The 56,403-nt window shown below is 67.5% G+C and carries 53 protein-coding genes, 3 tRNA genes and 2 pseudogenes (1 of these 58 only partly in view); 25 read left to right on the top strand and 33 right to left on the bottom strand.

Annotated features, from left to right (window positions below):
* The 6 genes from G3I17_RS24990 to G3I17_RS24965 form a co-directional block, all read right to left on the bottom strand.
* Positions 1 to 914, bottom strand: the 5' portion of a protein-coding gene (locus G3I17_RS24990; RefSeq protein WP_164600027.1) for a VWA domain-containing protein. The gene continues 241 nt to the left of window position 1, outside the view; the window shows 914 of its 1,155 coding nt (coding positions 1–914); it begins with the start codon at positions 912 to 914; its stop codon lies beyond the left edge, outside the window.
* Positions 915 to 916: 2 nt separating this feature from the next.
* A complete protein-coding gene (locus G3I17_RS24985) occupies positions 917 to 3,154 on the bottom strand; it encodes a DUF5682 family protein (RefSeq protein WP_239062882.1) in 2,238 nt (745 codons plus the stop codon).
* Positions 3,151 to 4,239: an AAA family ATPase gene (locus G3I17_RS24980; protein WP_164600026.1), complete on the bottom strand. Its 1,089-nt coding sequence runs from the start codon at positions 4,237 to 4,239 to the stop codon at positions 3,151 to 3,153. Before G3I17_RS24980 ends, G3I17_RS24985 begins: the two co-directional genes overlap by 4 nt.
* Positions 4,236 to 5,654 (bottom strand): DUF5691 domain-containing protein, encoded by a 1,419-nt coding sequence (locus G3I17_RS24975; RefSeq protein WP_164600025.1) that lies wholly within the window; start codon positions 5,652 to 5,654, stop codon positions 4,236 to 4,238. The genes G3I17_RS24980 and G3I17_RS24975 overlap by 4 nt, the downstream gene beginning before the upstream one ends.
* Complete coding sequence (locus G3I17_RS24970; protein WP_164600024.1) at positions 5,651 to 6,964, bottom strand: SWIM zinc finger family protein; 1,314 nt, start codon at positions 6,962 to 6,964, stop codon at positions 5,651 to 5,653. The genes G3I17_RS24975 and G3I17_RS24970 overlap by 4 nt, the downstream gene beginning before the upstream one ends.
* A gap of 179 nt (positions 6,965 to 7,143) precedes the next feature.
* Positions 7,144 to 9,405, bottom strand: coding sequence for an MDR family MFS transporter (locus tag G3I17_RS24965; RefSeq protein WP_203590715.1), 2,262 nt, complete (start codon positions 9,403 to 9,405; stop codon positions 7,144 to 7,146).
* Positions 9,406 to 9,634: 229 nt separating this feature from the next.
* On the opposite strand from G3I17_RS24965, the gene G3I17_RS24960 reads away from it, so the two are divergent.
* Positions 9,635 to 10,426: a hypothetical protein gene (locus tag G3I17_RS24960; protein WP_164600023.1), complete on the top strand. Its 792-nt coding sequence runs from the start codon at positions 9,635 to 9,637 to the stop codon at positions 10,424 to 10,426.
* 128 nt (positions 10,427 to 10,554) lie between these two features.
* Here G3I17_RS24960 and G3I17_RS24955 read toward each other — a convergent pair whose 3' ends face one another.
* Complete coding sequence (locus G3I17_RS24955; RefSeq protein ID WP_164600022.1) at positions 10,555 to 11,430, bottom strand: LysR family transcriptional regulator; 876 nt, start codon at positions 11,428 to 11,430, stop codon at positions 10,555 to 10,557.
* Between the two features lie 88 nt (positions 11,431 to 11,518).
* Here G3I17_RS24955 and G3I17_RS24950 point away from each other — a divergent pair, with 88 nt between their 5' ends.
* On the top strand, positions 11,519 to 12,418 hold the full coding sequence (locus tag G3I17_RS24950) for a TIGR03564 family F420-dependent LLM class oxidoreductase (protein ID WP_164600021.1): 900 nt from the start codon (positions 11,519 to 11,521) through the stop codon (positions 12,416 to 12,418).
* On the opposite strand, the gene G3I17_RS24945 is transcribed toward G3I17_RS24950, so the two are convergent.
* The 6 genes from G3I17_RS24945 to G3I17_RS24920 all read right to left on the bottom strand — a co-directional run bounded on the left by G3I17_RS24945 (position 12,408) and on the right by G3I17_RS24920 (position 17,566).
* Positions 12,408 to 13,331, bottom strand: a complete 924-nt coding sequence (locus G3I17_RS24945; RefSeq protein WP_164600020.1) for an amidohydrolase family protein — start codon at positions 13,329 to 13,331, stop codon at positions 12,408 to 12,410. The two genes, G3I17_RS24950 and G3I17_RS24945, sit on opposite strands and share 11 nt — an antisense overlap.
* A gap of 3 nt (positions 13,332 to 13,334) precedes the next feature.
* On the bottom strand, positions 13,335 to 14,225 hold the full coding sequence (locus tag G3I17_RS24940) for an SDR family oxidoreductase (protein ID WP_164600019.1): 891 nt from the start codon (positions 14,223 to 14,225) through the stop codon (positions 13,335 to 13,337).
* Between the two features lie 32 nt (positions 14,226 to 14,257).
* Positions 14,258 to 15,007 carry an SDR family oxidoreductase gene (locus G3I17_RS24935; protein WP_164600018.1) on the bottom strand — a complete coding sequence of 250 codons (750 nt, stop codon included), beginning with the start codon at positions 15,005 to 15,007 and terminating at the stop codon, positions 14,258 to 14,260.
* 99 nt (positions 15,008 to 15,106) lie between these two features.
* Complete coding sequence (locus tag G3I17_RS24930; protein ID WP_164600017.1) at positions 15,107 to 16,042, bottom strand: LysR family transcriptional regulator; 936 nt, start codon at positions 16,040 to 16,042, stop codon at positions 15,107 to 15,109.
* Positions 16,043 to 16,064: 22 nt separating this feature from the next.
* A complete protein-coding gene (locus G3I17_RS24925; protein WP_164600016.1) occupies positions 16,065 to 16,685 on the bottom strand; it encodes a class I SAM-dependent methyltransferase in 621 nt (206 codons plus the stop codon).
* Between the two features lie 11 nt (positions 16,686 to 16,696).
* A complete protein-coding gene (locus tag G3I17_RS24920) occupies positions 16,697 to 17,566 on the bottom strand; it encodes an alpha/beta hydrolase (RefSeq protein WP_164600015.1) in 870 nt (289 codons plus the stop codon).
* Between the two features lie 95 nt (positions 17,567 to 17,661).
* Here G3I17_RS24920 and G3I17_RS24915 point away from each other — a divergent pair, with 95 nt between their 5' ends.
* Positions 17,662 to 19,467: an AfsR/SARP family transcriptional regulator gene (locus tag G3I17_RS24915; protein ID WP_164600014.1), complete on the top strand. Its 1,806-nt coding sequence runs from the start codon at positions 17,662 to 17,664 to the stop codon at positions 19,465 to 19,467.
* Here G3I17_RS24915 and G3I17_RS24910 read toward each other — a convergent pair whose 3' ends face one another.
* On the bottom strand, positions 19,468 to 19,641 hold the full coding sequence (locus G3I17_RS24910) for a hypothetical protein (protein ID WP_203590714.1): 174 nt from the start codon (positions 19,639 to 19,641) through the stop codon (positions 19,468 to 19,470).
* A gap of 262 nt (positions 19,642 to 19,903) precedes the next feature.
* Positions 19,904 to 20,275: a glyoxalase superfamily protein gene (locus G3I17_RS24905; protein ID WP_164600012.1), complete on the bottom strand. Its 372-nt coding sequence runs from the start codon at positions 20,273 to 20,275 to the stop codon at positions 19,904 to 19,906.
* 365 nt (positions 20,276 to 20,640) lie between these two features.
* On the opposite strand from G3I17_RS24905, the gene G3I17_RS24900 reads away from it, so the two are divergent.
* From G3I17_RS24900 to G3I17_RS24890, 3 genes are all read left to right on the top strand, one after another.
* Positions 20,641 to 21,504: a LysR family transcriptional regulator gene (locus tag G3I17_RS24900; RefSeq protein ID WP_164600011.1), complete on the top strand. Its 864-nt coding sequence runs from the start codon at positions 20,641 to 20,643 to the stop codon at positions 21,502 to 21,504.
* 212 nt (positions 21,505 to 21,716) lie between these two features.
* Positions 21,717 to 22,547, top strand: a complete 831-nt coding sequence (locus tag G3I17_RS24895; RefSeq protein WP_164600010.1) for a SigB/SigF/SigG family RNA polymerase sigma factor — start codon at positions 21,717 to 21,719, stop codon at positions 22,545 to 22,547.
* 89 nt (positions 22,548 to 22,636) lie between these two features.
* Positions 22,637 to 23,155: a DNA polymerase ligase N-terminal domain-containing protein gene (locus G3I17_RS24890; protein ID WP_164600009.1), complete on the top strand. Its 519-nt coding sequence runs from the start codon at positions 22,637 to 22,639 to the stop codon at positions 23,153 to 23,155.
* Positions 23,156 to 23,190: 35 nt separating this feature from the next.
* Here G3I17_RS24890 and G3I17_RS24885 read toward each other — a convergent pair whose 3' ends face one another.
* The 6 genes from G3I17_RS24885 to G3I17_RS24860 all read right to left on the bottom strand — a co-directional run bounded on the left by G3I17_RS24885 (position 23,191) and on the right by G3I17_RS24860 (position 28,497).
* Positions 23,191 to 23,835 (bottom strand): nitroreductase family protein, encoded by a 645-nt coding sequence (locus G3I17_RS24885; protein WP_203590713.1) that lies wholly within the window; start codon positions 23,833 to 23,835, stop codon positions 23,191 to 23,193.
* A 12-nt stretch (positions 23,836 to 23,847) separates the two neighbouring features.
* On the bottom strand, positions 23,848 to 24,819 hold the full coding sequence (locus G3I17_RS24880; RefSeq protein ID WP_343238404.1) for a penicillin-insensitive murein endopeptidase: 972 nt from the start codon (positions 24,817 to 24,819) through the stop codon (positions 23,848 to 23,850).
* A 92-nt stretch (positions 24,820 to 24,911) separates the two neighbouring features.
* Positions 24,912 to 25,532 carry an L-threonylcarbamoyladenylate synthase gene (locus G3I17_RS24875; protein ID WP_164600007.1) on the bottom strand — a complete coding sequence of 207 codons (621 nt, stop codon included), beginning with the start codon at positions 25,530 to 25,532 and terminating at the stop codon, positions 24,912 to 24,914.
* A gap of 43 nt (positions 25,533 to 25,575) precedes the next feature.
* Complete coding sequence (locus G3I17_RS24870; protein WP_164600006.1) at positions 25,576 to 26,949, bottom strand: S41 family peptidase; 1,374 nt, start codon at positions 26,947 to 26,949, stop codon at positions 25,576 to 25,578.
* A 73-nt stretch (positions 26,950 to 27,022) separates the two neighbouring features.
* Positions 27,023 to 27,649 carry a class F sortase gene (locus tag G3I17_RS24865; RefSeq protein ID WP_203590712.1) on the bottom strand — a complete coding sequence of 209 codons (627 nt, stop codon included), beginning with the start codon at positions 27,647 to 27,649 and terminating at the stop codon, positions 27,023 to 27,025.
* 8 nt (positions 27,650 to 27,657) lie between these two features.
* Positions 27,658 to 28,497 carry a DUF4397 domain-containing protein gene (locus G3I17_RS24860; RefSeq protein WP_203590711.1) on the bottom strand — a complete coding sequence of 280 codons (840 nt, stop codon included), beginning with the start codon at positions 28,495 to 28,497 and terminating at the stop codon, positions 27,658 to 27,660.
* A gap of 216 nt (positions 28,498 to 28,713) precedes the next feature.
* Between G3I17_RS24860 and G3I17_RS24855 the strand changes: the two genes are divergently transcribed.
* Both G3I17_RS24855 and G3I17_RS24850 read left to right on the top strand, forming a co-directional pair.
* Entirely contained in the window at positions 28,714 to 29,427 is a 714-nt protein-coding gene (locus G3I17_RS24855) for a hypothetical protein (protein ID WP_164600004.1), read from the top strand.
* 49 nt (positions 29,428 to 29,476) lie between these two features.
* Positions 29,477 to 30,958: a DHA2 family efflux MFS transporter permease subunit gene (locus G3I17_RS24850; RefSeq protein WP_343238403.1), complete on the top strand. Its 1,482-nt coding sequence runs from the start codon at positions 29,477 to 29,479 to the stop codon at positions 30,956 to 30,958.
* Here the strand turns inward: G3I17_RS24850 and G3I17_RS24845 are convergent.
* The 3 genes from G3I17_RS24845 to G3I17_RS41030 form a co-directional block, all read right to left on the bottom strand.
* Positions 30,945 to 32,951 (bottom strand): neutral/alkaline ceramidase, encoded by a 2,007-nt coding sequence (locus G3I17_RS24845; RefSeq protein WP_164600002.1) that lies wholly within the window; start codon positions 32,949 to 32,951, stop codon positions 30,945 to 30,947. The genes G3I17_RS24850 and G3I17_RS24845 overlap by 14 nt on opposite strands.
* 90 nt (positions 32,952 to 33,041) lie before the next feature.
* Entirely contained in the window at positions 33,042 to 33,746 is a 705-nt protein-coding gene (locus G3I17_RS24840; RefSeq protein WP_343238415.1) for a DNA alkylation repair protein, read from the bottom strand.
* Between the two features lie 31 nt (positions 33,747 to 33,777).
* Positions 33,778 to 34,425 (bottom strand): DUF305 domain-containing protein, encoded by a 648-nt coding sequence (locus G3I17_RS41030; RefSeq protein WP_164600001.1) that lies wholly within the window; start codon positions 34,423 to 34,425, stop codon positions 33,778 to 33,780.
* Between the two features lie 91 nt (positions 34,426 to 34,516).
* Here G3I17_RS41030 and G3I17_RS24830 point away from each other — a divergent pair, with 91 nt between their 5' ends.
* The 6 genes from G3I17_RS24830 (at position 34,517) to G3I17_RS24805 (ending at position 40,117) form a co-directional block, all read left to right on the top strand.
* A complete protein-coding gene (locus G3I17_RS24830; protein WP_164600000.1) occupies positions 34,517 to 35,893 on the top strand; it encodes a hypothetical protein in 1,377 nt (458 codons plus the stop codon).
* Between the two features lie 139 nt (positions 35,894 to 36,032).
* On the top strand, positions 36,033 to 36,422 hold the full coding sequence (locus G3I17_RS24825) for an STAS domain-containing protein (protein ID WP_164599999.1): 390 nt from the start codon (positions 36,033 to 36,035) through the stop codon (positions 36,420 to 36,422).
* Positions 36,423 to 36,628: 206 nt separating this feature from the next.
* Entirely contained in the window at positions 36,629 to 37,417 is a 789-nt protein-coding gene (locus G3I17_RS24820; protein WP_164599998.1) for an ATP-binding protein, read from the top strand.
* A 133-nt stretch (positions 37,418 to 37,550) separates the two neighbouring features.
* A complete protein-coding gene (locus tag G3I17_RS24815; RefSeq protein ID WP_164599997.1) occupies positions 37,551 to 38,579 on the top strand; it encodes a LacI family DNA-binding transcriptional regulator in 1,029 nt (342 codons plus the stop codon).
* A gap of 22 nt (positions 38,580 to 38,601) precedes the next feature.
* Entirely contained in the window at positions 38,602 to 39,186 is a 585-nt protein-coding gene (locus G3I17_RS24810) for an SIS domain-containing protein (RefSeq protein WP_164599996.1), read from the top strand.
* A gap of 202 nt (positions 39,187 to 39,388) precedes the next feature.
* On the top strand, positions 39,389 to 40,117 hold the full coding sequence (locus G3I17_RS24805) for a polyprenol monophosphomannose synthase (RefSeq protein WP_164599995.1): 729 nt from the start codon (positions 39,389 to 39,391) through the stop codon (positions 40,115 to 40,117).
* A 34-nt stretch (positions 40,118 to 40,151) separates the two neighbouring features.
* On the opposite strand, the gene G3I17_RS24800 is transcribed toward G3I17_RS24805, so the two are convergent.
* Complete coding sequence (locus tag G3I17_RS24800) at positions 40,152 to 40,502, bottom strand: metallopeptidase family protein (protein ID WP_164599994.1); 351 nt, start codon at positions 40,500 to 40,502, stop codon at positions 40,152 to 40,154.
* A 143-nt stretch (positions 40,503 to 40,645) separates the two neighbouring features.
* Between G3I17_RS24800 and G3I17_RS24795 the strand changes: the two genes are divergently transcribed.
* The 4 genes from G3I17_RS24795 (at position 40,646) to G3I17_RS24780 (ending at position 42,334) form a co-directional block, all read left to right on the top strand.
* A complete protein-coding gene (locus G3I17_RS24795) occupies positions 40,646 to 41,842 on the top strand; it encodes a hypothetical protein (protein ID WP_164599993.1) in 1,197 nt (398 codons plus the stop codon).
* Between the two features lie 164 nt (positions 41,843 to 42,006).
* Positions 42,007 to 42,079 (top strand) — tRNA-Glu (locus G3I17_RS24790).
* A 58-nt stretch (positions 42,080 to 42,137) separates the two neighbouring features.
* A tRNA-Asp gene (locus G3I17_RS24785) sits at positions 42,138 to 42,214 on the top strand.
* Between the two features lie 47 nt (positions 42,215 to 42,261).
* Positions 42,262 to 42,334, top strand: a tRNA-Phe gene (locus G3I17_RS24780).
* A gap of 583 nt (positions 42,335 to 42,917) precedes the next feature.
* Here the strand turns inward: G3I17_RS24780 and G3I17_RS24775 are convergent.
* On the bottom strand, positions 42,918 to 44,099 hold the full coding sequence (locus tag G3I17_RS24775; RefSeq protein ID WP_164599992.1) for a Fic family protein: 1,182 nt from the start codon (positions 44,097 to 44,099) through the stop codon (positions 42,918 to 42,920).
* Positions 44,100 to 44,660: 561 nt separating this feature from the next.
* On the opposite strand from G3I17_RS24775, the gene G3I17_RS24770 reads away from it, so the two are divergent.
* On the top strand, positions 44,661 to 45,410 hold the full coding sequence (locus G3I17_RS24770) for a hypothetical protein (protein WP_164599991.1): 750 nt from the start codon (positions 44,661 to 44,663) through the stop codon (positions 45,408 to 45,410).
* Between the two features lie 89 nt (positions 45,411 to 45,499).
* Positions 45,500 to 45,991, top strand: a complete 492-nt coding sequence (locus G3I17_RS24765) for a hypothetical protein (RefSeq protein WP_164599990.1) — start codon at positions 45,500 to 45,502, stop codon at positions 45,989 to 45,991.
* Between the two features lie 315 nt (positions 45,992 to 46,306).
* Here the strand turns inward: G3I17_RS24765 and G3I17_RS24760 are convergent, their stop codons facing one another.
* Entirely contained in the window at positions 46,307 to 46,891 is a 585-nt protein-coding gene (locus G3I17_RS24760) for a hypothetical protein (protein WP_164599989.1), read from the bottom strand.
* Between the two features lie 369 nt (positions 46,892 to 47,260).
* Between G3I17_RS24760 and G3I17_RS24755 the strand changes: the two genes are divergently transcribed.
* Positions 47,261 to 47,482, top strand: coding sequence for a tyrosine-type recombinase/integrase (locus G3I17_RS24755; protein WP_239062880.1), 222 nt, complete (start codon positions 47,261 to 47,263; stop codon positions 47,480 to 47,482).
* 367 nt (positions 47,483 to 47,849) lie between these two features.
* Here G3I17_RS24755 and G3I17_RS24750 read toward each other — a convergent pair whose 3' ends face one another.
* From G3I17_RS24750 to G3I17_RS41025, 5 genes and pseudogenes are all read right to left on the bottom strand, one after another.
* Positions 47,850 to 48,716: a phosphotransferase gene (locus G3I17_RS24750; protein ID WP_203590708.1), complete on the bottom strand. Its 867-nt coding sequence runs from the start codon at positions 48,714 to 48,716 to the stop codon at positions 47,850 to 47,852.
* 147 nt (positions 48,717 to 48,863) lie between these two features.
* Positions 48,864 to 49,310, bottom strand: a complete 447-nt coding sequence (locus G3I17_RS40000; protein WP_203590707.1) for a DUF6069 family protein — start codon at positions 49,308 to 49,310, stop codon at positions 48,864 to 48,866.
* Between the two features lie 13 nt (positions 49,311 to 49,323).
* Positions 49,324 to 49,605 (bottom strand): hypothetical protein, encoded by a 282-nt coding sequence (locus G3I17_RS39995; RefSeq protein ID WP_203590706.1) that lies wholly within the window; start codon positions 49,603 to 49,605, stop codon positions 49,324 to 49,326.
* Between the two features lie 5 nt (positions 49,606 to 49,610).
* Positions 49,611 to 50,309, bottom strand: coding sequence for an RNA polymerase subunit sigma-70 (locus G3I17_RS24740; protein ID WP_343238402.1), 699 nt, complete (start codon positions 50,307 to 50,309; stop codon positions 49,611 to 49,613).
* Between the two features lie 112 nt (positions 50,310 to 50,421).
* Positions 50,422 to 50,490 (bottom strand): annotated as a pseudogene (locus G3I17_RS41025) (sigma factor); the annotation flags it as partial.
* A 388-nt stretch (positions 50,491 to 50,878) separates the two neighbouring features.
* Between G3I17_RS41025 and G3I17_RS24735 the strand changes: the two are divergent.
* A complete protein-coding gene (locus G3I17_RS24735; RefSeq protein ID WP_164599988.1) occupies positions 50,879 to 51,706 on the top strand; it encodes a hypothetical protein in 828 nt (275 codons plus the stop codon).
* A 128-nt stretch (positions 51,707 to 51,834) separates the two neighbouring features.
* Positions 51,835 to 52,068, top strand: coding sequence for a hypothetical protein (locus tag G3I17_RS24730; RefSeq protein WP_164599987.1), 234 nt, complete (start codon positions 51,835 to 51,837; stop codon positions 52,066 to 52,068).
* Positions 52,069 to 52,081: 13 nt separating this feature from the next.
* On the opposite strand, the gene G3I17_RS24725 is transcribed toward G3I17_RS24730, so the two are convergent.
* A complete protein-coding gene (locus G3I17_RS24725; protein WP_164599986.1) occupies positions 52,082 to 53,677 on the bottom strand; it encodes an alpha/beta fold hydrolase in 1,596 nt (531 codons plus the stop codon).
* A gap of 146 nt (positions 53,678 to 53,823) precedes the next feature.
* Here G3I17_RS24725 and G3I17_RS24720 point away from each other — a divergent pair, with 146 nt between their 5' ends.
* Both G3I17_RS24720 and G3I17_RS24715 read left to right on the top strand, forming a co-directional pair.
* A complete protein-coding gene (locus tag G3I17_RS24720) occupies positions 53,824 to 55,497 on the top strand; it encodes an esterase-like activity of phytase family protein (RefSeq protein ID WP_164599985.1) in 1,674 nt (557 codons plus the stop codon).
* A 179-nt stretch (positions 55,498 to 55,676) separates the two neighbouring features.
* Positions 55,677 to 56,339: pseudogene (locus G3I17_RS24715) on the top strand (IS3 family transposase); the annotation flags it as partial.
* Positions 56,340 to 56,403: the final 64 nt, after the last annotated feature.

Raw genomic sequence — 56,403 nt, 5'->3', positions numbered from 1 at the left:
CCGCCTTCGTAGAGATCGCTGATGAGCACCATCACCGTCTCGGCCGGCCGCTCGATGAGCTGTTCGCAGTACGCGACGGCGCGGTTGATGTCGGTGCCGCCGCCGAGTTGCGTGCCGAACAGGACGTCCACCGGGTCGTCCAGCTCGTCGGTCAGGTCGACGACGGCCGTGTCGAAGACGACGAGGCTCGTCCGCAACGCGCGCATCGAGCCCAATACCGCGCCGAACAGGCTCGCGTAGACGACGGACTCGGCCATCGACCCGGACTGATCGATCGCCAGTACCACGTCCCGCTGGACGCTGTGGTTGCGCCGGGCATAGCCGACCAGGCGATCCGGGACGATCGTGCCGAGGGTGGGCGAGAAGTGCTTCAGGTTGGCGCGGATCGTGCGATCCCAGTCGATGTCCGAGTGCCGCGGCCGACCGGTGCGGCCCGCGCGGTCGAGCGCCCCCGTCACCGCCGCCCGGGTGCGCTCGGCCAGGCGCGCTTCCAGCTCGGCGACGACTCGGCCGACCACCTCGCGAGCGGTCTGCTTGGTCTCCTCGGGCATGACCTCGTTGAGCGCAAGCAGCGTGCTGACCAGATGCACGTCGGGCTCGACCGCGTTGAGCAGCTCGGGCTCCATCAGCATCCGGGTGATGCCCAGCCGCTCGACCGCGTCGCGCTGCATCACCTGGACGACGGTGCTCGGGAAGTACTGCCGGATGTCCCCCAGCCAGCGCGCGACTCTTGGCGCTGATGAGCCCAGCCCGGCTGACCGTTTCGTACCGGGCTCGCCGCGCTCGGCGTCGTACAGGGCTGCCAGGGCCGCATCGACCGAGCGGTCGGCGGCGGACAGTGTCGAGCCGGTCTCGGGGTCGGCCTCGCTGCCGAGCACCATCCGCCAGCGCCGCATCCGTTCGTCGTCCGGCATCGTCACACCCCCAGCAATTGTTTGACGACGGGCAGGACTGATGCCGCGAGCAACGAATCGAGCTCGTTGTCGTCGGCAATGACAGCGGCAGCGGGATCGCCCAGCGCCCGGGCGCGGTCGCCGATCGAGCGGCGCTCGGGCGAGGCGAAGGTCCCGAAAGTACGGCGGAGCAAGGGCAGCGCCTCCAGGAACGCTTCGTCGGGGATCGCGGCCAGCCACGTGTCGACCAACGCGAGGAGCCGCTCGTCATGCACCAGCAGCAGGCCGCCGCCGGCGAGAAAGCCTTCGACATACCCGGCGGCATTGGCGGTCGGCGTACCGGGAGACAGGGCTCGCCCCAGCCGCAACGCGACCTCGACAGCCTCCAGCCGCGAGGTGTCGAGCATCAATCGGGTCAGGCGGCCGGCGATCAAAGGCGGCACCGACGAGCGATCGCTCAACCCCTGAAGGGTTGTCAGCCACTCGATCCGGACAGACTCGTCGAGCAGCGCCGTCGCGTCCTGCACGCCATCAATGAGTTCCAGCACCGAAGCGGCGGCCTCCGGGTCGAGGCCGTGCACGGTTCTGCCCAGCCCTGCGCACGCCCGCGAAACCATCCGCCCGGCGACCCGGCCGAGCCCTTCGGCGGACGAGCCGCGGACATCGCCGTACCGGGCGGATCGCGCGAGGGCGGGTAGCGCGGCCATCAGGTGACCGACGTCGGCGTCCTTCGCGGCCCGGGTATCGACGCCTTGCAGCAGCGTCGGCAATGCCTCAGCGAGGTCGGCCAGCAGCGATCGCTCCAGGGCCGAGGTCACCTCAGCCAGGGTGGCCGAGTCCTCGGCAGCCTTGAGCATTGTGGTCGTCGCAGCACCGAGCACCGTGGTCCCATGGGCGCCCGCGGCAACCAGGTCGACCTCCAGGCCAGGATCCCAGGCCAGCTTCCAGCTCTCCCGGAAGGTGCCCTGGTTCCGGCGCTCATCGGCGGTCGGCACGCCCCAGTCGATGCCGAGGATCCTGAGCCGATGCAGCAGCCGCGACTTCTCCAGATCGTTCGGCTTCCGCAGGTCGAGCTCGACCACTCGCTCGGCAGCGTCCCGCTTCAGCCGCAACCGCCTCGCCTGTGCAGCCAGGTCAGCGGCAACGGGTGCTTGCGGGGTCTCAGCCGGTACTGCGCCCAGCAACTCGCCGACCACGGCCTCGCGCGTGACCAGGTTGAGCAAGACGTCGTTGCCGCCACACATCACCGCTCGCGTCGCCTCGGTGACCTCGCTCAATCCGGCGAGCGGCCGTTCTCTCAACACAGCAAGGGCTTCAGCCAAGCGTACGGCCTCGATGACGTGAGCACTCGACACCGGGAGATCCTCGGCCCGCAGTACCTGAGCGACCTTCGTGAGCCAGCGCGTGGTGATCTGGTCGGGCGCGGTGAACAAGTGGTGGTACCAGCCAGGCGAAGTGACGCCCGCGCCGTACCCGCTCGCGGTCGCCAACCGGCCGTGCGTCCAGGGCACCCAGGTACAAGCGACCTTGCGCTTCGGCAGGCCTTTCAGGATCCGCTGATCATGAGTTGCCGGTGGCAACGGAGCTTGCAGCGCAGGGACATGCCAGGCGCCGCAGACGACGGCGATCCGCTCGAAGCCCTCTTTGATTGCCTTGCGCAAGGTCGTCCGCATGTACGCCTCGCGCTGGGCCTCCCGCCCGGTCGCCTCCTCGCCGCGCCGCAGCTCGCCCATCGCCTCGGCGATCACGGTGAACGGCTCGGCGCCGTCCCGCCGGTGCTCGATCACGTCATCCCACCAGCGCTCGGGATCGTCATACCCACCCGCCGCGGCCAGCGTCGCCAAGGGATCCATCGACGCTCCCCGGCGATCCGCCTTCTCCGAGCTGCCGAACTGATAGGCCGCCGGCAGATCGCAGAACCGCACCGGTACGCCGGCCGCCAGCGCGTGCCGGATCGCCTGCCACTCCGGGCTGAACACCGCGAACGGCCAGAACGCTGCCCTGGTGGAGTCGTCGGCCGCGTAGGCCAGCAACGCGACCGGCGGGACCATCTCCGCCGAGGCGGCCAGCTCGATCACCTTGTCAGCCTCGGGCGGTCCCTCGATCAGCACGATGTCGGGCCTTAGGTCCGCCAGGGCGGCCGCGAGCGCCCGGGCGGACCCGGGGCCGTGGTGCCTGATGCCGAAGAGGTGGACCGGGGCGGTGGGGCGGGGAAGGTATTGGACCGGGGCGGTGGGGCGGGGAAGGTATTGCATGGTCATCCGGAGATATCCCGGCAGGCCCGGTAGAAATCGGCCCAGCCCTCGCGCTCGCGCACCACGGTCTCCAGGTACTCCGACCAGACCACGCGATCCGCCGACGGGTCCTTCACCACGGCTCCGAGGATGCCGCCGGCAACATCATTGGACCGCAGTACGCCGTCGCCGAAGTGCGCCGCCAGTGCAAGTCCACCGGTGACCACGCTGATCGCTTCGGCCGTCGAGAGGGTGGCCGAGGGCGACTTGACCGCAGTACGGCCGTCTTCGGTTCGCCCGGACCTCAGCTCGCGGAAGACGGTCACGACGCGGCGGATCTCCTCCAGCGCATCGTCCTGCTGCGGCAGCTCGAGCGACGACCCGAGCTGCGCGACCCGGCGGGAGACGATCGCGACCTCGTCCTCGGCGTTGTCCGGCAGCGGAAGTACGACGGTGTTGAACCGGCGCCGCAGCGCGCTCGACAGCTCGTTGACGCCCTTGTCACGATCGTTGGCGGTGGCAATGACGTTGAACCCCTTGCGGGCCTGGACTTCCGTGCCCAGCTCGGAGATCGGCAGCGACTTCTCGGACAGGATCGTGATCAGCGCGTCCTGCACGTCGGACGGCATCCGGGTCAGCTCCTCGATCCGGGCGATCTTCGCGCCGGCCATCGCGCGGAACACCGGACTCGGCACCAGCGCTGCCTCACTGGGGCCCTGGGCAATCAACTGCGCGTAGTTCCAGCCGTACCGGATCGACTCCTCGGCCGTACCCGCCGTGCCCTGCACGAGCAGCGTCGAGTCACCACTGATCGCCGCGGCCAGATGCTCACTGACCCACGTCTTCGCAGTACCCGGTACGCCGAGCAGCAGCAGCGCGCGATCCGTCGCGAGGGTGGCGACCGCGACCTCGACCAGCCGGCGCGGACCGACGTACTTGGGAGTGATCTCCAGGTCGCCGGCCTTGCCGCCCAGCAGGTAGGTGACCACGGCCGCGGGCGACAGCTTCCACGCAGGCGGGCGCGGCCGGTCGTCGGTGGCTGCCAGCGCGGCCAGCTCCTCGGCGTACTCGTCCTCGGCGTGCGGGCGCATTATCTCAGGGGTCACGGTCATGACAGCTCCTCGTACATCTCACGACGGAAGATCAAGGTCTCGACAAGACGCCGCCGCCAGGTGTCTTCCTCACCGGTCGGCTCGCGGGTGATCGGATGGTCCAGCACTTCGGCCGGTACTGCGCGCGCGGCGATACTCGCGAGACGCGCGTGCCTGCGGTCGCTGCCGGACTTGGCCAGCTGGTCGAGGACCGCGGTGCCCAGCGTCGCCGGCCACGGCACCGGCAAGCCGCCGACCAGGTCGGCGATGTCGACGCGGACGCGGAGCAGCTCGATGGCCGGCACCCATTCGTCGGGCGGCAGGATCCGCAGCAGCTCGGCGACTCTTCCACCGGTCCGGGCATTCGACAGCAGCAGGGCACGCGCCCAGTCGGCCTCTTGTTCGCGGATCGCCGCCTGCGCCCAGGCCACTTGAAGCACCTCGGGCGAGCAGCCTTCGACCTTGAGCTGGAGGTAGTCGAGCTCGGAGGTGGCCAGCGGAGCAGCGGCCAGCAGTTGCTGGAACCACCAAGCCCGCTTGCCGATTCCCTCTTTCGGCTGCGAGTCGACGCCATCACGCTCCATCGCTGTGGTGACGCCGGTCGGCAGCTCGACGACGAGAACGCCTTGGCTGACGGTGAGCTGCGACCAGACCCGCTGCGCCATGCGTTCGCCGTACTGGGACCCAGGAATGCGTTGGAGGAGAGCCGCGGCTGCTCGCCGGACTTCCTTGGAGCGGTCGTCGAGCGCTCGCTCGAGGAAGACTTCGTCGGCCGAGGGCGCTGCGTCGCCGAGCCCGGCGGGCAGGCCGTCGGCCAGTAGGCCCAGGAAGTCGAGCCGGACTGCGGCCGGTTCGCTCGGCCAGACTTCTTCCAGCGCCTCCAGCGCTTTTGTCGGGTCGCTCTGGCGGCGAGCACGTAGCCAGCTCCGGCGCTGGGTCGGGTTGCCGTGCGTCCAATGCTCGTTGCCCTCGACAACGGCTTCGTGGAGGAATCGCCAGTCCGGATTGAGATCCGCCAGCCAGCTCGCCCGCCGCCCCGCGGCCTTCACGACCAACGGCCTGTACTCAGCTCGGCCGCGCGCGTAGTCGGCCAAGGCGGGGAGCTGCTCCGGCGGAACGCCCCAGCCCTTGGCGTCGGCTGCGCGGAGCCACTCGCCCAGTGCCGTGGTCTGGAAACCACTGAGCATCGCTGTGAGCCTGCGGATCGCGGCAGGTCTCGGGAGTGGCTGGTCCTCGCCTTGCGCTGCTGGTAAGGGCGCGAGGCCCTCGAGTGGTGTGCGGCCGGCTCGTTTGTAGAGGGTTGCCAAGGCGGCCGCGTCGAGGAGGCCGCCTTCGCCGAGTTGCTCCTGGATCTTCGGTGGCAGTTCCTCGAAGCGCGGTGGTCGCCGCTCGGTGCCGAGCAGCGCGGAGCTGACCAGGCCGTCCCAGCCCCTCATGACAGGATCACCGGCCGATCGCCGTCCCAGCACGTCATCGGCTTGAAGCCTGCTCGGTTCCACTCGCCTGCCACTGTCACCGGGTCGCCTGCGGAGACGGCGAGGAGCTTCCAGAGGTCTACGCCGGGGAGGACTTCCAGGGCGTCGCCACTGTCGTCTACCAAGGCCCAGTTCTCGCCGTTGGGGGTTGGGCGGACGTCTGCGAGGACAAGGGGCCAGCGCTCGTTCCAGGGGTCGGCCGCGAGCGATTCGACGTACGAGGCTAAGGCCTGCTTGGTGGTGAGGCCTCCTGGGCATGGGGCGGGGAGGCGTGGCGCTGTTTGGGTCAGCAGGGCTCGCATGGGAAGTACGCCTGGGTAGTACGAGAGCACTGCTGGGACTAGCTCGCCGGGGCGGGCGGGGAGTGGGTCTAGCTGACGGCCGCCGGCGGCGAAGTTGAGGATGAGGGCCAGGCGTCCGGTGCTGGAGCCGCGCAGCCAGAGGCGTCGTACGGTCAGGTGGTCGTCCGGCTCGATCACGCGGCCGAGCACCAGCCAGTCGTCTTCGACCTTCTCGCCTTCGGCCAGTACGCGGGCGGTTTCGACGGTCCAGCCGATCCGCGACTGCACGGTGTCGGCCAAGCTCGGTGGAAGCTCGCCCAGTCTCGCGTGGGCCGAGACGATCAGGTGGATGAGGGACAGCTCCTCCAGGAGCTCGCCCGGCCAGCCGTGGCCACGGCCGACGACAGCGGCGGCTCGGCGTACGGCGCCTGCGACTCCAGGGGCCTGGGCATCGACCATGCGCGCGGCGAGACGGCTCAGCTCGGAGTACCCACGCTGCTCGAAGCCGCCGAGCCCACGGCGTACCTGGTCGTCGAGCCAGCTCTCCAGCTCGGCCATCCCACTCGAGACCCGTTCAGCCCGGCGCAGCACCCGCTGCTGAGCCGCCAACGGATCAGCAACCTCACCCGGCTTCTTCTCAGCCCGCTCGGTCGACTTCTCAGCCCGCGTGGCCCGCTCCTCCAACCACTCGGACGCCCACGCCGGCTCAGTACCCGCCGCAAGCTGGTCCTTGGCCGCCAACAACATCAGCCCGAGCGCGTGCTTGCACGGAAACTTCCGGCTGGGGCAGGAGCACTTGAACGCGGGCCCACTCAGGTCGACCACAGCCTGATACGGCTTCTTGCCGCTGCCCTGGCACAACCCCCAGAGCGCCCGCTCGGAACTGCCGGTCCCGGACCACTTCTCCACCCGAGCCAGCCCCTGGGCAGCCTTGGCCGAGGCAGCATCCGGCGCCATCGCCAGCACCTGCTCCACATCCAGTCCCGCCACCACACCCCCCAACCGCTCAACCCTCTACCCCGCAGAGCATGCCACCCACCCCCGACACCCCCAGCCTCCCGTCCGCACTGCCCTACCCAAGACGCCACTTTGTGCACCGCCTAGCCATCAATCCGCCGATCCCATGCTCACCCCGTGCACAAAGTCGCCACATCGTGGTGCGGGTGGGGTTAGCCGAAGGCTTGGCGGTCGTGGTCTGCGGGGTAGCCGTTGGTTGCGTGGTCGTGGTCGCGGTTCGGGGTGGTGATGGCGGGCGGTGGGGAGGCGGGTGGGGCGGGGGTGTTGGAGAGGCCGTCTCGGATGGTGCCGAGGAGGCGGTGTTCGACTGCCTCCAGGTCGGCGATGCGGTGGCGGATCGCCTCCTCTTCCTCGCGAGCCGTCGCCAGCAACTCGTCAGCTTCGGTGCGGGCGGCTTCGCGGAGGTGGTCGGCTGTTCGCTGGCTGGCGCTCAGGACACTCAACTCGTAGCGGCGTAGCTCGTCGACCAGTTCGCCGTCCGAGTGCTGCGCGTCCATCAGTACTGCGGCCGGGCTGCCGGGCTCCACCTCGCCCGGGAGCGTCGATTCCAACTCCGCGATCTGCTGGTCGACCCGGGTGAAGAGGTCAGCGACATCCGTGCGCATCTGCCGGATGACCGTCGCGGCCGCCTGCACTCGCTCGCTGGCCTCCCGCTCCCGCTCGCGCGCGGTCCGCTCGGCCGAGGTGATCACATCCAGCGCCACCACCGCGGCCCGATCAGCCGGATCATCCGACGCGGGCACCACGCCAGGACTCTCCGTCTCATCAGCTGCCGCCGCGAGATCACCCGGTACTACGTCCTCGCCCGTCATCGACACCGTTGTCCGCAAGGGCACCTCGCGGATGAACAGCACCGCCAGCAAGCTCACCACCGCAGCGCCGGCCGCGATCAGGAAGATCCGGCCGGTCGCATCGCCGTACGCGTGCCTGACGATGTCGGCCAGTTGCGGCGGGAGCGATCCGACGTCGAGCACGCTCGTACCCGATCCGTCCTGCAACGCCCGAGCCGCTGACGCACCGTCGGGCCCGAGCGCGCGGAGGTTCTCGGCGATCAGGTCCTTGACCCGCGTCGCGAGCACCGCGCCCAGTACCGAGACGCCGACTGCACCGCCGAGGCTGCGGAAGAAGGTCACCGACGCGCTGGCCGCGCCGACCTCGCTGACGTCGACCGTGTTCTGCACGGCGAGCACGAGGTTCTGCATCATCATGCCCATCCCGATGCCCATCGAGAGCATGCCCAGGCCGACGTACCAGTACGGGCTGAGGTGGTCGATCGTGCCGAGCACCCCGAGCCCGGCCGCCAGGAACAGCCCACCCAGGACGAGGTACCGCTTCCACTTGCCGAACCGGGAGATCAGCTGGCCGGCCCCGACCGATCCGAGGAACGACCCGAACATCATCGGGATCGTCAGCAACCCGGCCTCGGTCGCGCTGTAACCCCGCGCGACCTGGAAGTACTGACCGAGGAAGACCGCGCTGCCGAACATCGCGATACCGACCGCGAGGCTGGCCAGGATCGCCAGCGCGGTGGTCCGCTCGCGCACCACTCCCATCGGCACCAGCGGCTCGCTCGCCCTGGTCTCGACGACGACCGCGAGCAGGGCGAGCAGCGCAGCACCACCGAGGTACGCGCCGGTCTCCCACGACCACCAGGCGAAGTGTGTACCGGCGAATGACACCCAGATCAGCGGGAGGCTGGCCGCGCCGCTGATCAGGATCGCGCCGAGGTAGTCGAGCTTCACCTTGCGCTTGATCACCGGCAGTTGCAGGTACCGCTGCAGCACGATCAGGCTGATCACGGCGAGCGGTACGCAGACGTAGAAGCACCAACGCCAACCGAGCCAGGACGTGTCGACGATGATCCCGCCGATGAGCGGACCGCTGACGGTCGCCAGCGCCATCACGGCACCCATGTAGCCGGAGTACCGGCCGCGGTCGCGGGGTGGGATCGCGGCACCGATGATCGCCTGGGCCAACGCCATCAGCCCGCCCATCGCGAGACCCTGCAGGACGCGGGCGCCGATCAGGAAGGGCACGTTGTGCGCCATACCGGCCAGCACCGAGCCGATGACGAACAAGATGATCGCGACCTGCACGAGCAGCTTCTTGCTCATCAGGTCGGAGAGCTTGCCCCAGACCGGCGTCGACACGGTCATCGCGAGCAGGCTGGCGGTGATCACCCAGGTGTACTGCGTCTGCGACCCCTCCAGGTCGGCGATGATCGTCGGCAGCGCGTTGCTGACGATGGTCGAGCTGAGGATCGCGGTGAACAGCGCGGCGAGCAGCCCGGCCAGGATCTCGAGGATCTCCCGATGCGTCAGCACGGGCGCGGCAGGCGGCGGCCCGGCGGCTGGTGTTGTGGGCGGTGTTGTGGGCGGGGCGGTCGGCGGTGACAAGGTCTGGGTGGCAGACATCGGGTGTCCGTTCTCCTGCGCGCTGGTCGAACAGGGCCGAAGCAGCTGATCGAGCAGCCTCGGGGCGGAGGAGTACGGCCGGCACCTCGCCCTACGGCGAGGCCTCACCCGGACCAAAAAGTTGGTTGCAAGACACAACAATAGGCCTGCTGATCGAAAGGATCCCAGTCGGCCTCCACCCTGTGGCACCCTGACGCGCGAACCAATGACTAGAACAGACGGAGAACTGATGATCCCGACCCTCAAGGCCGGCACCCGGGCGCTCGCGCTCGTCATGGCGGGCGCTGCAGCCGCCGGAGCGACCCTGCTGGCTCCCACCGTTGCCACCGCTGCGACCACCGACTCCACTCAGGCTGTGGCGGTCACCGACGTGCTCCGGCCGGGCAAGTCGCTGAAGGCGGGTCAGTACATCCGGTCGAAGAACGGCGTCTACACCTTCGTCATGCAGGCCGACGGCAACGCGGTACTGATCAAGGGCCGGACCGCGCTGTGGAGCACGGCGACGAACAGGAAGGGTTCCGTCCTGGTCATGCAGGCCGACGGCAACCTGGTCGTCGTCTACGGCCGGACCAAGGTCTGGGCCAGCAACACCAGCGGCAGCACGGGTGCCGCGCTCGCGGTGCAGAACGACAACAACCTGGTGATCTACAACACCCGCGGCAAAGCGGTCTGGTACAAGAACATGGTCATCGGGACCCTCGGGTCCAACCGCGTCCTGCAGCCTTACCAGCTGATGATCTCGCTGAACCGGATCTACCGCCTCGACATGCAGTCCGACGGCAACCTGGTGCTGACGAAGAACAAGACCATCCTGTGGAGCTCGAAGACCGGTGGCCACCCGGGCGCGTTCGCGGTGATGCAGGCCGACGGCAACCTGGTCGTCTACAGCGCGAAGAAGGTGGCGCTGTGGCACTCCTCGACCGCCCGCAAGGGTTCGGTGCTGGTGCTGCAGAACGACGGCAACGCCGTGATCGTTTACGGCCGTACCCCGGTCTGGTCCACGAACACCGCCGGCCGCTGATCGGTTCCCCGGTCGGTGCTGTTCAGCTGATGGCCCCGGCGGGCCCTGACAGCACCACCGGGGCATCTTGTTGATTACTCAACAGGTGTGAACTGTACGCCTGGAAACGCTTCCGAGGGCCGGCCATCTCAGGAAACGGGCTGGCTGCTGAAGGCCTTCAGCAGCACATCCACGCAAACTGATCCAGGACCCTCCCGTACGACGAGTTGCCCGGTGACCGACAGTGGTGGATCGAGTGGGCCCATCCACAACGGCCCACCGGAGGATTCGCAAGCGTTGCCGTAGACAACGGTCCAGGCCGGGGAGCCATTGGTCATCTCGACGACCGTGTCCTCGAAGTTGTTCACCGGACGCCCGGACAGCGGTTCGAACCCGGCCTCCCGGCAGGCGGCCAGCAGGCGATCGGTCAGGGTCGGATCGTCGGTCCTGGACGGCAGTCGCAACGGCAACCCGGCGAGGTCGATCAGCTTCACGCCACCCTCGGCCCCGTACTCCGACGGGAGCAGCACCGACAACGGCTCCTCCCACAGCGGGATACCCCGTACTCCGGCCGCCGCCACCGGGCCACGGACGAAAGCGACGTCGAGCTCGCCGGTCCGTACCGCCTCCACCTGCTCGGCCGGCGGTCGCGAGCCGAGTTTGATCTCGATCCCCGGCACGGCCTCTCGCAGCGCGGACAGCCCGCGATCCAACCGCTCTCGCAACCCGGGGCTCGACCCGATCCGGAGTACGCCGGCCCGCCCTGTCGCCAGCTCCGCCGCCACCTCGGCGGCGCGATCCGCCGCGGCCAGCACCGCCCGGGCTTCCCGGAGCATCCGCTCGCCATCACCGGTCAGCGTGACGCGTCGCGACGACCGGTCGAGCAACCGCAGGCCGAGTTCGCGTTCGAGCCGGGCGACCTGCTGGCTCACGGCCGGCTGAACGATGGCGAGCCGCTCGGCGGCCTTGCCGAAGTGCAGTTCCTCGGCGACGGTCACGAAGTACCGGAGTTGCCGCAGCTCCATGGCAGGCCTCCATCGATCACGATTCCTTATCACTGAACAGCGTAATCGGGTCTTGGTGCTAAGACCTGGCCCCCGTTGACTGGTGGACATGAGAATCGGACTCTGGATCGAAGACGCCGCCCGCCGGCTCGACGAGATCGCCGCGGACGCCCGGGCCGCGCAGGACCACGGCATCAGCCGGATCTGGTTCAGCCAGCGCGACGGCTGGGACTCGCTCTCACTGATCACCGCCCTCGCACCGCTGGTACCCCGCATCCGGTTCGGCGTCGGCGTCGTACCGATCTATCCCCGGCACCCGCTGGCACTGGCCGCGCAGGCACTCAGCGTGCAGGCCGCGACGGGCAATCGGCTGACGCTCGGCATCGGCTCGAGCCATCCGGTCATCGTGGAGGGACAGTACGGACTGTCGATGGACCAGCCGGCGAAGTACCTGCGCTCGTACGTCGAAATACTGGCGCCCCTCCTGGCCGGCGAACCCGTCGATGTCGAAGGCGCCAAGCTCACCGCGAAAGGGCGGGTGGCGATCGACGGCGCCCTGGCTCCCGAGTTGCTCGTCGCCGCCCTGGGTCCCCGCATGCTGCAGATCGCGGGTGAGCTGACCGCCGGCACGATCACCAGCTGGGCAGGGCCTGAGGTGATCGCCGACTACATCCGGCCGACCCTCGACAAGGCCGCACCTGGCAAGGAGATCATCGCCTGCGTCTGTGTCGCCGTCACCAGCGAGCCGGCTGCCGCCCATCAGTGGATCAGGGACCACTACGGGATGGCGGGTTCCCTGCCCGCTTACCGCGCGATCCTCGATCGGGGTTCCGCTGCCGGGCCGGAGGACACCGCAGTACTGGGTGACGAGGCCGAGGTCTTGCGTCAGCTCCAGCGCTTCGCCGACGCGGGCGCCACGGAGTTCATGATCGCTCCGGTCGGTACTGCGGAAGACCAGGCCCGGACGATCGCCTTCGCCCACTCACTCACCGCAACGTTCACAAGCTGACGAGGTCACCGAGCAGCTGTACTGCGTTGGCCGTCGTTCGGGCTCGCCAGTTGGCGGCGGTTGGGGAGTGGTCGAGCGCGGTGAGCTGTGCCGTGACTGCTTCGGCTGGGGTGAAGCAGTAGTCGCTGCCGTAGAGCAGGTGATCCACGGGCAGTTGCTGCGGGACAGACGTCCCGGCTACGTCGTACCAGAGTTCCTGCAGCTGGGACGTCACGCTAGGCAGGTCGTCCGAGGTTGCTGTGGCGCGGTAGCGGTCGAGTCGGTCGCCTAGTAGCGGCAGTACCCCACCGGCGTGGGTGACGATGAACTTGACCTTCGGGTAGCGGCTGAAGATCCCTGTCAACGCCAGGTCGGCCACTGCTCGCGCACTGTCGAACAGGAACTCGATCATCGGCCGCGGGCGGTCCAGTGCGACCTGTCGCCACTGTGGCGGAGAGGTGGGGTGCAGGAACACCACTGCGGACCTGTCGTTCAGCTCCCGCCACAGCTGATCCCAGGACGGGTCCCCCGGGTACTGCCCACCCGCATTGCTCGTCAGTACGACGCCATCCGCATGCAGTACGTCCAGCGCGTACTGCGCTTCCACCAGCGCGCCGTCGACATCCGGAAGCGGCAGACTCGCGAAGAACCCGAACCGGCGGGGGTACCGCCTCGTCAGCTCGGCCGCCGCTTCGTTGACCCGCCGGGCCAGCACCTGGGCCCGGAAGTCGTCGCCGAAGTGCACCCCCGGGGACGACACCGAGAGCACCGACTTGGCGATCCCGGTGCCGTCCATCAGGTCGAGGTGCCGCTGCACGCTCCACTCCGGCCAGGCCGGCAAACCGTCGGGCCGCAGATGCCCGGCCCGCTCGGCGGCAGCGACGTAGTCGGGGAGCAGGAAGTGCGCGTGGACGTCGATCAGCGTCGGCTCCATGAATCAGGCCGTCGGGTGCAGCAGGTCTTCCAGCCCGATCCGGCGCAGGAGCTCGACGCGGACCCGGTCGGCCACCGGGTTGACCACCGCGGCGCCGTCGTCGGACGGGTCGATGTGCACGCGGAACGGGCGGCGGCCCTTCTCGGTGCCGACCACGGTCACGATCGCCTTGGCCACCTCGGCCACATCAGCCCACTCGGGCTCCATCTCCGCCAGCTTCTGCGCGACCTGATCCATCAGGCCGGCGTACTTCTCCTCGTAGGCGGCGGCCACCTCGACGTCATTCGGCTTGCCGCTGTGGGCGAAGTGGTTGGTGCCGCTGCTGAAGGCGCCCGGCACGATGATGCTGGTCTCGATGCCGAACCTGGCCAGCTCCAGGGCATAGCTCGCGGCAAGGGCGTCCATACCGGCTTTCGCCGCGAAGTACGGAGCCAGGTACGGCGGGGTGCCGCCGCGGGTGCTCGAGCTGCCGACCCAGACGACCAGTCCGTCGCGCTGCTCGCGCAAATGCGGCAGGGCCGCCCGGTTGAGGCGCTGGGTGCCGACGACGTTGGTGTCGTAGATATCGGCCAGCTGCTCGGGGGTGAATGCCTCGGCCGGGCCCAGGACCATGTGACCGGCGTTGTGGATCAGTACATCGAGCTTGCCCTGCTCGCCGATCACCGTCTGCACGGCCAGCTGGGTGGACTCGTCGGTGCTCACGTCGAGTTCGACGGCGCGGAGGTCGACATTGTGCTCTTCGGAGTACCGCTTGACCTCGGCCGCTGCCTCCGCGTTGTGCCCGGCGACGCCGCGCATTCCGGCGTACACGATGTGGCCGGCGTCGGCGAGCGCGTGGGCGGTGAGGGCGCCGAAACCGCTGGAAGCACCACTGATCAGGATCGTCTTGCTCATCTCAGGTTTTCCTTTTCCGTTCGGCCGGCCGGTCAGGCGGCCGAACCACCGTTGGCGTAGATGACCTGGCCGTTGATCCAGCGGGCCGGGCCGGCCAGGAAGTTGATGATCTCGGCGATGTCCTCGGGCTGGCCGAGGCGCTCGAGCGGCGGCTCGGCGGCGATCCGGTCGATCAGTTCCTGCGGCTTGCCGTCGAAGAACAGGGCGGTCGCGGTCGGGCCGGGGGCGACCGCGTTCACGGTGATGTCGCGGCCGCGCAGCTCGCGGGCGAGGATCAGGGTGATCGCCTCGACGCCACCCTTGGAGGCGGCGTACGCCGAGTAGCCGGGACGGGCGATCTTGGTGAGCGAGCTGGAGATGTTGATGATCGCGCCACCGTTGCGGACCCGGCGAGCGGCCTGCTGGTCGACCACGAAGGTCCCGCGCAGGTTGGTCCGGATGACCTGGTCGAAGACGGCGAGGTCGAGATCGGCCAGCGGCGCCAGCGGCATGATGCCGGCCGCGTGGATGACCACGTCGACACCGCCGAAGGCTTTCTCGGCCCGGTCGAACAGCGCGCTCACCGCAGTCTCGTCGGCGACGTCGGCCTGGACCGCGATGGCCCGTCCGCCCGCCTGCTCGACCTCCTTGACGGCCTCTTCGGCCTCCGCGGCGCCACCGCCGTACGTCACCACTACCGCGAAACCTTCACGCCCGAGCCGGGCGGCCGTCTCCCGGCCGATCCCCCGCGAGCCCCCGGTCACGATCGCGACCCGCTCGGCGGTGGTTGCCTTCTCTGTCATCGTCTTCACTCCTCAGATCCTGGTGTCTCGTTTCTTGCTGACACCTAGATCTTGCGGCGGAGGAAGCATCAAGTCCAACGACTCAACTCGATGGATGAATCAGTTTTGTTGATCCACCAAAGCGGCGCCGAGCTCGGTTCCGTCGGGGTGCTGCAGGTGGGCCGTCACCAGGCCGAGCAGCGCCCGCAGAGCTGCCGACGGCTTCCGTTTGCGCAGGGTTGCCATATAGAGCGACCAGCGGAAGTCCTCGTCGAGGATCGGGAGCGAGCGGATCTTCTCGTCACCCGCCACCGCGTACCCGGGCAGGATCGCCAGCCCGACGCCGTGCCGGACGAACTGCACGCCGTTGTCGATCCCGAGCGCCTCCACCACCACGTGCCGCTCGATCCCGGCCGCCTCGAACTTCTGGTCGATCAGCACCCTGGTGCCGAAGCCGGGCGGGAAGTCCACGAACGCTTCGTCGGCGAGGTCGGCCAGCGTGACGGACCGCTTGCGCGCCAGCCGATGACCGGTCGGCACCGCGAGCACCTGCGGCACCTTGAGCAGCTCCCAAGCGGTGAGGTCCCTCGGCGCGCTGCCCGCGCCGACGCCGAGGAAGCCGACGTCGATGTCCCCGTTGCGCAGCCCCACGATGACGCCGGCCGACCCCTCGGGCTCGACCCGCAACTGCAGCTCGACGTTCTGGTAGCGCCGGCGGAACTCACCGGCCGCGGCGGGCAGATCGATCAGCCCGAGCCCAGGCAGCAGCCCGACCCGAACCGATCCGCGCATCCCGGCGCCCAGCTCGTCGACCACATCCCGCGCGCCCTGGACGGCATCCATCACGGCCAGCGCCTCGGGCAGCAGCGCAGTACCGGCTTCCGTCAGTACTACGCGCTGCGCGTTGCGCTCGAACAGCGTGACCTTGAGATCCCGCTCGAGCGAGGCGATCGCCGCGCTGACCGCGCTCTGCACCACATGCAGCCGCCGCGCAGCGAGCGTGAAACTCCGCTCGTGCGCCACCGCCACGAAGTACTCCAGCTGCCGCAACTCCACGCCCCAGAGTCTGCCCGACCTTTCAGCCGCGGGCAGTCCAAAGGAGCATGTGCCCACTGTTTTCCTCGGGCACGAACTCCTCGCGCTCCACCACGAAGCCCGCCTCCTCGATCCAGCCCCGGGTCGTGGAGGCGTCAGCCTGGCTCCACCACATCGGCACCTCGCCTCCGAGCCAGTTCTCCTCGGAGCCGGTCCACGCACCAGAGCCCACAGTCGCCACGAAGAGCCCGCCCGGCCGCACCCACTCGCCTATCCGCCGCAGCAACGTTTGCTGCTCGTCAAGCGGGATGTGGATCAGCGCGTACAGGCAGACCACCGCGTCGAACCCACCCGGCGGAAAGTCCACCTTGGCGGCATCCTCCTGGAGGAAGGTCGCCGCTGGAACGCGCTTCCGCGCCCGCTTCACCTGTACTTCGCTGAGGTCGACACCAGTCACCTGGTGGCCGGCCTCAGCGAGTGTGAGCGCCACCGGCACCCCTGAGCCGCAGCCCAGGTCGAGGACCCTGCTCGGCACCAGAAGCCGATCAAGCAACTCCGCCAGCCACGGCCCGTACTTCGTCTCGCCGTCGAACGCCTCGTCGTACTGGGTCGACAGTGCGTCGTAGCCGCGTCGGACCAGCTCTTTCGCCGCCTCGTTGTCCATAGCTCTGGAGGCTAGTTGGTGAGTGCCCTGATCGTCTTGGCGATTTCTTCGGGGGACTCTTCGGCCATGAAGTGGCCGGCCGTGGTGGTGGAGTGCTGGAGGTCGGGCGCCCAGGCAGACCAAAGTGCGGCGGCGTCGAAGCCCAGCGCCGTGCCCCAGTCTTGCTGGACCACCGCGACGGGCATCCGCAACTTGTTGCCAGCAGCAAGGTCTTCGCGGTCGTGCTCGAGGTCGATGCCGGCGCTGGCGTGGTAGTCGGCGACGATCGACGGGACTGCCTCGCGGGATGCCTTCAGGTACGCGGCACGGATGTCGGCCGGGATCGCCGAGGGATCCTTGATCCACAGGTCCAGGAAGTAACCGAAGAAGGCGTCCGGCGCGGCGGCGATCAGTTGCTCGGGCAGGCCGGGCGGCTGCGCCATCAGGTACAGGTGGAAGGCGACGGCCGCGTTGACGCCGTGCATCGCGTCCCACATGTCCACCGTCGGCAGCACGTCGAGGCAGGCCAGGTGGGTGACCTTGTCCGGGTGATCGAGCCCCGCCCGGAACGCCACGAGCGCACCCCGGTCATGCCCCACCAGAGCGAACCGTTCGTGGCCCAGGGCGGCGGCCAGCGCCACGATGTCTGCCGCCATCGTGCGCTTCGAGTACGTCGTACCGTCCGTCTCCGCCGGCTTGTCGCTGGCGCCGTAGCCGCGCAGATCGGGGCAGATCACCGTGTGGTCGACCGCCAGCTCGGCAGCGACGTGCCGCCAGATCAAGTGGGTCTGCGGGAAGCCGTGCAAAAGCACGATCGCACTGCCGCTGCCACTGACGGCCGCGTTGAGCGAGACACCGTCGGCGACCTCGATGCGCTGATAGTCGAAACCGGGGATGGTCATCGTTGTCCTTTCGTCTGACACCTGACGCGGTGCCACCTGACCAAGGCTGCCGCGCGCCGATGAGCATCCGATGAGCAGCGCTATACGGTGAACGGGTGCAGGTGGTCTTCGGCGTACTTGGACCGGTCACGGCCTGGCGGGACGGCACTGAGCTCGCCCTCAAAGGCCCGCGTCATCGTGCGGTGCTCGCCCGCCTGATCGTCGCCCGCGGCCGCGTCGTCCCGGTCGACTCGCTCGTTGCCGACCTCTGGACGGTCCCACCCGACGGCGCGACCAGCTCGATCCGCACCTTCGTCGCTGCCCTCCGCAGAGCGCTCGAGCCCGACCGTCCCGCCCGCACACCGGCCGAGCTGCTCATCACCGAAGGCCCGGGCTACGCCCTGAAGGCGACCGACGTCGACGCCTGGCGCTTCGAGCAAGTGCTCGCCAGTACTGCGAACCACCCACCCGAGGCAGTACTCGAAGGCTTGGAAGAAGCACTGACCTGGTGGCGAGGCCCTGCCTATGCGGAGTTCGCCGACGCGCCTTGGGCCCACGCCGAGCGCGCCAAACTCGCGGAGCTCAGGTTGACCGCCATCGAACGCCAGGCCGAAGCACGGCTCGCGCTAGGCCTGGCAGCAGACGCAGTACCGGCTCTGGACGCCCATGTGACCGAGCACCCCTGGCGAGAGGACGCCTGGCGTCTACTCGCGCTGGCCCTCTACCGCTCAGACCGCCAGGGCGACGCCCTCGCAGTACTCCGCAACGCGCGCACCCTGCTCGTCGAGCAACTCGGTGTCGACCCCAGCCCCGCGTTGCAGCGACTGGAGACGGACATCCTCAACCAGGCCGACCACCTGGACCCGCTGGCGGCCGGGCGAGTCTGGGCTCAAGCCACTGCCGCCTACGACCGCACAGTGGCCTCCAGCGCGCGAGCAAGGCTGGAGTCGACCGTCGGACTCCTCCGCAACCTCGCAGTGACCGGAGGCAGCGGCCTCGAGGCGGCCCGCGAACACAGACTGGCCGCCATCACCGCCGCTGAGGAGCTGGGCGATCCCGAGCTGACAGCGCGAGTGATCGGCCTGTACGACGTACCGGCGATCTGGACGCGCTCCGACGACCAGCAGCAAGCCGACGAGATCGTGGCAGCCGCAGAGCGCACCCTGCCTGCGATAACCCTGCGAGCAGCCCGGGCTCGCCTGCTGGCCACAGTGGCGATCGAATCACGCGGGCTCGACAGCACCCGGGGCCTAGCAGCCGCGCAAGAAGCAGTAGAGCTCGCAAGACAGCTGGAAGACCCGGCCCTACTGGCCTTCGCCCTGAATGGCCTGTTCATGCAGACCTTCTACCGAGCCGGCCTGGCCCCGGAACGCGACCTGATCGGCGCCGAGCTGATCACTCTGTCCAGCCGCCACGATCTGGCCACCTACGAAGTACTGGGCCATCTCATCCGGCTGCAAGCGCGCAGTGCGCTGGGCGACTTCCCCGGCGCCGACAGCCACGCCACCGCTGCCGACACTCTCGCCCAACGCTTCGAGCTGCCTCTGGTCGCCGTCTTCACCACCTGGTACCGCGCAATGCGCTCGGGCGACCCAGCGGCATACCGGGGGGCCGCAGTACTACTGGAAGGTGCCGGAATGCCCGGCATGCTCGAGGAGGACTTGCGCCAACTCGCCCTGGACAAGACGACGCCGGACGGCACCCCACGGGCCGATCTTCTTCTCGAGGCCCGCTGGTGCCTGATCGCCCAAGCGGCCTTCGAGCAGGACGACTACGCCACGATGCAGCGAGCGCTCAAAGCTCTGACCCCGGCCGCGGACGAGCTCGCCGCGGGCAGCGGCCTCGTCGACCTCGGGCCCGTCAGGTACTACGTCGACGAACTCCGTCGACGTCTCGCCAGGCTCGGAACTACTGCCCTGTGATTACGGTTTGCGGACCGAGTGCTGGTCGACCCAGACCAAGTGGCCGTGATGGCTGACCAGAACCTCGCCACTGCGCTGAGCCAGCGCCTGACCGGCGATCCAGCGACCGCCTAGTTGGACCTGGACGGCTTCCGGCCGCGAACTCGCCGGACGCACCGGGGTGGCAACAGACATGGCACCAGACTTCTGAACAGGGGCGGTGACGGATTTGCGGCGTCGTGCAGCAGGGATGGGGTGGTGATGCAGATCGGCCATAGTCGTCCTCGGCAGGGACCGCAGTCGTCGACGCATCCAACGCCGGCTGGCTGCTCAACCAAAGGCCACCTTACAACCGGTTACCACCCGGAACCCAGCGGTATCTCGAACTGTCCGAACACCGGAAACCCCGCGTTCATTCCCAACCAGGTAAGGACTTTTCGAACTGTTCGTCCTTAAGTCAGCTGTAGTCGGGGAGCTGCTGCAGGGCCCAGCCGTTGCCGTCGGGGTCGTCGAAGAAGACGAAGCGTCCCCACGGGAAGTCCTGCACCTCGCTGACCTCGACCCCACGGCCGGCCAGCTCGGCCCGGGCGGCGGTGACATCCGCGACGACCACCTGCAGACCGCGGACCGACCCCGGCTCGGCCTGCGGCATCCCCGTGCCGATGGCGATCGAGCACGCCGACCCCGGCGGCGTCAGCTGAACGAACCGGATTTCGTCGCTGACCTGGTGGTCGTGGTCGGCGTTGAAACCGATCTTCGCGGTGTAGAACTCCTTGGCCCGGTCCACGTCCGACACCGGCACCGAGACCAGCTCCAGCTTCCAGTCCATCTTGTCTTTCCTCCCGATCGGCTTGCGCGTTCCCCGAACGTACCGCGAGTAGCGGTCACCTTCTGTCCGCTACTCGATCAGGCGCTTGCCGTCACCGGCGCCTCTGATTCAGATCGGACTTGAAGGGCACTGGAAGATAGCAAGTAACGGTTGCCATCGGCCCCGGCGTTGAGCAGACAGCGCCGGGGCCGGCACCTGTCCGGGAGCTTGACTGTCGGGCAAACGACCGACAGCCCGACCGGACCGTTTCTTTTGTTCTGTGTAAGGGATTCGTGTTCTCCGTACCGACCCCTCGACGCGCGACCGTGCCGCGCACTAACGTCGCAGCCTTCAGGCGGTCGAGGCTGGGGAAGGTCCCGAGAAGTATGGACGTCGATTTACGGCTGGTGCGGTACTTCCTGGTGATGTCGGAGGAACTGCATTTCACCGCCGCGGCACGCCGGCTCTACGTGTCACAACCCGCCCTGAGTAACCAGATCCGCCGGCTCGAGTCGCAGCTCGGGGCGCAACTGTTCAACCGGTCGCCGCGGGGTGTGACGCTGACCGCCGCAGGCGACGCCTTCCTCCCGCACGCTCGCGGCGCCCTCGACGCGATCAAGTCCGGCGTCGCCGATGCCACCGCCGCGGCCGAACGCGATCAGGTACTCCGGATCGACCTGCTGCAGACAAATCTCGCCACCCCTCGCGCAGTACTCGCCCGGCTTCGCGACCGGCTGCCCACCTTCCGGTTGGAGATCACCAGCCGTGGCACCCGCGAGCAACAGCAACGCCTGCTCGACGGTGAGCTCGACCTGGCGCTCTGCGGCTCCACCGCACGCTGCCCCGACGGAGTCATGCAGCGCATCATCCGTCGCGAAGCACTCGGCGTGGCGCTGCCCGAGCGGCACCCACTCGCGGCGTCGGAGTCCGTCGCAGTACGGGAGCTGACGGACGAGCTGCACTACCTCCCGCGGGACGATCTCGCGCCGGAGTGGAACGAGTTCGTGCTCGCTTGCTGCCGTACGGCGGGATTCGCACCGCGCCGCCATCCCGCGAGCAACGGTTCTGTCGCCGACCTGGTCCGGGCCGGCGAGTGCGTCGCTCTGGGGCTGCTCTCGACCCAGTATCCGGCGGGAATTGTCGTCCGGCCGCTCGCCGCAGGCGTCCCTCCTTACGGATGGTCACTGCGCTGGCGTGACTCACCGCGCACGCCGGCGGCGGCACTCGCCGTGTTGCGCACGCTGGACTAGTCCGACCTTTGACCGATTACCGAACAACCTCGGACGGCGCTGTTTCTTCAAGCGGGGTTGATGTTTCCGTCGCGTCTCGACGCTGCGGGTCCGCGTAGTTCGGTCCTCGGATGCATAACTTCGAGATTCATAGGGTAGGAATGACTCAACAGATATTGACCGCGGTCCAGACATGTGCCGCGCCGTGACTCATAGTCGCGAGGTCAAGAATCATGGTTTCCGTACTTGCCGAACCGAAGCAGCACCGCAGTCCGTCGCAGCACAGCGACCCGAAGCAGCAGCGCGATCTTCTGACCCGGTCCCTTCTCGACCAGCGCGCCGCCTCCACTGACGAAACTCTCCGGCAGTCTTTGCTGGAGGAAGCGATCGAGTTGAATCTCGGGATCGCGCACAGCATCGCCGGCCGGTTCCGCGGCCGCGGTGTCGAATCCGACGATCTCGACCAGGTCGCCTACCTGGGGCTGGTCAAGGCCGCCCGCAGCTACCGTCCCGACACCGAGACCCCGTTCCTCGCCTACGCCGTACCGACCATCCGCGGCGAGGTGAAGCGCTACTTCCGGGACTGTTCCTGGACGGTCCGGATCCCGCGCAGACTGCAGGAGCTGCAGGGCTCGATCGCCGCCGCGCGGCCGCAGCTCGTGCAGGACCTGCAGCGCGATCCCACCCTGGAGGAGCTCGCCGAGCGGCTCGGCACCACGGTCGCCGAGGTCGAGGCGGCGCTCGCCGCGGACGGCTGCTTCTCCGTACTGTCACTGGATCGCCCGCTCGACAGCGACTCGACGGCCAGCCTGGCCGACACAGTCGCGGCCGACGAGGACAGCGCGTTCGAGCAGACCGAGGCGGTCGCCATGCTCGAGCCGGTGCTGAACGACCTCGCCCCGCGCGAGCGCAAGATCCTCGAGCTGCGCTTCGTCGAGGGTCACACCCAGGCCGACATCGGCGCCGAGATCGGCGTCAGCCAGATGCAGGTCTCCCGGCTGTTGCGCGGCATTCTCGACCGCCTGCGCGACCAGATCGAGCCCCCCGCCGCTGCCGCGGCCTGACCCTCCCGTCAGACCGGTAGCGTCCCTCCACGCGGTGGTCCGCCGTAGACTTGTCTGCGCGGCGGACCACCTGCGGAGGGTTGCTCTAGATGCCTGTGTTCGTGGTCCAGTTGCATGACGCCAGGCGGTTGCACTACGACGTACGGCTGGAAGTCGACGGCGTACTGAAGTCGTGGGCGGTGCCGCGCGGGCCTTCGCTGGATCCGGCCGTGAAGAGGTTGGCGGTGCCGACCGACGATCACGCGATGGACTATGCGAACTACGAGGGCGTTCACGCCGGAGCCCGCTACGGCAGCGGCGCGGTGATCGTGTGGGACGCGGGCGACTACACCAATCAGACGCGGGACAAGGCACGCAAGCTCGTCGAGCCCGCGGACGCGATCGAGCGCGGGCACTTCCGGTTCGCCTTGCAAGGGGTGAAGCTGACCGGCTCCTGGGCCTTCACCCGAACCGGCCGGGACGGCGACTGGCTGCTCGTCAAAGTCCGCGACGAGGCGGCCGAGCCCGGTCTCGACCTGACCACCGCCGAGCCGCGCTCCATTCTGAGCGGCCTGACCATCGAGGAGATGGCCGAATCCGGTCATTCGGGTGATCAGTCACAACCTTGACCGGATGCAGCTGTCCGAGCTGGAGGTCCGGTGACTCACCAGCCGTCGATGTGGACGAGGTCGTCGGTGGCTTGGCGCGGGGCCGGCTTGAAGGTGTCGCCGGTGTAGTACGCGGTCGGGAGCAGCACGGACTGCCGGACTTCCTCCGGCAGTCCGAGCAACTCGGAGATCTCCTGCTCGTAGGTCATGTGCAGCGTGGTCCACGCAGTACCGAGGCCGCGGGCGCGGGCTGCGAGGCAGTAGCTCCAGGCTGCCGGGAGGATCGAGCCCCAGAGGCCGGCCTGGTTGCCCGCGCCCAACGACTTCACCGTCAGGCACGGGATGACGAGCACGGGAACCTGTCCCATCCGCTCGCCCAGGTAGGCGACACTCGACCCGACCCGCTGCTGGACCTGCGACCGCTCGGGATCGTCGGCGTGCAGGCGACCGGCCGCGCCCGGGGAGTCCAGGTAGGACTCCACGGAACGCCGGTAGTACTCGCCGATCGCGGCCCGCTTCTCCGCGTCGGTGATCACCAGCCAGTGCCAGGTCTGCCGGTTGCTCCCGGACGGCGCCTGGAGCGCGACCTCGATGCACTCGCGGATCAGCTCCAGCGGCACCGGCCGCTCGAGATCGAGCCGCTTGCGGACCGTACGGGTGGTGGTGAGCAGTTCGTCTGGGGTCAGGTCGAGTGTGGTCACCGCTTCAGTTTGTCAGCACACGTACATCGAGTTGGGGTGGACCTTCTCGCAGTACCGGACGTGGAGGTGGTTGTCGTGGGCCGGCCACTCGGCGGTCAGACCCTCGTTGATCAGGGTCGGGTCGTTGAACCAGATGAACTTGACGTGGCCGGGAGCCGCCGCGCGGACCATCTGGACGAGCTGCCGGGTAGCGGCGCGGTCGTAGGTCGACGACTGCCACGTGATCCGGCCCGCGGTGCACTGGGCGTTGTCGGTGCGGATCGGCCAGATGTCGATGTCCATGCCGTTCTCGTGGCTGCCGTGGCCGGGGATGTCGCCACCGTGCTCGAACCCGGCGTCGCCGTACCCGACCTTGCCCTGGTTCGTGCCCGCGAAGGTGCGGGCGGCCTGCTCCAGCTGGGCCACGGCGGCTGCGGCAGCCCAGTTGGCCGCGGTCCCGTTGCCGTCGGGGTCCTGGTCGCACAGGTTGGCGGTGAAGTCGGGGTAGTCGTAGTGCCAGGCGAAGTTGCGCCAGCTGATCGGGCCGACGATGCCGTCAGCGCCGATACCCGCGTGGGACTGGAACGCGACGACGGCGTCGCGGACCGCAGTACTGAAGACTCCGTCGACCGGGAGGCTGAGGCGGCGCTTGGCGTTCAGCTCAACCTGGAGTGCCTTCACGGCCGCGTTGTTGTCGCCCAAGCGGATCGTGGGGACGAGCGCTCCCCAGGTCTGCGGGCCGACGATGCCGTCGGAGCCGAGGCCCTTGGCGGTCTGGAAGGCCTTGGCGGCGGTCACGGTCGAGGCGCCGAAAACGCCGTCGGCGGGCGCGGACTGCCCGTTGTACTGCAGCAGGTACTGGATCGCCAGTACGTCGGCGCCGCGGTTGTTGAGGCTCTGGGTCGGGAAGAAGGCGTTCGCATAGGCCTGGGCACTGCCGGGGATCCCGCCGATCAGCAGGATCACGGTCAACAGGGCCAGACCTGTTCGTTTGAGGGACGGCACGGTTGTCTCCATTCGGGGCGGTCGAGTCCGTGAGTAAGTAACCACTGATGGTCACCTTCGGACACAATTTTCCGCACCGCAAGAGGTGGCCGTTATTCGAACGGGGCCGGGTCCCCCGCGCCGATCCGGACGACCTCTGGGACGTCCTCGGAGAAATCGACCACTGTGGTCGGCTCGGTGCCGCAGTCGCCGGAGTCAATGACGGCGTCGATCTGGTGATCGAGGAGTTCCTTGATCTCCCAGCCCTGGGTCATCGGCTCTTGCTGGTCCGGCAGCAGCAGCGTGCTCGACAGCAGCGGTTCGCCGAGCTCGGCCAGCAGCGCCTGGGTGACGACATGGTCGGGGATGCGCACACCGACCGTCTTCTTCTTCGGGTGCATCAGCCGCCGCGGCACCTCTTTGGTAGCGGGCAGGATGAAGGTGTAGCTGCCCGGCGTCGCCGCCTTGATCGAACGGAAGACCGCGTTGCTGATGTGCACGAACTGACCGAGCTGGGCGAAGTCCTGGCAGACCAGAGTGAAGTGGTGCCGGTCGTCGAGGTGCCGGATGCTCCGGATCCGGTCGAGGCCGTCCTTGTTGCCCAGCTGGCAGCCGAGCGCGAAGCAGGAGTCCGTCGGGTAGGCGACCAGCCCGTCGTCGCGGATCAGGTCGACCACCTGACCGATCGCTCGCTTCTGCGGATTCTCCGGGTGCACGTCGAAATACCTCGCCATCCCCCGACCCTAGCGCTGAACGGCCGGGGGATGCCTCGGTGGACTACCTGACCAGCAGTTTCAGGGCTGTCGTGAAGGCGGTGTCGCGCTCCGCCGCGAACTCGGCCGGGGTGAAGACCGGGGTGCGGACGTCCGGCGCGATGCCGGGGCCGTCGAAGGTCTTCCAGTCCCGGGTACGGAACTCCTCGTTCGGGACGATGAACTGCCAGCCATTGGGGAGCGTGCGGACCAGTACGTCGGAGAACACGCCCTGGGTGTTCTGCCCGATCCGGATCGGGCGCGGAGTGCGGTTCATCATCGCCTGGGTGAACGTCTCGCCGGCGCTCATCTGCGAGCCGCCGGTCAGGATCGCGATCGGGCCGGTGTACTTCGTCCGCTCCGACGGCTGGACGAACAGCGGCTGGGGCGCCGTGAACGCGGTCGGGTCGGCCGGGTCGTTGCGGGCCCGCTTGGCGTAGGCGAAGAACGGCTTGCCGGTCAGCCGCGAGGCCAGGTCGAGGCCGAGCTGGTCGGAACCACCACCGTTGATCCGCAGATCGATGATCAGGCCGCGGAGGTTCTTCACCCGCTCCTTGGTGAGGATCTTGTCGAGCGTTGCGTTCAGGGTGTCGCGCTCGGCGTTGTAGTCGAGGATGTCGCCGTAGCCCATGAAAGCGATCACCCGGAGATAGCCGACCCGGCCGGGCAGGTCGGCGTACCCGATCCGCTCGTTGGCATAGGACGCGAACTTCACACCCTTGAGCGCGGTCCCCTCGATGTACGGCCGGAGGACCCCTTCGAGCTCCGGTGTCGGCAGCGTCGTGCCAGGCCGGACCCCGGCGAACAACGTCTCGCCGTCCGCGGTACGGATCGCGGTGTGCGCGTCGCCCAGCGGCTCGACCATCTCGGACAGCAGACCGGACAGCGCGGCGTCCGAGATCCCCGGCGTGACCCGCGGCCGGTACGTGTCGCGGACCTTGGCCCAGTCGATGCCCTTGGCCTGGAAGAACGGGTAGTTCTCGTTGTACGTCGTCCAGAACTGGTCGAAGACGGCGAGCGGACCCGTTGCCCCCGGCACCTTGCACAGCTTGGGGAGTTTCGCCAGCCGGCGCAGGTGTTTGTCGCCGACGTTTCCCTCGACATGCATCACCGCGCGGTCACGACGAACTCGTACCGTGAAGGCCTGTTCCCTATCAGCGGTGAACCGTTCGCCGGTCTGCTGGAACTCGCCCGCCGGCGTACAACTGATCGAGGTCGTGGAGAACAACCCGGCCTTACCGTTGTCAATGGCAACGATCGTGCCGTAGCCGTCCAGCTGCCAGACGCCGTCGATGGAGGCCGCGGCACCCGCAGCCAGCGGGCCGGACAGTGGGGCTGCCACCAGGCCGGCGGCGATCCCGGCGATTGGCAGCAACCGATGCAACGAAGTGAGCTTCATACCGACAACTCTGGTCGGTCCGCAGCACCTCGGACAGGGAGCGATCACCCCACGTGGGGTAGGCCTAGCTCTACTACTTCGCCAGCCCCAGCGGCGTCGCGCTGACCACCAGATTCTTCTCGTACCCACCGCGCGACCGGTCATAGGCACCCGTGCAGGTGATGAGCACCAGCCGGTGATCACCCGTCTGGTCGAACGCGCCACTCTCGGTCGCCAGCGCGTCCTTCGGCACCGACGTCACCGTGTTCACCCGGTACGACGCACTGTGGCCCGCATCGCGGAGTACGACGACCTCGCCCGGCTTGACCTTCAAGAGCCGCACGAAGAACCCGATCCCCTCCTTGGCGGAGTCGACGTGCCCCGCGATCACCACCGAGCCGAACGGGTCACCCGCCTCAGCGCCGCCATCCCACCAACCGACCCGCCGGACATGCTCCGGTACTACGAGTTGCCCGCCAACCGTCGAGGCAGGCAGCACGGCCGCCTTGGCCCCGCCGGGCATCACGATCTCGGTGGGGACGAATCTGACCCGCTGGCTGGCGGCCGGCGTACCGACTCTGCCGGGCAGCGCGGACGACGACGGCTCCGGCTCCACCACAGCCGGAGTACCGCCGCCACCCGTACCTGGACTCGGGACTGCCTCGTCCACCTGCGCGGCACACCCCTCCAGGGCCACGCAGATGAACAGCAATCCGAGCAAGAACCGCCTCAGCGACGTACCGCCCTTCTGACCACCACGGTCAGCATCAGTGCCAGCGCACCCACCAGGAGCAACAGCGGCGAACTCGAGCCCTGCTGGTCTTCGGTGAGGCCGAGTCCGGCCGCCTGGCCACCGGTACCGGTGTTCACCAGACCGGGCTTCTCACTCCCGGCCCCGGGCAGCTTCAGCGTCGCCACCGCGACGTTCATCGTCTTCGAGGTCGGCTCGCCGACCGCGAAGACGCGGGTCAGGTAGCCCGCCCGGATCGGCAAATCCAACGGCCCGAGAACAACCGGTGTGGTCGATCCGGCGGGCACGATCTCGACCTTGTAGGTGCCGGCCGGAACGACTACGTCGAGTGATTCCCCGTTCGCCACGTTGGCAAATAGCACCTTTCCGTTCACCCGGATGTCAGCCGGCCCGACGGCCGCGGTGTGCGCGACCCGGAGGGCGCCCTTGTCCCGCGGTACGGCGGCCAGCTTGTTGACGTACGTGGTGATCACCGGAGCCGCCGTCGGCGAGGCCGGGCGGTGGATGACGACGTCGAGGTTGCTGTCGGCGGCCACCGTCACCTGCCGCTCGATCACGACCTTGCCGCCGTCCTTCGCGGTGATCTTGCGCGCCCCCGCAGCCACCGTGAGCGGTCCGACCACCTCGGTCGCCTTCACCCCGGTGGCGACCGTCTTGCCGTCGACAGCTATGTCGAGGGTCCGGCCCGGCAGGCCCTGGATCACGTGCAGCACGCCGTTGCCGGCCGCCTGGGCCGGTACCGCGATGAGCGCCCCCAGCGCGACCACAGTCACCGCCAGCGTCGCGGAAACCGCTCTGCGAAATTTCGGACCTGACACTCTCGATATGATTGTCCTGATATTCCGGCCCCCCGGGATTACTGATGGAGATTGCCCGGACACACTGTGTTCCCGCATTTTCCCACCCCTTTGGAAATGCATAAGTATTTGCCTGGTGAGGCGAATTCGGGCGTATCGTATGCGGAAGTCGATCCGGCCGCCAGAGGAAGTGGCCGGGTCCTTTGGGGGCGATCACGCGTGTCCGCACGGAGCAGGTTGAGGAACTCGGTGCTGGCGGCGGTCACGCTGACGCTGGGGATCGGCACGATCGCAGGTTGTTCGGCACAGGAACAGGCCGGGATTCCGGTCGCGCCCAGCCCGGGGCCGTTGGCCAACGGGGGTGGGGCCGCGCCGGTCCAGCCGCCACCGACGGCGGAGGGACCGGGCTTGACCGCGCCTGGAATCCACCTGGCCGCAGTACCGCGAGGCGACGGCAGTTTCGACATCACCGAAGACGTCGTACTGCGCACCGAGGTCGCGCTCATCCGCCTGCAATTGCCGCGCTCGGGTCAGCAATTGGTCGGGATGATGACGCAGACCAAGCCGGTCGCGACGAGCTTGAAGATCACCGCCGACGATCAGCCCGTTCCGACGGGGACCGTGAAGCTGAGCAAGACCCAGGACCTGCCGCTGCCGGTCGCCGCGACGAGGTTGCGGCTGGTCTACCGGCTGTCCGGGTCGACCGTGCGCAGCCTGCCGTCCGAGACCGGCCGGGCCTCCGCCGCGATCAGCCCACTCATGGCCGGCGTCGACGGCACGCTGCCCACCAACTACCAGATCGCGGGCGGCGGCCTGCTCAACGCGACCTGCCCCGAGATGACCGAAACCCGTTGTGCCGTGGGCGAACCACCCGGCCTCGGCATCCAGCAGGGCATCCCGGCCGGCCAGTCCCTCGCAGTACTCCAGTTGAACCTGCCCATGCAGCCATGAGGTAGCCGTTTGAAGCGCTTAAGCTGAGAGCATGGTCAACACTCACCCCGTGGATCCCATCGCTCTCGGTACCGCGCGGGGCCGCTGGGTGCTGGCCGCCACCGCCCTCGGCTCGGGAATGGCCTTCCTGGACGGCACGGTCGTCAACGTCGCGCTGCCGTCGATGGGCGAGGACCTGGGCGCCGAGATCTCGGGCCTGCAGTGGATCGTCAACGGGTACCTGCTGATGCTGGCGTCGCTGATCCTGCTGAGCGGTTCGCTCGGTGACCGGCTCGGTCGCCGCCGGATGTTCCTCACCGGCGTCAGCTGGTTCGCGCTGGCCTCGCTGCTGTGTGCGGTCGCCCCGAACCTCGAGGTGATGATCGCCGGCCGCATCCTGCAAGGCATCGGCGGCGCGCTGCTGACCCCGGGCAGCCTCGCGATCCTGCAGACGAGCTTCCGGCCGTCGGACCGCGCGAAGGCGGTCGGCACCTGGTCCGGGCTCACCTCGGTGGCCGCGGCGATCGGCCCGTTCGTCGGCGGCAGCCTGGTCGACAGCGGTTCGTGGCGCTGGATCTTCGTGATCAACCTGCCGCTCGCGGCGGCCACTGTCCTGGTCACCCTGCGGCACGTGCCGGAAACCCGCGACGAGACGATGGCCGGCAAGCTCGACGTCGCCGGCGCCGTGCTCGCGACGGTCGGGCTGGCCGGGCTGACCTTCGGCCTGATCAGCGCCGGCGATCGCGGCTTCGGCGACGCTCTCGTGCTGACTACCCTGGCGATCGGGGTCGTCGGCCTCGCGGCATTCGTCGAGGTCGAGCGGCGGAGCTCACACCCGATCCTGCCACCGGGGATCTTCAGCAACCTGCGCTTCACCGGCGCCAACCTGGTCACCGTCGCCGTCTACGGCGCGCTCGGCACCGCCACGTTCCTGCTGGTCGTCTACCTGCAGACGGCCCTCGGGTACGAAGCGCTCTGGGCCGGCGCCGCGTTGTTGCCGATGACCTTGCTGATGCTGACGCTGTCGGGCTACGCAGGTGCGCTGTCGGAGAAGATCGGCGCCCGGATCCACATGACGATCGGCCCGCTCTTCATGGCGGCCGGCTTCCTGCTGATGATGCGGGTCAAGCCGGGCGCGGGCTACTTCACCGCGGTACTTCCCTCCGTCGTCGTCCTGGGCATCGGCCTGGTGTGCACGGTGGCTCCCCTGACCTCCACCGTGCTGTCCGCGGTCGAAGACCATCACGCCGGCGTCGCTTCCGGGGTCAACAACGCCGTCGCCCGGACCGCGCAGTTGATGGCGGTCGCCGCGATCCCGCTGGCCGCGGGGATCACGGGCGACTCCTACCGCGACCCGGCCGCCTTCAGCGACGGCTTCCAGACGGCGATGTGGATCTCGGCCGGCCTGGCCGTTGCGGGCGCAATACTGGCCTGGGTGACACTGGCCCCGCGGAAGGCTTCGCAGCCTCCCACGGACCAGCCTCACTACACGCACTGCGCGTTGATCTCCCCGCCGCCGGCCACCCCGGAGACCGCGCCTACGACACCGTGAAGGTGCGCGAGGTCCCGGTGAACGGGGTGATCGTGCCGGTCAGCGCCTTCGAGTCGCCGCGGTGGACGATCCGGTAGGTGCCCGGCTGGGTCGCCTTCCAGGTGATCGTCGCCTTCGAGTCCGCCAGACCCGTCCGCTCCCAGCGGTAGGTGGTGTCCCAGTCGCCGTCGTCGGCAACTCGTTGCCATTGGCCACCAACTTGGCGCTGCACCTCGAGGTACGTGCCGTTGCGGTGCAGGTTGTTCTTGGGATGGCCGGTCACGAACGCCACCGAGACCGTCGCGCCCCGCTGGTACGACGGCGCCGCGTCGGTCAGCACCTGGCCGAACGACTTGAACGGCGGCGGGCTGTCGAACACCACGCCCGTCTGCAGGTTGAGCTCGGCGGTGATCGGCTTCGGCGGATGTGTTCCCGCCGCGACCGGCGTACCGGCCTTCAACGCCTTGGCGAGGCCGGCGAACTCCTGCTGGTAGGCGGGCAGCGTGTATTTGCCGAACAACGTCGAGCCGCCTTCGTACTGCTGGAGCTGGTACTCCTCCGGCGTCGTCACGTACGAGCTGTAGGCGTTGGCGTAACCCTGGATCAGCACGTTCTCGAGCGGTACGCCGAGCTCGGCCGCGACCGTCCGCCGCAGCCGCAGGCCGGCCACGATCGTCACCTCACCGGGCATCGCGACCAGGTAGAACTGGCCGAGCTTGACGAGCTGGATCGGCACGATGTCGGGCGTCGCCTGCAGCAACCCGGTCGGTACGGCGGCCAGCTTGGGCGACTGGCAGCTGATCAGCCACGGCGCGACGTCGACCTTGAACGGCTTCAGCAGCTCGAAGAACGGGTTCGTCACCCCTTCGGGGATGAACGGGATCGCGGGGCCGTCCTCGATACTGCCGGCCAGCGTCGAGACGCCGACGACACCGGGACAGGTGCGATGCGCCTCGCCGTCGGGGGTGTACTGCGGAGCCACCTGAACAGCCGACATGTCGACATAGCGCATCCGGGCGTCGATGCTGCCGGTGATCGTTGCCCGCGGCCCGTTGTAGGCCTGCCCGGCGGCCTGCTGCTGACGGTCGCCGAGGATCTGCTCGTTCAGCAGCGGGTCCTCGGTCGGGCCGGACCCCGGCCTGAGGTTGAGGTTGGGCGACATGTCGCCGGCGTTCGTGTTGGGGAACGCGGCGACGAAACCCTGCCCCTCGTCGAGGTACCGGACGCCCTTCTCGTCATGCTCCCAGCGGTAGGCCGCGTAGCCCTTGTTGTCCGGGCTGATCAGCGTGTTCTCGTTGGTGATCGAGGTCGCGTGGGTGGCGAACCAGCTGATCGCGCCGACGTCGTTGCCGCCCTGCTGGAAGCGCAGCACCGTCACGGCCGGGTCGATCGCCTGCGGGAACGCGGCCCGGTCGGCGGCCGGGTTCTGCTCGAAGGCGACGCGGGACCGGTTGACGCTGGCGTTGGTGAGAGTGGACCGGCCGAGACTGATGGTGCCGGGGGCAAGGTTCTGGTGAGCCTCGGTGATCGCCTCGACGATGCCGTCGACGGTCGCGTCGAAGGCCTGCTTCTGGAACCCGTAGATCGACAGGTTGTAGGCCAGGTTGTGCGACTGGCCACCCGGCCCGCTGTGCGTGTGGGTCGCCGAGAGCAACACGTTGCGTTCGGAGTACAGGGTTCCGTACTTCGCCTGCAGCTTGGCTACTACGGCATCCTTCTGGGCCTGGAAGATCATCCCGAGATCGGAGTTGACGTAGGCGACGCGCTGGCCGGTCGCCTGCTCGACCGTGACGAACGCCCGGGCCCGCAACCGCTGGTGGATGCCGGTCGTGTTCTGGCCGAACTTCGAGTAGCCCATCATCCCGTTCTCGGCGGCGGGCCCGGTGATGTCGGAGATCCCCCGGCCGACCAGGTACGCCGAATCGACGGCCTGCGCGGTGGTGGTCTGGTTGGCGCTGACCCCGACGGCGGTGACCAGCGCAAGGGCGAGTACGGCGACGAGCGGGCGGCGCATGGGCGTCTCCTTCTGCACGGATGAAAGCTGAGTCAATTTCATCTTTACCGGAGAGTACTGGCTCGCTCGCGCACTGTGAAGGTCTGGCGGCTATTTGCCGAGCTGCAGGTAATGCCTCCGGGTCTCGGCCGGGAGACGCTCGATCGAGTAGCGCAGCATGGTCCTGGGCATCTGGGTCGCGTGAGCATCCAGGAAGGCGCGCAGAGCGTCCGGAGCGGTGTGCTTGCCGGCCTCGCGGAGCATCCAGCCGGAGGCCTTGTGGATGAGGTCCTCCGGGTCGTTCAGCACCCGCTCGGCGAGTGCGAAGGTGTCGTCGGTCTGGCCGTTCCGGATCAGTTTGTAGGTGGCAACCAGCGCGATCCGCCGTTCCCAGAGGTTGCTGGAGGCAATCAACTGGTAGAGCACGTCCCGGGGTTGGTCGAGCAGCTCGGCCCCGACGATCTCGGGCGCGCTGCAGTCGACCAGGTCCCAGTTGTCGATGTACTTCGTACTCCGTAGGTAGAGCTCGTAGATCGCGGTGAGCTCCGCCGGGTTCGCAGTACGGGGCTTGAGGGCGCGACCGGCGCGATCCGCGAGCAGGCAGAGGATCGCCAATCGGTGTTCGTGCACAGGGCTGGCGAGCGCCTTCTCGATCGCAGGCAACGGGAGGCCGGCGCGGAGGTACGGCTTGAGCAGGATGCGCAGGGTGGAGAGCTTGACGCCGATCATCAGGTCGCCTTCGCCATAGCCGCCGGGCTTGACCTGGAAGTAGCGCGCGAGCACCTCGGCGATCGCGGGGTCGGCCGCCTCGTCGATCTCCCTGAGCAGGTCGTCGATCGTGCTCAGCTCAGAGCTCCTTCAGCAGTTCCTTCATCGTGGCGATCTCCTTCGTCTGGGTGACGCTGACCTCCTGGGCCAGCTCCCCGACCCGGATCGCCGAGCCGTTCTCGAGCTGCTCGTCGCTCATCGTCACCGCGCCCTCATGATGCTTGATCATCAGGTTCAGGAACAGCTCGTCGAAGGCTTTGCCACGAGTCTTCTGCAGGGTGGTCAGCTCGGCCTGGGTCGCCATCCCCGGCATCTTGCTGTGATCGAGGTGCTCGACGTGTTCCAGGTCCGGCGGGGTCTGGCCGGCGGCGGTGAGGAGCTGCCGCATCGACGCGATCTCCGGCTGCTGGCCGACCCGGATCCGCTCGGCCAGCGCCTTCACCCGCGCGTTGGCGGCCGACGTACCGGCCCATCCCGCCATCAGCAGCGCCTGGGTGTGGTGGACCATCATGTCGCTCAGGAAGCGGACGTCATCCGGGTCGACCGTCGCCTGGGTGGAGGGCAACGCCGTCACGGTCTTGTTCGGCCCGCCCGGCGTCCCCGGAACGATCACCGGCAGGCCGGGCGGGGTCTGCGCCGCCTGCGGCTTGGGGTCGGAACTGCAGCCGGTGACCATCAGGGCGATCACCACGACGGCAATCGTCCGGCGGCGTGCGGAAAAAGTCACCTGGGCCTCACTCCCTGTGGCAAATCGCTACCGGACAGTGTCTATCACGCTTAAGCTGAGCGTTCTAACAACTTCAGAAAAGGACCAAGGCATGCGCATCGGCCGCCCCCGCACGCTCGCCAGTCTCTGCTTCAGTGTCGGTCTCGTCGTCGCTCTGATCGGTGCCGTCGGCCCGGCGAGCGCCGAGGTGCCGGCGCCGCCGGAGACCGGCGCGACCAAAAGCGACAACATCACCCATCTGGCCAGTGCGCCGATGAGCGGACCGCTGGCCGACGGGATCAACACCGACATCGCGTTCGCCGGCAAGCTGGCCTACGTCGGCAACTACTCCGGGTTCGCGATCTACGACATCGGCGATCCGGCCAACCCGCGGCTGGTCAGCCAGGTGTCCTGTCCCGGCAGCCAGAACGACATCAGCGTCTCGAACGGCCTGCTGTTCCTCAGTACCGACTCGTCCCGCAGTGACAACTCCTGCCAGAGCGTCCCGCAGCCGGCGACGATCAAGGAGTCGTGGGAGGGGATCAAGGTCTTCGACGTCAAGGACCCGGCCAACCCCCGCTACATCGCCGCCGTCGAGACCCATTGCGGCTCCCACACGCACACGCTGATCCCGGACAAGTCGCGGAAGAACATCTACATCTACAACTCGTCGTACCGGCCCAACGTGACGTTCCCGGACTGCCAGCCGCCGAACGACCTGATCGACATCGTGAAGGTCCCGCTGCGGCACCCCGAGCAAGCTGCCGTGGTGGCGTCGCCGGTGCTGTTCCCGGACGGTGGCTTTCCCGGCAGCCCGACGGGCAGCACGACCAGCGGCTGCCACGACATCACCGCCTTCCCGGCGCGGAACCTCGCCGCGGCCGCCTGCATGGGTGACGGCATCCTGCTGGACATCTCCAAGCCGGAGCGCCCGAAGGTGATCGACCGGGTCCAGGACGCGGCCAACTTCTCCTTCTGGCACGGCGCCACCTTCAACGGCGACGGCACCAAGGTCGTCTTCATGGACGAGCTCGGTGGCGGCGGCGGTGCCGAGTGCAACGCAGAGGTCGGTCCGAACCGGGGCGCCACCGCGATCTTCGACATCAAGCACAAGAAGCTGGTCTTCCGCAGCTACTACAAGATCCCGCGGCACCAGGCCGTCGAGGAGAACTGCGTCTCGCACAACGGCTCGCTGATCCCGGTGAAGGGTCGCGACATCATGGTGCAGGCCTGGTACCAGGGCGGCTTCTCGGTCTGGGACTTCACCGACTCGCTGCACCCGAAGGAGATCGGGTACTTCGACCGCCCCGCGATCGAGCCGGCGGACTTCGGCGGCTACTGGTCCGTCTACTACTACAACGGTGCCATCTACGGCACTGAATCGGTCAAGTCCTTCGATGTCTTCCGGATCGACGACAAGCGCACCGACCCGGCCAGACGCGTCAAGCTGAAGGAGCTCAACGTCCAGACGCAGCCAGCTTTCTCGTAAACGTTTCCGTCGCACTCCGGGGTCCACGGGCAAACAACCGTTGTGACCCCGGAGTGTTCGGGCATACGGTGATACCAGGGCTGTTGTCCACCGCGCCAGGACCGACCGGCGTCGCGGGAGCACCCGGGGGAGAGACAGCGTGACGAGCCAGCCCAACGGCGGCGACGGCGAGATGATCCGGACCACGTTCGGAGCCGTCACCGAAGAAGTTCAGCCTGGCATGCTGGTGGTCCGGCTGTCCGGTGAGATCGACATCGCCACCACCGAGTTCGCGGCCGAAGCGATCCGGGCGGCGATCGCTCCACCGGCGCGACTGGTGCTCATCGAGGTGTCCGCGGTGACGTTCTGCAGCTCGGCCGGGCTGGGCAATCTGGTCGAGGCCAGGCAATTGGCCGGGCAACATGGCATCGATCTCGCATTGGTCGGCGTCGGGCGTCCGGTGGACCGTCCGCTGACCATCACCGGCCTCGGGCGTGACTTCCGGATCTTCGCCTCCGTCGACGACGCCCTCCAGCATCTGGGCTCCTGACCGGCTCCCACGCCGGCACTACGGCCGGCCGGGCGCCCTGCGGATCGGCGTACCGGTGGTCACCGTGTGATACCGGCCTGCCCGAAGAGGATTGACCCGCGCCGAGGATGGGAACGCTGAGTCACTGCCGGGCTCTGACGGGTGATGGCAACGTTGCCGCACGACCCACGGGGATGGGTCGCGGCGGCCTGGGGAGGGGGATGCGTATGGCTCGCGGAAGTCCACTCGCGATCGGCGTCCGGACCGTCGGGGAGGCGGTGGTGGTCAGCCCGTCGGGAACGCTGGAGCTGAGAACCGCGCCGCAACTGCGATCCTTCCTGGCCAGACGGCTGGCCGACCAGCCCGGCGCCGTGATCGTGATGCTGCAAGACCTCGTGCTCGCCCGGGCGTACTCGCTCAGCGTCTTCACCAACCTCGCCCGCCAGGTCGCGGACTGGTCGGGCACTCCCCTGCTGCTGGTGACCGGCCGGAACCGCAGCCACGAGCTGCAGCAGCACTCGGAGCTGATCGCCCGCTTCATCCCCGTCTTTCCCGACCTCGCCTCGGCACTGGCATCGATCCGCACCCCGCCGGCCCGGCAGTTCAGCAAGCTCCGGCTGGCCCCGGAGCCGCACAGCGCGGCCACGGCGCGCCGGTTCGTCGCCTCGGTCTGCGAGCTGTGGCACTGCGAGGAGGTCTCCGAGGACGCGGTGGCGATCGTGTCCGAACTGGTGGCCAACGTGGTCCGGCACGCCCATACCGAGGCCGAGCTCCGGCTGGAGCTGCGCCGGCAGGTCCTCATGGTCGCGGTCTCCGACGGCAGCCCTGAGCTGCCCGTACGCCGTCCGCCGGGCGTTCGCGAGAGCGGGCTGGGACTCGGCATCGTTGCCACTCTGGCGACCGCGTGGGGCGCCAGCCCGACGTCGACCGGCGGCAAGCTCGTCTGGGCCACTGTCCGGCTGCGATCGCCGAACGCCCGGGTCGCCATCAACAACAGCTGGCGCAACGGTCTGTAACCCGCCGGAGACGCTCTGCGGGCAATCGTGGTCCCCGCGGCATGCGTAGTCCCACGCTCATCGGTGCGGCGCTTTGCTCACGATGGAGGCCAAAGGGACACGAATCGGCGATCGTGGCCCTACCATGACGCCTGTGACCGGGGAATCCAGGAAGCAGCAGAGCCGGCCGACCGTGCAGGACGTCGCCCGGGAGGCCGGCGTCTCGCCATCGACTGTGTCGCGCGCCCTGCACACCCGGGGCTACGCCTCACCCGAGGTGCGCGAGCGCGTCCAGGCGGCCGCCCTGCGGCTCGGCTACGTGCCGAACCACATGGCCCGCAACCTGCGCAGCCGGACGTCGACCGCGATCGGCGTCCTGATCTCCGACCTGCGCAACCCGTTCTACGCCGATCTGGCCGCCGGGATCGAGGAGGTGCTCCGGTTCGAGGGGCACCAGATGATCCTGGTGAACGACAACGGCGACCCCGAAGAGGAGATGCACGCGGCGGAGACGCTGCTCGCGATGCAGGTCGCCGGGGTGATCGTGACCCCGGTCGCGGCCGCCTGCCCGAAGATGCTGCAGGACAACGGGATCCACGTGGTCTCCGCCGACCGGCAGCTCGGCCGGGGCGGCGACGCTGTCCTGAGCGACAACAAGGCCGGGGCGCGGGAGCTGACCGAGCACCTGCTCGGGCACGGCCACCGGCGGATCGGCCTGCTGATCGATGAGACGAAATGGTCCACCGGCGCTGGCCGGCTGGCCGGGTTCCGGGCGGCGTACGAGGAGGCCGGTCTGGAGCTCGACGAGGACCTGATCGTCTTCACCAGCTTCGACGCCGAGGCCGCCAAGCAGACCACCCGCAAGCTGCTCGACGAGCACGACGTGACCGCGATCCTGTCGGCGAACAACGTGCTGGCACAGGGCGCATTGGCCGAATTGAAGCGCCGGAGACTCCGGATACCGAACAAAATCAGCCTCGCCGCGTACGACGATGTTCCGTGGATGTCACTGGTCCAACCGGGCATCACCACGGTGGATCAGCACACAGTGGATCTGGGTCGTAGCTCTGCGCAACTATTGTTGGCCAGAATCAGGGACGAACTGCCTGCCAGACGGCGAATCGTCCGGGTCGCGCCACGTCTTGTTGTCCGCGGATCCACCGGACCCGCTCCCAGAAACTGAATTTCTGGCGTACCACCGGCACATGACACAACTTTATGTAGACCGGGTCATCGCCAGGCAGCTCGAGCGTCACACCGAGGTCGCCCAGGCGATGCACAGCCAGCTAGACGCGATCCAAGCGGTCGCTGACGAGCTCATCCGCCGACTCGACCTGGGCGGGGTGCTCTACACCTACGGCAACGGTGGATCCGCTGCCGACGCACAGCACCTGGTCGGTGAACTCATCGGCCGCTACCTGAGGGAACGGCGGCCGCTACCCGCCGTTGCCCTGGTCGGCGACGCAGCCGTCACCAGTTGCATCGCCAACGACTATGGCTACGACGAAGTGTTCTCCCGGCAGGTCCAGGCGCTGGTCCGGCCGGGCGACATGGTGGTCGGCTTCAGTACCTCCGGGACCTCGCCGACGGTGGTGAAGGGGCTGGAAGCGGCCCGTTCGGCCGGGGCCTGCTCGGTGGCCTTCACCTCCCGGCGCGGAGTCGGCCTGGCCGCGGCGGCCGACCTCGCGATCGTCGTACCGGCCGACGAGACCGCCCGGATCCAGGAGATGCACCTGCTGGCCCTGCACATGGTCAGCGAACTCGTCGACCAGTGGGCAGCCGCCTTCTGACCGACCGCTAGTCCATCCGCCAACCCACTAGCCAGCACCTTCGCGGCGGCCTGCTCGCACAGACCGCCGCGAAGTGGCCGGCCCGCCCCGAACAGCCCGCGTACGCCGTACTGCAATCTTTGATCACGTCACCGAAGCGTGGTTCGAACAGTTGATGCGATAGCGTCCTGTGTCCGGAGATGGCCTTTGTGAAGGATTGAGAATGGCTGAGAGCGCCAAGATCATCGTGGTGGTGCCGACCTACAACGAGCGGGAGAACCTGCCCGTTCTGGCGGCCCTGCTGTCCGACCTGAAGCTGCCCGGGTTGCAGATGCTGGTGGTCGACGACAACTCCCCCGACGGCACCGGCGACGTCGCCGACGAGCTGGCGAAGGCCGCGCCCGAGGAGGTCTCGGTGCTGCACCGGACCGCGAAGGACGGCCTCGGCCGCGCCTACATCGCCGGGATCAGCCGCGCGCTGGACGAGAACGCCGACATCATCATCCAGATGGACGCCGATCTGTCGCACCCCGCGGCCGTCATCCCGACGATGGTCGAGATCCTGCAGACCACCGACGCAGCCGTGGTGATCGGCTCGCGGTACGTCGAGGGCGGCGAGGCCGCGGCCGAGTGGGCCTGGCACCGGCGGCTGCTGTCGGCGTTCGCGAACGTCTACGTGAACACGCTCCTGCGGCTGCACGTGAAGGACGCCACGGCCGGCTTCAAGGCCTGGAAGGCGGACACTCTGCGGGCGATCGACGTGGCGACGATCCAGAGCAACGGGTACTCGTTCCAGGTCGAGATGAACTACCGCACGGTCCGCCAGGGCCGGCGGATCGCCGAGACCCCGATCCGGTTCGAGGAGCGCACCATCGGCGCCTCGAAGATGAGCTTCAAGGTCCAGCTCGAATCGGCCCTGATGCCGTGGAAGCTGCTCTTCAAGCGCTCCTGAGACCCGGCGACGGCGGGCTGGTACGAAGTACCGGTCAGCCGTAACCCAGCTCGTGCAAGCGGGCGTCGTCGATGCCGAAGTGGTGCGCGATCTCGTGCACCACGGTGATGTTCACCTCGTCGACGACGTCCTCGAGCGTCTCGCACATCTCCAGCGTCGGGTTGCGGTAGATGGTGATCCGGTCCGGCAGCACACCGCCGTAGTAGTGCCCGCGCTCGGTCAGCGGGATGCCCTCGTAGATCCCGAGCAGCTGCGGGTCGCCCGGCGGCGCGTCGTCCTCGACGAACACCGCGACGTTGTCGATCAGCCCCGCCAGCTCAGGCGGCACCTGATCCAGCGCCTCGGACACCAGCACCTCGAAATCAGCCCGGCTCATCTCGATCACTTGGCCAGCCTAGTGAGGTGTTCCACATCCGGCTTCAGGTTCTTGCCATGCCGGTTTCCGACAGCGGAACTCCTCGTAGTGCGTACCGACTCCTGCGAATACTGACGGCCATCCGGTTCCGTCCCCCTCGCCAGGAGTTCCGTATGAGAAAACGCACAATCTGGTCGGCGGTACTCGCCGCCACGCTGGTCCTGCCCGCCGCGCTCGCTGCCCCCGCTGTCGCTTCCCCCTCGACCGCCTTTGGCGTCTCTGCCATCTCTGCCGTCTCTGCCGTCTCTGCCTCGTCGCCGATCGCGGATCAGCTCATCGCCGGGCTTCCCGCGGCGCGGGCGGCGGCCGAGGCGACTCGCGCCCGGCTCGGGCTGGACGACAGCCCGCTGCGTTCGGCAGTCCTGGATGTGATCGATCCGACGCAGTACGACTGTCCGACGGCCAACCCGCCCGTCCTCGACGCGATCTCGGCCGGCATCCAGGACTGGACCGCCGACCAGCGGCTCGCCGCCGTCTACGCCATCCTCTTCGACATCCCGATGACCGAGGCGGCGTACCTGTCGACGCCCGGGCCGTACACGTTCGGCGCGAAAGGTGCCTACAGCAAGAAGGCGACCCAGACCTTCAAGGACCTGAAGAGATTCTGGGACATCAAGTCGTACGACATCCAACTGGTGCCCGCGCACGGCCGGATGCTGCTGAACCAGGCTCGCGTGACGAAGGTCTTCACGACCATCTACGGCCAGCCGGCCGACCTGTCGGCGAACACCGCGGCGTTCATCGCCGCCCAGGTCGACACCCCGGCGCTGAAGTTCGGCGACCACCCGATCTTCACCTTCAACGCCTACGCGAACAGCTCCGAGGGCGTGCCCACGCCGGGGATCGGGCTGGTACCGGACCGGATCGTGATGGGCGACGGCGTCCTCGACGGCTTCGCCCTGGTCGGGCTGGGAGACGTCACCACGCAGGCGATCATCGGGCACGAGTTCGGTCACCACATCCAGTACGAGGACGGGCTGTTCCAGTCGACCCTGCCGGCGCCCGAGGCGACCCGGCGTACGGAGCTGATGGCGGACGCGTTCAGCGCGTACTTCCTGACCCACAGGCGCGGCGACAACATGCATTGGCGCCGGGTACAGCAGTTCGTCCAGATGTTCGCTCAGATCGGCGACTGTGGCTTCTCAGCACCAAGCCACCACGGCACCCCGAACCAGCGCACACGCGCCGCCCTGTGGGGCTTCGGCGTCGCCGAGTCGGCCCGGCGCCAGGGCGTCGTCCTGCCGTCCCGCGTCTTCGCCGCCCGCTTCGAAACGGTGCTCCCCGCGCTGGTCGCACCTGACGCCGACTGACCCCTGACGGACACGTGGCACGGTCCGGTTTCCTCACCTCCCGCGCCACGTGTCCCCCCACTCCTTCGGCCGCTGATTCGCCTGCCCAGGAACTCGTTTTGGACCTCGGCAAAGTCTCCTCTATGCTTACCGATGTCCCCGGAGCTTCGGCTCCCGCGGTCCGAGTCCCCATCGTCTAGTGGCCTAGGACGCTGCCCTTTCAAGGCGGTAACGCGGGTTCGAATCCCGTTGGGGATACGGTCGAAAGACCAAAGTGAACGAGGCTCGATGATGGTGTAGCATCATCGAGTTGCTAGGCCCAGTAGCGCAGTTGGTTAGCGTGCCGCCCTGTCACGGCGGAGGTCGCGGGTTCGAGTCCCGTCTGGGTCGCCAGGAGAGTGGCGGCGGGTGTCCACACACCGCCGCCATTAATCTCTCCCGGTCAGGTAGCTCAGCTGGTAGAGCGTCCGCCTGAAAAGCGGAAGGTCGGCGGTTCGAGACCGCCCCTGACCACCCTTTTGACCTGCGGTTTCTCCATCGGAGAACCGCCGACACATCCCCAGTACCGAAACGTCCGCCGACTTTCCACGGGCGGTTGACTGTATATGGTCATCGCGCATGACCGCCCAAACGATGGGCGGTCAGCACTCACGTCGTGGCTTGCGGAGGGTGACAGCGGTGGGCTTCCTGCAGGGGTTCGATCATGAGAACTGGCGGGTCATCGTGGAGGATGACGATGCCGTGGCTTACGCGTACCTCTTGGACGGAGACGAAATAGTCAGCGACGTGTGGTTGTACAACCACGGCCCTGACCCGCTCGAACGACCATGGCAGAGCGGTGCTGAGATGCCGTTCCGCAACCCTGCGGAGTTCACATCAGGAGATGACATAGGCGAGCCTGTGGCGTCGAGCGCGGTAGGCATCCGGTGGCTGGCAGCGGATGGACCTGGAATCAGAGCAGAGATCCGCCTGCGCGAACGGCCCATTGCCTGGCTTGAACCTGGTACCCGGCCGGGATGGTCCGCCCGGGTGACAAAAAATGGGCCGCTGGCGAAGCGAGCCCTCGCCGCTCCTGAGACTGCAACAGCTACCCCACTCACGAATGGTTCTGTCGATAAGGAACCGCGCGCTTAGGCTGCTCACCCCGGGTGTTGCCTGACTCGGTGGCGGACGCTCGCTCATAGTCGGTGAGGATCCCGAACACCTTCGGAGCCTCATAGAGACGTGAGCGCCGCTGATTGCCGATTGGCTGAAGGATTCCGGCCTCGACATAGCTTTCCATGGCCGCGAACGCAGCGGATCTGCTCGCCCCGGTCAGTTGCATGACATCTTCTGCGCTGATCACTGGATGCCCGATCAACTCGGGAAGCAGACGTTCGGCCGCGCTGCCTTTGCGTGGGTTGAGTGTGGCTCGCCAATCCAACTCGAGATCCGCCAGACTTTTTTGCAGGGCGGCTGCGTCGGCGGTGGCTCGCCGGGTTGCAGTCAGGAACAGGTCCAGCCAGTCGCGGAGACCATCGAGCGCCGCTTGTCCGTCCGGGGGGCCTGTGTATCTGAAGCTGGACAGTCCGTCGACATATGCCGAGGCGCGAGTCGCGAGTGCAAGGCTGATCGGCGGGATGAAGTCCCTTGTCAGCCCTCGCCTCTTGAGGATGACATGGATGAGGGCACGACCGGTTCGGCCGTTCCCGTCTGCGAAGGGGTGGATCGTCTCGAACTGCGCATGGGCCAATCCGGCCTGCACCGTACCGGGTAAATCGTCGCGATTTACGAACGCGCACAGATCCTCGAGTAATGCTTCGACGTACTCCGGTGGCGGCGGTACGAAGGCCGCCTGGCAAGGGTTGAAGTTGTTGCCACCGATCCAGTTCTGTTTGGTTCTGATCAGACCGGCGATCTCGGGTTGGTCCGAGTGCTCCATGAGAGCCCGGTGTATGTCGAGAAGATCCTCTACGTCGACCCTGTCGACCACTGCAACCGACTGCACCGCGTGGTTCATGGCTTTGACGTTGCCCAGAACGGCGTCGGCTGTCGCGTCTTTGTCCTGTACTCCGGCCGCCAACCTCGCTTCATGTCTGGCTAGCCGGCGGCTGTTGACCTGCAGGCCCTCGATCTTGGATGATGCGACGGCCTCAGCTCGCAGCAAGAACCGTGCCAGTTGCTCCAGATGATGCTCGCCGGGTCCGCCGAAGGCTGCCAGGGCACGTTCGGCGTCGACGATGTCCGCCGCGAATTCAGCACTGAAATCCAACCCATGGGCGCTGAGCAGGTCAGGCACGTACGCTGTGTACTCGCATGGACGCCTGTGTTTGCGCGGTCCGTAGGCGTCTGGATTGGCTTGCCAGACTGCGGTGATCTGCTGACTCAAACCTGGATCTCCTCGTCGTTAAGTCCAGGTTATCTATCTAACCTGGACTTACAGCGATACTAGTCCAGGTTAGATCACACCTGAGGACCTCTCGCGACGAGCGGCCCGGCAGTCAGAGCGCGCACAGAGAGGATCGCGCACCGCTCAACCGGGGCGGGTCCCTTGGATCAATCGCTCCTAGCACTGACCCGCAGCCGTTACCGCAACAAGTACCGCAACGGCCTGCGACAGCATGCGTCCGCCAGAGCGCAGCCCCAACGCCCAGCAGAAATGTAGGCGGCTTCGACATGGGCCGCTGTCGAGCTGAAAAGCGGAAGGTCGGCGGTTCGAGACCGCCCCTGACCACCATCTCCAAGCGTGAATCCGGCCCATTTGGGCCTACCGCCAATGCCCGTGAATCCCCTCAGCGACCATCCGTAGTTGCACGGATGTTGCACGCACCTCAACTGCCCTAAGCGCTACGCTCCCTGCATGTCTGCGGACCATGTGGAGTACGTGAAGAGTTGGCTGGAGGAGTCCGGCTACGGCCTTGAGCTTCGATTGGCAAGCGCTCTGCGGGAGACGGGTGGCTTCGTTGGCCAGTCGATCCCTTACAGCGACCCGCTAGAGGGCAAGCTTCGCGAGGCCGACTTGATCTACGTGCAAGAGGTCCCGATGGATTCCAGGCAGTCCGCGAGAGTGAACGTGGTGTTCGAGTGCAAGAGCAGCAAGAAGAATCCGTGGGTGGTGTTCGACGTCGCTAGCGGGCATGCTCACGCGGCTGCCCGCACACAGGCGATCATCCTGGCCGAAGACGCCTACGTCCGGGAACGAGCCAACGAGCTTCTCTCGGATGACGCCATCTTCAAGTACGAATGGTTTGGACACGCAGTGGTCTCGGCACGCAAAGGCGAAGACACCGAGGGGCTGAACACTGCGCAGCGCGCCGTACGCCAGGTCATCAGCGCCACCTACGGGATGGTTGACTTCTACCAGGCAATACCAGGCGTCAAGGTGTTCATCCCCGCCGTCGTAACCTCCGCCCCCATCGTGACCTGTCGTCTAGCGCCTGAATCGGGCGAGATACAAGTAGCCACCACCGAGTATGCGCAGGTTCGAGCAATGCCAGAGGGTAAAAAGCGTTCGCTGGTCGTGCATGTCATGTCGGAGAAATACGCATCGACCCACTTCGCGGAAACCGCAAAGAGGCTGGCGCGAACCCTTCGCCATCCATCGGAATAACACGGGTTCTGTCCAGCACGCCCCCGGCCGTCCAGACCGGATTCACACCGTTTGTAAGCAAATCGGCTCTGGGCCGTAGCATCCTCGATGTGAGTGGATTCGCCTTGGCCGTGTCATTCCTGGCCCTAGTCGTATCGCTGGTCGCCGCCGTGTTCACCTACCAGCAGAAGGTAGCCGCAGAGGGAACGCTGAAGGTCGAGAGCGACCGCCTGACCGACGAGCGGATGCCGACCTTCGATGCGTCGATCGTCACTCACGACGGCGAAGGGGGTGGCTGGTACCACCTCGCACTACGCCTGGACACTCCATGGCACCTAGCCAAGGTCCACGTGAGCATCCCTGAGCATCATGGGATGTCCTTCACACCAGACCAGCGAGGCATCGAGGCCGGAGCCTTATCTCCAATCCTCATGTCTACCGGCGGACCGCTGGAACCGGCACGAGACTTGACATGGCGAGTCCAGTTCGACGAATCGCACGCACACGAGGCCCGACTCCCGGTCACTTGCAGCGATCGGGACGGACGACATTGGACTGTCTCAGTCGTGGTAGCCCTTCCCACCGAAGCCTGGTTCGTCTGACCGGCCAGCTCGGCCCACACGCGCCCGCCATGATTCGCCGCCCTGTGTCTTCCCGTCTGCCGTTCAGCCCACGCGTAGCGCGATCAGGGGCTGACTGGGCTGAGCGGCAGACGGGACGACAACCCCGACCCCAACCGAGATACCGACCGAATCGGACCCGTCGTCCCGGAGTCGTGAGGCCCCCGCCGGAGGCAGCATTTGGGATAGGTGCGTCCGCTGCGCCGCCGGGGCGGGGGTGGTTCGGCCGGCAGGTCGCATGGGCGCCTCCCGCCCCGGCGGCGCGCCCAGCGGGCGCGCCCTTTGATCCATAAGCGGTCAATCCGGCAGAAGGCCCCAAGAAGGCGGCATCTCGTCGTGGCTCCGACTCGCCTTGATGACGTGCATGTCGCCCTGGGCATCCCGCTGCATCTGAAGCGTCACGATGTCGTCGTTGGCGACAGACCGGAAGGTCTCGATAAGCGAGTCGACATGAATGAAGTAGACGTGTTGCTTGCGCGCGCGATCGGAGCAGACGAAGATCCCGTCGAAGCGCATCGACTCGCCATCCATCGACCGCATCCAGATCAGGCTGTGGATGATCTGATTACACAAGTTGATCAACGACAGGGTGACGTTCTCGGGGTTCTCCATGTCGTAGTGCTCGATGAACTTGTCTCGTGACCAGAAGTCGACCGGGTCGCCGATGAGGACGTGGCGCTGTGCCGGGATTTGCTCAGCACGCACCTCATCCGAGAGCTTGTGCGCCTCGATCAGCTTGCGAATCGCATAAGCCGCCGTCATCGTGTCCCGTTCCACGAGGAACCCTGATCGCGCTGTCCAGCGCGCTTGGGTCTTGCGTCGCTCTAGGTTGCGAGCGACGCGCCACAGCTCTTCCTTCCACGGAATCGAGTCCGCGATCATGCATCTGCCTGCATCTGCTCGAAAGTCTCGAAGACCTTCTTGCCGACAACTGCTGGCTGTTGGCATCGTAGACACACCAGATCTGTCACGCCGCCAGCATGCCATCGGCGGATCGGGACGGCGAGACAAAGATCTGGCTCAGCGGGTACGGATCGCCTCGGTGAGTCAGAGATGCTGCCGACGACGACGTCAGCTCCAGCCGCAGTCAGGTCGTCAGCCTTTCCGGGCTTGTTCGCGTAGCCGATGCTGGCGGCTCCACTGGCTCGGACGGCACGAACATCAGTCGGCGATACTCCGAGGACTCGGGCAGCTCGCTCGATCAGATAGGGGTTCGGCTTCATGAGGGCCGGATCCGAAGGGTCGCGGGCCATGTGCTGGACGAAACCGGAGTTCTTCTTCGTCGGCCGCGATGGGCACCGTATGCGCGGCAATGCGGTCTACCAGGCGTTCGTTCGAGCACGGAAGAAGGTCGGATTGACCCTGACCTTTCACGACCTCCGCCACACTGGTCAGAGCCTCGCCGCGGCGTCCGGAGCCAGCACGGTCGACCTGATGAAGCGCGTCGGCCATTCAACGGCTGTGGCTGCCTAGCGCTACATCCTGCGGTCGACGGACGTGATCGCGAGGTGGCCAAGGCGCTCAGCGAGATCGCGGCGAACGGCTCGGCTGCTCGGCTACCCCGCACCATCAAGATCGACTGATGTTGCATGTGGAATGCACGAAGGGCGCGTACATGGCCTCCGACCTGGGGTTATGTACGCGCCTGAAAAGCAAGGTCGGCGGTTCGAGACCGCCCCTGACCGCACATTCTTGAGCGTGGATCTCGATCTGAGATCCGCCGACTGCCCCGCTAGTCCGGCAACGTCACCCAGCGACCGACTCCGCGGTGAGGTGGGTTGCAACGGTGACGGCCTCGCCGCTTGGTTCCTTGCTGCTTTCGAGTGACCTTCGGCGACTTCTACAGGCCGCCCAGTCGCCTTGTTACCGTGTCGAAGGTCGGCCAGGGTGAATCCTCTCGCAGCAAGCGGAGGAATTCTTCTCCGAATCGCCTCCCATTCGGAAACTGGTCGCCAAGCTCCCAACGCCATGCCGCGAGCATCGCGAGGACGAGCTGTCGGCACTCATCCAGCAGGCCTTGGTCGACGTTCGGGTAGTGCTCGCAGACCTCTTCGGGAGCATGGGCGAGGTCGAACTCGACCGGTCCACGGCAGCACGTCTCAAGGTCGATGAACAACGGGCCATTCTTCGTGCTGAGCACATTGCCTTGATGCGGCTCACCGTGCAGCAACTGCTCCACGGCGCCGCGCTCCTCGATCGCTCGTCGCAGGCTGGCCAGCCTGCCGCTGAGGAACACGCGGTCTGCGTCGGCAAGCTCCGGCGATAGATCCGGGTTGGCAACGACTTCTTCCGCCTCCGCGATTCGATCCGTGAACCGTGGGCTCGCCACATCAACCTTGCGCATGCCGGCGTGCAGCCGCTCCAGCGCCTTGGCGTAGCCGACTGGTGAGACGTGAGGTGTCACGGGCTCGTAGTAGATCCACAGCGTCACTGCGAAGCCATCGCGCTTGTAAACAAGCGGGTCCACCCGAGGCTCCAAGGCGCCCACCGGGCATCCGACCTCGGCGAGCCGTTGAGCGAGCTCGACTTCGAGCTGTGCAACCTCTTGCCCCACAAAGGCGACCCGGGCAAGCACGTCGCATGGCGTCAGCCGTAGCGCCAGCTTGTTCGAGTTGTGGAGAACGATTGCGTCGTTGGCTGGCAGGTCGAGCGATGCGGCAACCGAAGTCGCAGCCGCGATCGCACGCGTGATGTCGGACATCTCCATGATTTGGGTCAGGCTACATTCGTGATCTTGTTCGGTCCCCCTATTTTTCGGCGAGGCTGCGGTAGCCGAGAGTGCTGTGCAGCCGGGCGCCGTCGTACCAGCCGCTGTACTCAACCACCGCACGCCGTGCGATGGCCCTCTGCTTCGTCAATTGGTCTGGGTGCGGATGCTCCGCGCCAGGGTGGGGATCATCACCGTCGCGGCGACGAGGTGTAGCCCGAGGAGGGCGGTGGTGGTGGCGGGGTTTGCCTCGGCGAGGAGGGGCGGGACCAACGAGATCGCGGTCAGCGACATTGCCGTCCACACGAATCGCTGGGCGGGGCGAGCGCTCCAACGAAGAAGAGCGCCGGCAATGACGATGCCCACGACCGAGAAGAAGCAGGTCACCACGGCGAACCCGGACAACGGGATCTTCTTGCCACCATCGGGGACCTCGAAGTCGACGCCAATGGCCTGGGCAAGCGCAGCGGCGAGGGTGGTGGCGACCATCGCTGCGAGCGTGGCAATGAAGCCGGTGCCGGCGAGCCCGCGGAGCCGGTGAGTGTGGCTGGTCTGGCCCGATACTGGGCCTGCGACGGCCCCGGTGTCATTCATGTTGTTCCTTCCATCATTCGGTAACTGGCGTACGGGGTGGGTTGACTGGCAGATGACGGTCCTGGCCCCGGGGGGTGACGATGCGCACCCTCGCCGTGCGACGGCCGGGGTTCCGCAGGGCGCGGACGCCGGTGCCGCGGAGCCAGAACCCGGCGTCGCGTCCGAGGACCGGCCCGTGCTCGCCGTCCCGCAGCTCCAGCTGCACCCGCCCGCGGGTGACGACGCCGAACGCGTCGCACCACTCCGCCGCGACCACCGCGACACGCGCGCCACCGCGCAGCGCGAGCGTCCACACCGGTACTACTCCGTGCCGTACGCCGGCAGGCGCTCCGGTAGCCCGAGCCGCGGGAACTGGTCCTCGTGGAACGTGACGATCTCGGTGATCGCCCCGCCGGTGACGCGCAGGACGTCGATCGTCAGCGGCAGGTACGCGCCCTCCTGCTTCCGCCAGAGGTAGAAGGCGACGGCAGGCTGCCGGTTCACGGAGGTGAGGACGGCGCGCAGGCCCTTCATGCCCTCGAAGCCGCCCTCGACCCAGTCGTTCACCACCGCGTCGCGGCCGACGTACAGGCCCGGCGTAGGCGGCATCGAGCTGCGGACGTCGTCCCGCAGCAGTGCCGCGAGCCCGTCGACGTCCGTGGCCACGCTGGCGTCGGTATAGCGGCGCACCAGCTCGCGCGTCCCAGCGTCCTCCTCACCGCCGGTCCAGTCCTGCCGCTCGGCGGGCAGGTGCTCCCGCATGCCGGCGCGGGCCCGCTGCAGCGCGCTGTTCACGGAGTTGACGGAGTCCCCGAGGAGCTCCGCGACGTCCTTCGCCGGCCAGCCGAGCACGTCCCGCAGGATTAGCACGGCCCGCGGGCGCGGCGCGAGGTGCTGGACTGCGACCAGGTAGGCCAGCTCGATCGTCTCCCGGGCGACGGCGACAGTCTCCGGCTCGTCCGCGTCGCCGGCGGGCAGCTCGTCGAGCAGCCGGTCCGGGTAGGGCTGCAGCCACAGCACCTCGCCACCGATCGCAGGCTCTGGGCGGCACTTGTCGAGCAGGTCCAGGCAGGCGTTGGGTGGCGATCCGGTACAGCCAGGCCCGGAACGTCGACCGCCCCTCGAAGGTCTCCCGCCGCCGCCAGGCACGGAGGAACGTCTCCTGCACGGTGTCCTCGGCGTCCTCGAACGACCCGAGCATCCGGTAGCAGTGCACGTGCAACTCCCGCCGGTGCCGCTCCGCCAGCCCCGAGAACGCCGGCTCGTCCACCTCGCCCAGCCCGTTCTCGCCCAGCCCGCTCTCGCCCAGCCCGCTCATGCCCAGCTCCTCCAGCTGTATGCCCGCACTCATCACGTAATCCTTCAGTCTCGTCGTTTCCGGTCGTAGGTATGACGGGTGCGGGCGCGACAACTCATCACTAGGGTCGGTCGGCATGGCTGAGCGCCTTCCTCACAAGCGGAAGGCCGGCGGTTCGAGACCGCATCTGACCACACTTCGGACCTGCGATTCCTCGTTCTGAGAACCGCCGATCCTTCGGCCAGTCCAGCAATGTTCCTATCCGGCGTACCGGGCCGCCAGCCCCTTGCTGGTGGCTCGATACACGTGCAAACTCGGACTGGCGGTACTTCGCGCCGCGGGCCGGATCCTGGTGCTGCACCACTCCGACCCACCCGTGGCCGCGACCGTGGGAGGCGGCATGGACGAGTCAAGAGTTCTTCGGCGCGCTGGGTGGGCGGGCGCCGCTTCGGTCGTGCTGCTCGTCGTCGGGGTGGCGCTGTGCGCGCCGGTCGGCGTCGACGACCCAGGCGTGTCGGACGCCGCCCTCCTCAAGAGGCTCGACGACGGCGCGTGGCAGACCGCCGCCGGCATCGGGCTGCCGGTACTCGGCGTGGGGATCGCGCTGCTGCTCTGGTTCGCCGTCGGTCTGCGGCGGGTGCTGGAACGGCTGTCCGGCGGCGATCCGCTCGCGCACGCGACCGTGCCGGCGGCGGCGCTGCTCGGCGGGCTGATGATCACAGGGGTGTCACTCAGTGTGTCGAGCGCATTCACAGCATGGTCGGACGAATTCACCCTCGACCCGGACACCGCCCGCGTGCTCGGCACAGCAGGGCTCATCATCGCGCTCACCGGGCTGACCGGCGGCGCGGCGCTGGTCGCCGTGACGACGCGGATCGCCCAGCAGGCGCGCGCCCTGCCGACGTGGGCCGTCTGGGTGTCCTACGCCGTCGCCGTGCTGTGCCTGTCCGGCTTCTGGAGCGGGGGCATGGCGTCCGTGGCCTTCGCGCTGTGGCTCATCGGCGCCGTCATCGGGGTACTGCGCGCGGCGCGGCAGACACCGCCGGCGCCGGCCGTGCGGGCGCAGGGCGCACCTGCTCCGGAGGCGGCTCGCACGCCCCCGGCCGCCGCCACCGACTGACGCCCAGCCGACGCTCGCGCACAGCCCGGCCGGCGTCACAACCTGGCCCCCCACGCGCCGCGCGGACGAAGGCTCGTCAGGTCCCTCGCTGCGGTGGATCACGATGTAAGCGTGTAGTCATACGCGCTGTGCCAGGCCTGGTTCAGGTCACCGGTAGATCGCCGCAGAAGGAGCGCGCGGTCCACCCACCCGAACTGGTCGAGCAGGCCGGTCAGGTCCGTAGTGAACGCGTTGTGGTCGTAGAAGTCGTCCGGCGCGAGATCGGAGTCGCCGTAGCCGCGCAGGTCCGGCGCGACGCCGTTGGCAAGGCCGTCCGAGCGAACGGCCTTGCCGGTAGGTGTCTCGACTCCGTCCAGCGCTGACTTGCCGGCGGCTTCAGCGGTATACCGGCAGAGACCTTCGGAGAACTGTTGCCGGGTTGGTGGATTTGGCGGTGGGGGCCAGGGCCGCTGCTGGTTCGGGGGCGGGGACCGGGTCGCATTGGAGGTCGGAGCGGTTGCCGGCTTTGCGGGCTGGTAGAGCGCCGGTTTGCAGATAGGCGACGATGCGATCGTCGGTGCAGGTCACGCCGGACAGGGAGCCGGCGTGGGTGGTACCGCCTACCCCCTCGATCAGGACCGAGTGAGGGAAGACCTTCCGGGTTTGCAGGGCTCCCGAGTAAGGAGTGGCCGCGTCCAGTGTCTCGTTGATCAGCAAGGCGCTCTTCACCTTGCTGCCGTCGATCTTGACCGGGCGACCGGCCTTTGCCGGCCAATAGGCGCAGGGGGCGTTGAACCAGGCGTTGGACCAGGTCAGGAACGGCGCCTTCGCGTAGGTGCGCCAGTTGTCGCGCCGTACTGCGTTCGCGTTTGTGGGCCACTGGGTGTCTGTGCACTGGACGCCCAGGTAGATGGCGTATCCGTTGTCGTCGAAGGGTGGGCCGCCGTAGAGCTCGACCAGGGGCGCAGCATCGCGATCATGCACCCAGGCGGCGAAGGCGTTGGCGACGTCCACCCAGCCGTACACGTAGTACCCCGCCTGGGTGAAGATGTCGGTCCACTCGTCCGGACCGATCTTGCCGTCGGCCGGGTGGCCGATGAGCTTGTGCAGTTCGGCGTAGTACCGGCGTTCGACCACGGCTTCGGTCTTGCCGAGATGCCAGGTCGAGTCGTGCGCGGCGACGTACTGGAAGAACACCTTGACGCTCTTGTTGAATGCGATGTCCTGGTCGAGGTTGGCCCCGTACCAGACCCGCCGCGCGTCCACGACGCCGTCGAAGATGACCCGGCGCAGCTTGTCCGGATAGAGCGTTCCGTACACCTGGCCCAGGTAGGTGCCGTACGAGAATCCGTAGAAGTTGATCTGCGGGGCGCCGAGGGCTTTGCGGATGCTCTCCATGTCGCGCGCCGAGTCGATGGTCTTGAGGTGGCCCAGCAGCGCGTGCTGGTCGGCGTCACAAGCCTTCGCGTACGACTTGGAGAGCTTGATCCAGGTCTGTTCCAGCTTCGGCGTGACCGGCACATAGAACGGACGGTTATAGCCGGCGTAGTCGGGGATGCAGCTCAGCGCCGGCTTGCTCGAGCCGACACCACGCGGGTCGAAACCGATCCAGTCGTAGGCGTCACCGGCACCGTCGGGGACGAAATCGCCGAAGATCGCGTAGATCAGGCCGGAGCCGCCCGGACCACCCGGATTCACCAGCATCGGACCCTGCGCCTGCGCGTCGGGCGTCTTGTGCTTCACCCGGGAGACCGCGAGCTGGATCTTCGTTCCGTTGGGACGGTCGTAGTCGAGCGGTACGACGACGTAACCGCATTGAGCGCCGGCGGCCACCAGGCGTGGAACGGTGCATGCGCCCCACTGCACGGGCGGCGGCGTATAGCCGACCGAGGTCGGTCCCGACGGCGCAGCGGTCGCGACGGGGACTGACATCACCCCGGCAACCAGTGCGGACGAGACGGTGGCAGCGACAATCAAACGACGGATTCTCATGGTTCCTCCCCGACGCATCCTGAACCCGTACCACCGGCAGAGGCAAGGGGTCTGGCGATTCAGGTGCGGATGCGGCTGGCCATCTCACTCTGAGAGTTCACCGAAGTGCGGCTCGAAATTCACCGCTGAGGGACAGGTTCAGGGGTATGACTCCACGACTCTTCTCCCGCCGGCAGACCCGGATCGTCGTTGCGGTCGGTGCCGCCGCTGCTGTGCTGGGCACGGGCACTGTTGCGACCCAGGCTGCTGGGTGGCTGGCCAATCCGTCGCATGATTTCCGGGCGGTCGCCGACGGGTTCAGCGGGCACGGCCGGGTGACCGGGAACGTGCTGCGGAACGATTTCGGGGCGACTGCGGTAGTACGGAATACAGACCCGGCCAACGGCACTGTGACGATTGACGCGAATGGGTCTTTCGCGTACGTGCCGAAGGGTGGGTTCAAGGGTGTGGACACCTTTACCTACACGGCTTCCGACGCGGTACAGCTGTTCAAGGACGCCGGGTCGAACGGGGAGCCGTTGCCGCCGCTCGCGAAGGTCGCCGGGCCGGGCGGGACCACCACCGAGATCTCCGGTGAAGGCTTCGGGTCGGCCCTTGCGCCGGTACCGGGTAAAGCAGGCTCGTTCTACGGGCTCACCGATCGCGGGCCGAACGCCGATGCCCCGGACGGCAACAAGTCCGAGATGCTGCTCGACTTCACGCCACAGATCGGCAAGTTCAAGCTCGTCAACGGCAAGGCCCAACTGCAGGGACAGATCACGCTGAAGGGGCCGAAGAGCCTCGGCGGGGTCGAGTACAGCGGCCGCCCGCCGCACGACACAAGTGAGGTGATCGACGACGTCGTCGCCACGAACGCCAACGGCGGTACGCCGGTGCCGGTGGCCAGGGATCCGTACGGCTACGACTCCGAGGGCCTGGTGGCGCTGCCGGACGGCACGTTCTGGGTCTCGGACGAGTACGGTCCGTACGTCACGCATTTCGATGCCAAGGGCTACGAGTTGGGCCGACTTACGCCGTACAAGGACAGCCCGGACAATGCGTACCACAAGATCATCGGGTACCTGCCGCCCGAACTCGCGTATCGCGCCAAGAACAAGGGCATGGAAGGCTTGACAGTCACCCCGGACGGCTCGACTCTCGTGGGTGTCATGCAGTCGGCGCTGCAGCAGCCGGATCTGGGTGGCGTCAAGCCGGCTAACGTCTCGCCGAGTCGGATCGTGACGATCAACCTGCGGACGTACCAGACCAAGCAGTACCTGTACCTGCTCGACAATCCGCAGACGACCGGTGGCGCCGCCAGCGAGATCACCGCGCTGACCAACACGAAGTTCCTCATCGACGAGCGGGATGGGAATTTCGAGCCGTTCGCGCAGAAGAGCCTCAACGCAGTCGACATCAACGGCGCAACGGATGTCAGCGGTTTGACGATCGGTGGAAAGTCGCCCGAGGCGTTCGTCGGGGCGGCCGGCACGAATGCCGCGCTCGCGGCGCTCACCAAGGCGGGCGTCAATGTCGCGCAGAAACAGCCGTCGGTCAATGTCGGGATGCTGGTGAGTCAGCTCGACCCGACCGGCAGGTTCTTCGCGCATGACAAGGTCGAGGGTGTTGCGACGACGGATGGCGGGCGGACGCTGTATCTGTCCAACGACGACGACTTCGGCATCGACACCATCGTCGTCGACCCCGACGGAAAGTGGACGGTCCACCAGAAGGTGCTGCCACCCACGGGCCAGACCGACAACGCCGAAATCCTGAAGATCGACACCACTAAACTGCCCGCAGTCCTGAAGACCGTCACGGTGACCATCCACGTGCGCTGACGTACTCACGCCCCCCGGTCGGGCCCGCCCACTCAACGTTCGCGGCTTGGCTTTGTTGGGTGGGATGTCAGAAGTGGCAATCTACGGTGGATCAGTGGTTGAGGACCGTGGGGACTGCCCGCGGTTCGGTTGACTCCTGATCTGTGAGGACTTGGGTCCTTGCTGGAAGGATGTCTGTCATGCCGAAAGCGTTTCCGTTGGAGTTCCGTCGTGATGTGGTCGCGGTCGCCCGCAAAGGCGAGGCGCCGATCGCTCAGATCGCGAAGGACTTCGGGATCTCGCAGGCGTGTCTGCACCGCTGGCTGAAACTGGCCGATATCGAGGACGGCAACAGCCCCGGAACGACTCGAGAAGAGTCGGTCGAGCTGCGGGAGGCGATGCGGCGGGTCCGGCAGTTGGAGCAGGAGAACGAGATCCTGCGCCGGGCCGCTGCCTACTTCGCCCGCGACATCAACCAAAATGATGTACCCGCTGGTCCTTGACCTCGCCGTCGACGGCGTCCCTGCCGGGTGCTCGGCTTCTCCAAGCAAGCGTTCTACAAGTGGTGCAGAAACCCTGTCACACAACGCGATTGGGATGACGCGCACCTGATCAACGCGGCCCGGGCCATCCATGCCGACGACCCGGCGTTCGGGTACCGATTCATCGCCGACGAACTCGCCGACCAGGGCCACAACGCGGGCGAGAACCGGGTCGCGAGGCTGTGCGGCCAGGAGCGGATCTGGTCGGTCCACGCCAAGAAACGCGGACTGAACCGCAAAGCCGGCCCACCCGTGCACGACGATCTCGTGAAGCGGGTGTTCACCGCGCCGGCACCGAACCTGGTCTGGCTGACTGATATCGAGCGCCACGAGGCGCTGTTGAACCGTGCGGTGGTGAAAGGACACCGCCTCCGGTCCGTCGCAG

Origin of the sequence: Streptomyces sp. SID13031 (genome assembly GCF_010548305.1) — a bacterium.
GTDB lineage: Bacteria > Actinomycetota > Actinomycetes > Propionibacteriales > Kribbellaceae > Kribbella.
Note: the sequence above shows the minus strand (reverse complement) of the source record. Positions and strands in the feature narration are given on the sequence as shown.

Bases quoted from the DNA above. Each gene is read 5' to 3' on its own strand.
- G3I17_RS24985 (WP_239062882.1), bottom strand. From the start codon at position 3,154: ATGACCATGCAATACCTTCCCCGCCCCACCGCCCCGGTCCAATACCTT.
- G3I17_RS24980 (WP_164600026.1), bottom strand. From the start codon at position 4,239: ATGACCGTGACCCCTGAGATAATGCGCCCGCACGCCGAGGACGAGTAC.
- G3I17_RS24975 (WP_164600025.1), bottom strand. From the start codon at position 5,654: ATGAGGGGCTGGGACGGCCTGGTCAGCTCCGCGCTGCTCGGCACCGAG.
- G3I17_RS24965 (WP_203590715.1), bottom strand. From the start codon at position 9,405: ATGTCTGCCACCCAGACCTTGTCACCGCCGACCGCCCCGCCCACAACA.
- G3I17_RS24960 (WP_164600023.1), top strand. From the start codon at position 9,635: ATGATCCCGACCCTCAAGGCCGGCACCCGGGCGCTCGCGCTCGTCATG.
- G3I17_RS24955 (WP_164600022.1), bottom strand. From the start codon at position 11,430: ATGGAGCTGCGGCAACTCCGGTACTTCGTGACCGTCGCCGAGGAACTG.
- G3I17_RS24950 (WP_164600021.1), top strand. From the start codon at position 11,519: ATGAGAATCGGACTCTGGATCGAAGACGCCGCCCGCCGGCTCGACGAG.
- G3I17_RS24945 (WP_164600020.1), bottom strand. From the start codon at position 13,331: ATGGAGCCGACGCTGATCGACGTCCACGCGCACTTCCTGCTCCCCGAC.
- G3I17_RS24940 (WP_164600019.1), bottom strand. From the start codon at position 14,225: ATGAGCAAGACGATCCTGATCAGTGGTGCTTCCAGCGGTTTCGGCGCC.
- G3I17_RS24935 (WP_164600018.1), bottom strand. From the start codon at position 15,007: ATGACAGAGAAGGCAACCACCGCCGAGCGGGTCGCGATCGTGACCGGG.
- G3I17_RS24925 (WP_164600016.1), bottom strand. From the start codon at position 16,685: ATGGACAACGAGGCGGCGAAAGAGCTGGTCCGACGCGGCTACGACGCA.
- G3I17_RS24920 (WP_164600015.1), bottom strand. From the start codon at position 17,566: ATGACCATCCCCGGTTTCGACTATCAGCGCATCGAGGTCGCCGACGGT.
- G3I17_RS24910 (WP_203590714.1), bottom strand. From the start codon at position 19,641: ATGTCTGTTGCCACCCCGGTGCGTCCGGCGAGTTCGCGGCCGGAAGCC.
- G3I17_RS24905 (WP_164600012.1), bottom strand. From the start codon at position 20,275: ATGGACTGGAAGCTGGAGCTGGTCTCGGTGCCGGTGTCGGACGTGGAC.
- G3I17_RS24900 (WP_164600011.1), top strand. From the start codon at position 20,641: ATGGACGTCGATTTACGGCTGGTGCGGTACTTCCTGGTGATGTCGGAG.
- G3I17_RS24895 (WP_164600010.1), top strand. From the start codon at position 21,717: ATGGTTTCCGTACTTGCCGAACCGAAGCAGCACCGCAGTCCGTCGCAG.
- G3I17_RS24890 (WP_164600009.1), top strand. From the start codon at position 22,637: ATGCCTGTGTTCGTGGTCCAGTTGCATGACGCCAGGCGGTTGCACTAC.
- G3I17_RS24875 (WP_164600007.1), bottom strand. From the start codon at position 25,532: ATGGCGAGGTATTTCGACGTGCACCCGGAGAATCCGCAGAAGCGAGCG.
- G3I17_RS24870 (WP_164600006.1), bottom strand. From the start codon at position 26,949: ATGAAGCTCACTTCGTTGCATCGGTTGCTGCCAATCGCCGGGATCGCC.
- G3I17_RS24845 (WP_164600002.1), bottom strand. From the start codon at position 32,951: ATGCGCCGCCCGCTCGTCGCCGTACTCGCCCTTGCGCTGGTCACCGCC.
- G3I17_RS24830 (WP_164600000.1), top strand. From the start codon at position 34,517: ATGCGCATCGGCCGCCCCCGCACGCTCGCCAGTCTCTGCTTCAGTGTC.
- G3I17_RS24820 (WP_164599998.1), top strand. From the start codon at position 36,629: ATGGCTCGCGGAAGTCCACTCGCGATCGGCGTCCGGACCGTCGGGGAG.
- G3I17_RS24810 (WP_164599996.1), top strand. From the start codon at position 38,602: ATGACACAACTTTATGTAGACCGGGTCATCGCCAGGCAGCTCGAGCGT.
- G3I17_RS24805 (WP_164599995.1), top strand. From the start codon at position 39,389: ATGGCTGAGAGCGCCAAGATCATCGTGGTGGTGCCGACCTACAACGAG.
- G3I17_RS24795 (WP_164599993.1), top strand. From the start codon at position 40,646: ATGAGAAAACGCACAATCTGGTCGGCGGTACTCGCCGCCACGCTGGTC.
- G3I17_RS24770 (WP_164599991.1), top strand. From the start codon at position 44,661: ATGTCTGCGGACCATGTGGAGTACGTGAAGAGTTGGCTGGAGGAGTCC.
- G3I17_RS24760 (WP_164599989.1), bottom strand. From the start codon at position 46,891: ATGATCGCGGACTCGATTCCGTGGAAGGAAGAGCTGTGGCGCGTCGCT.
- G3I17_RS24755 (WP_239062880.1), top strand. From the start codon at position 47,261: ATGTGCTGGACGAAACCGGAGTTCTTCTTCGTCGGCCGCGATGGGCAC.
- G3I17_RS24750 (WP_203590708.1), bottom strand. From the start codon at position 48,716: ATGGAGATGTCCGACATCACGCGTGCGATCGCGGCTGCGACTTCGGTT.
- G3I17_RS40000 (WP_203590707.1), bottom strand. From the start codon at position 49,310: ATGAATGACACCGGGGCCGTCGCAGGCCCAGTATCGGGCCAGACCAGC.
- G3I17_RS24725 (WP_164599986.1), bottom strand. From the start codon at position 53,677: ATGAGAATCCGTCGTTTGATTGTCGCTGCCACCGTCTCGTCCGCACTG.
- G3I17_RS24720 (WP_164599985.1), top strand. From the start codon at position 53,824: ATGACTCCACGACTCTTCTCCCGCCGGCAGACCCGGATCGTCGTTGCG.